Source organism: Capnocytophaga gingivalis ATCC 33624, assembly GCF_000174755.1.
In the GTDB taxonomy this organism is placed as follows: domain Bacteria; phylum Bacteroidota; class Bacteroidia; order Flavobacteriales; family Flavobacteriaceae; genus Capnocytophaga; species Capnocytophaga gingivalis.
In genome coordinates, this window is sequence record NZ_ACLQ01000008.1 from 1 (window position 1) to 56606 (window position 56606).

Annotated in this window: 57 protein-coding genes, 1 tRNA gene, 1 other RNA gene and 2 pseudogenes (1 of these 61 running past the window's edge); 34 read left to right on the forward strand and 27 right to left on the reverse strand. The window is 41.1% G+C overall.

Features of this window, described 5'->3' with window-relative positions:
• The first annotated feature begins 325 nt into the window (after positions 1 to 325).
• Positions 326 to 1396, forward strand: coding sequence for a hypothetical protein (locus tag CAPGI0001_RS02085; protein ID WP_002666375.1), 1071 nt, complete (start codon positions 326 to 328; stop codon positions 1394 to 1396).
• 42 nt (positions 1397 to 1438) lie between these two features.
• On the opposite strand, the gene CAPGI0001_RS02090 is transcribed toward CAPGI0001_RS02085, so the two are convergent.
• Positions 1439 to 1512: transfer RNA gene (locus tag CAPGI0001_RS02090), tRNA-Arg, on the reverse strand.
• A 193-nt stretch (positions 1513 to 1705) separates the two neighbouring features.
• Between CAPGI0001_RS02090 and CAPGI0001_RS02095 the strand changes: the two genes are divergently transcribed.
• A complete protein-coding gene (locus CAPGI0001_RS02095) occupies positions 1706 to 2794 on the forward strand; it encodes a WD40 repeat domain-containing protein (RefSeq protein WP_002666324.1) in 1089 nt (362 codons plus the stop codon).
• A gap of 149 nt (positions 2795 to 2943) precedes the next feature.
• Here the strand turns inward: CAPGI0001_RS02095 and murA are convergent, their stop codons facing one another.
• Positions 2944 to 4254, reverse strand: coding sequence for a UDP-N-acetylglucosamine 1-carboxyvinyltransferase (murA, locus tag CAPGI0001_RS02100; RefSeq protein WP_002666193.1), 1311 nt, complete (start codon positions 4252 to 4254; stop codon positions 2944 to 2946).
• 24 nt (positions 4255 to 4278) lie between these two features.
• Positions 4279 to 4911 (reverse strand): DUF4290 domain-containing protein, encoded by a 633-nt coding sequence (locus CAPGI0001_RS02105; RefSeq protein ID WP_002666171.1) that lies wholly within the window; start codon positions 4909 to 4911, stop codon positions 4279 to 4281.
• A gap of 95 nt (positions 4912 to 5006) precedes the next feature.
• Here CAPGI0001_RS02105 and tsaE point away from each other — a divergent pair, with 95 nt between their 5' ends.
• Both tsaE and CAPGI0001_RS02115 read left to right on the forward strand, forming a co-directional pair.
• Positions 5007 to 5429 (forward strand): tRNA (adenosine(37)-N6)-threonylcarbamoyltransferase complex ATPase subunit type 1 TsaE, encoded by a 423-nt coding sequence (gene tsaE, locus CAPGI0001_RS02110; RefSeq protein WP_002666373.1) that lies wholly within the window; start codon positions 5007 to 5009, stop codon positions 5427 to 5429.
• Positions 5430 to 5442: 13 nt separating this feature from the next.
• The gene (locus CAPGI0001_RS02115) at positions 5443 to 5805 is read left to right on the forward strand and encodes a hypothetical protein (RefSeq protein ID WP_002666328.1); all 363 of its coding nucleotides are present in this window, start codon (positions 5443 to 5445) and stop codon (positions 5803 to 5805) included.
• Positions 5806 to 5808: 3 nt separating this feature from the next.
• On the opposite strand, the gene CAPGI0001_RS02120 is transcribed toward CAPGI0001_RS02115, so the two are convergent.
• The gene (locus tag CAPGI0001_RS02120; protein ID WP_002666344.1) at positions 5809 to 6345 is read right to left on the reverse strand and encodes an RNA methyltransferase; all 537 of its coding nucleotides are present in this window, start codon (positions 6343 to 6345) and stop codon (positions 5809 to 5811) included.
• A 10-nt stretch (positions 6346 to 6355) separates the two neighbouring features.
• A complete protein-coding gene (locus CAPGI0001_RS02125; RefSeq protein WP_040359411.1) occupies positions 6356 to 7300 on the reverse strand; it encodes a mevalonate kinase family protein in 945 nt (314 codons plus the stop codon).
• A 192-nt stretch (positions 7301 to 7492) separates the two neighbouring features.
• On the opposite strand from CAPGI0001_RS02125, the gene CAPGI0001_RS02130 reads away from it, so the two are divergent.
• The 4 genes from CAPGI0001_RS02130 to CAPGI0001_RS02145 all read left to right on the forward strand — a co-directional run bounded on the left by CAPGI0001_RS02130 (position 7493) and on the right by CAPGI0001_RS02145 (position 11714).
• Entirely contained in the window at positions 7493 to 8845 is a 1353-nt protein-coding gene (locus CAPGI0001_RS02130; protein ID WP_002666288.1) for a lytic transglycosylase domain-containing protein, read from the forward strand.
• 87 nt (positions 8846 to 8932) lie between these two features.
• A complete protein-coding gene (locus CAPGI0001_RS02135; protein ID WP_002666236.1) occupies positions 8933 to 9931 on the forward strand; it encodes a PLP-dependent cysteine synthase family protein in 999 nt (332 codons plus the stop codon).
• A 14-nt stretch (positions 9932 to 9945) separates the two neighbouring features.
• A complete protein-coding gene (locus CAPGI0001_RS02140; RefSeq protein ID WP_002666230.1) occupies positions 9946 to 11079 on the forward strand; it encodes an acyl-CoA dehydrogenase family protein in 1134 nt (377 codons plus the stop codon).
• Positions 11080 to 11180: 101 nt separating this feature from the next.
• On the forward strand, positions 11181 to 11714 hold the full coding sequence (locus CAPGI0001_RS02145) for an acyl-CoA thioesterase (RefSeq protein ID WP_002666224.1): 534 nt from the start codon (positions 11181 to 11183) through the stop codon (positions 11712 to 11714).
• On the opposite strand, the gene CAPGI0001_RS02150 is transcribed toward CAPGI0001_RS02145, so the two are convergent.
• From CAPGI0001_RS02150 to capB, 3 genes are all read right to left on the reverse strand, one after another.
• Positions 11708 to 12994: a replication-associated recombination protein A gene (locus CAPGI0001_RS02150; protein ID WP_002666265.1), complete on the reverse strand. Its 1287-nt coding sequence runs from the start codon at positions 12992 to 12994 to the stop codon at positions 11708 to 11710. The two genes, CAPGI0001_RS02145 and CAPGI0001_RS02150, sit on opposite strands and share 7 nt — an antisense overlap.
• Positions 12995 to 13081: 87 nt before the next feature.
• Positions 13082 to 13627: an RBBP9/YdeN family alpha/beta hydrolase gene (locus tag CAPGI0001_RS02155; RefSeq protein ID WP_002666201.1), complete on the reverse strand. Its 546-nt coding sequence runs from the start codon at positions 13625 to 13627 to the stop codon at positions 13082 to 13084.
• 6 nt (positions 13628 to 13633) lie between these two features.
• Positions 13634 to 14899, reverse strand: coding sequence for a cysteate-C-fatty acyltransferase (capB, locus tag CAPGI0001_RS02160; protein ID WP_002666306.1), 1266 nt, complete (start codon positions 14897 to 14899; stop codon positions 13634 to 13636).
• Between the two features lie 143 nt (positions 14900 to 15042).
• Between capB and CAPGI0001_RS02165 the strand changes: the two genes are divergently transcribed.
• From CAPGI0001_RS02165 to msrB, 7 genes are all read left to right on the forward strand, one after another.
• Complete coding sequence (locus CAPGI0001_RS02165; protein ID WP_040359380.1) at positions 15043 to 15987, forward strand: helix-turn-helix domain-containing protein; 945 nt, start codon at positions 15043 to 15045, stop codon at positions 15985 to 15987.
• A gap of 123 nt (positions 15988 to 16110) precedes the next feature.
• Positions 16111 to 16914 carry a 5'-nucleotidase, lipoprotein e(P4) family gene (locus CAPGI0001_RS02170; protein ID WP_002666307.1) on the forward strand — a complete coding sequence of 268 codons (804 nt, stop codon included), beginning with the start codon at positions 16111 to 16113 and terminating at the stop codon, positions 16912 to 16914.
• A gap of 398 nt (positions 16915 to 17312) precedes the next feature.
• On the forward strand, positions 17313 to 17867 hold the full coding sequence (locus tag CAPGI0001_RS02175) for a sigma-70 family RNA polymerase sigma factor (RefSeq protein WP_002666297.1): 555 nt from the start codon (positions 17313 to 17315) through the stop codon (positions 17865 to 17867).
• On the forward strand, positions 17867 to 18157 hold the full coding sequence (locus CAPGI0001_RS02180; protein WP_002666245.1) for a hypothetical protein: 291 nt from the start codon (positions 17867 to 17869) through the stop codon (positions 18155 to 18157). Before CAPGI0001_RS02175 ends, CAPGI0001_RS02180 begins: the two co-directional genes overlap by 1 nt.
• A 134-nt stretch (positions 18158 to 18291) precedes the next feature.
• On the forward strand, positions 18292 to 18726 hold the full coding sequence (locus CAPGI0001_RS02185; RefSeq protein ID WP_002666212.1) for a DUF417 family protein: 435 nt from the start codon (positions 18292 to 18294) through the stop codon (positions 18724 to 18726).
• A gap of 40 nt (positions 18727 to 18766) precedes the next feature.
• Positions 18767 to 19309, forward strand: coding sequence for a glutathione peroxidase (locus tag CAPGI0001_RS02190; RefSeq protein WP_002666298.1), 543 nt, complete (start codon positions 18767 to 18769; stop codon positions 19307 to 19309).
• A 230-nt stretch (positions 19310 to 19539) separates the two neighbouring features.
• On the forward strand, positions 19540 to 20592 hold the full coding sequence (msrB, locus tag CAPGI0001_RS02195; protein ID WP_002666246.1) for a peptide-methionine (R)-S-oxide reductase MsrB: 1053 nt from the start codon (positions 19540 to 19542) through the stop codon (positions 20590 to 20592).
• Positions 20593 to 20600: 8 nt separating this feature from the next.
• Here msrB and CAPGI0001_RS02200 read toward each other — a convergent pair whose 3' ends face one another.
• The 3 genes from CAPGI0001_RS02200 to CAPGI0001_RS12695 all read right to left on the reverse strand — a co-directional run bounded on the left by CAPGI0001_RS02200 (position 20601) and on the right by CAPGI0001_RS12695 (position 23121).
• On the reverse strand, positions 20601 to 21332 hold the full coding sequence (locus tag CAPGI0001_RS02200) for a shikimate dehydrogenase family protein (protein ID WP_002666334.1): 732 nt from the start codon (positions 21330 to 21332) through the stop codon (positions 20601 to 20603).
• Positions 21333 to 21422: 90 nt separating this feature from the next.
• Positions 21423 to 22355 carry a ribosome small subunit-dependent GTPase A gene (gene rsgA / locus CAPGI0001_RS02205; RefSeq protein WP_002666222.1) on the reverse strand — a complete coding sequence of 311 codons (933 nt, stop codon included), beginning with the start codon at positions 22353 to 22355 and terminating at the stop codon, positions 21423 to 21425.
• A gap of 514 nt (positions 22356 to 22869) precedes the next feature.
• Positions 22870 to 23121, reverse strand: coding sequence for a hypothetical protein (locus CAPGI0001_RS12695; protein WP_081451909.1), 252 nt, complete (start codon positions 23119 to 23121; stop codon positions 22870 to 22872).
• A 234-nt stretch (positions 23122 to 23355) separates the two neighbouring features.
• Between CAPGI0001_RS12695 and CAPGI0001_RS02215 the strand changes: the two are divergent.
• The 15 genes and pseudogenes from CAPGI0001_RS02215 to CAPGI0001_RS02280 all read left to right on the forward strand — a co-directional run.
• A pseudogene (locus CAPGI0001_RS02215) lies at positions 23356 to 23790 on the forward strand (IS1595 family transposase); the annotation flags it as partial.
• 203 nt (positions 23791 to 23993) lie between these two features.
• Positions 23994 to 24272 carry a SemiSWEET family transporter gene (locus tag CAPGI0001_RS02220; RefSeq protein ID WP_002666358.1) on the forward strand — a complete coding sequence of 93 codons (279 nt, stop codon included), beginning with the start codon at positions 23994 to 23996 and terminating at the stop codon, positions 24270 to 24272.
• Positions 24273 to 24450: 178 nt separating this feature from the next.
• Positions 24451 to 24678 (forward strand): annotated as a pseudogene (locus tag CAPGI0001_RS12700) (IS1595 family transposase); the annotation flags it as partial.
• A gap of 79 nt (positions 24679 to 24757) precedes the next feature.
• A complete protein-coding gene (locus CAPGI0001_RS02225) occupies positions 24758 to 26599 on the forward strand; it encodes a M1 family metallopeptidase (protein WP_002666226.1) in 1842 nt (613 codons plus the stop codon).
• A 111-nt stretch (positions 26600 to 26710) separates the two neighbouring features.
• On the forward strand, positions 26711 to 27133 hold the full coding sequence (locus tag CAPGI0001_RS02230; protein WP_002666203.1) for a SufE family protein: 423 nt from the start codon (positions 26711 to 26713) through the stop codon (positions 27131 to 27133).
• 3 nt (positions 27134 to 27136) lie between these two features.
• The gene (locus tag CAPGI0001_RS02235) at positions 27137 to 27469 is read left to right on the forward strand and encodes an iron-sulfur cluster assembly protein (RefSeq protein WP_002666192.1); all 333 of its coding nucleotides are present in this window, start codon (positions 27137 to 27139) and stop codon (positions 27467 to 27469) included.
• A 12-nt stretch (positions 27470 to 27481) separates the two neighbouring features.
• Positions 27482 to 28219 (forward strand): 3-deoxy-manno-octulosonate cytidylyltransferase, encoded by a 738-nt coding sequence (gene kdsB / locus CAPGI0001_RS02240; protein WP_040359386.1) that lies wholly within the window; start codon positions 27482 to 27484, stop codon positions 28217 to 28219.
• 28 nt (positions 28220 to 28247) lie between these two features.
• Positions 28248 to 30881: a WD40/YVTN/BNR-like repeat-containing protein gene (locus tag CAPGI0001_RS02245; protein WP_002666312.1), complete on the forward strand. Its 2634-nt coding sequence runs from the start codon at positions 28248 to 28250 to the stop codon at positions 30879 to 30881.
• A gap of 16 nt (positions 30882 to 30897) precedes the next feature.
• Positions 30898 to 31497: an NUDIX hydrolase gene (locus CAPGI0001_RS02250; RefSeq protein WP_002666322.1), complete on the forward strand. Its 600-nt coding sequence runs from the start codon at positions 30898 to 30900 to the stop codon at positions 31495 to 31497.
• Between the two features lie 201 nt (positions 31498 to 31698).
• On the forward strand, positions 31699 to 32211 hold the full coding sequence (locus CAPGI0001_RS02255) for an STM3941 family protein (protein WP_002666261.1): 513 nt from the start codon (positions 31699 to 31701) through the stop codon (positions 32209 to 32211).
• A 144-nt stretch (positions 32212 to 32355) separates the two neighbouring features.
• The gene (locus CAPGI0001_RS02260) at positions 32356 to 32577 is read left to right on the forward strand and encodes a DUF2795 domain-containing protein (protein WP_002666276.1); all 222 of its coding nucleotides are present in this window, start codon (positions 32356 to 32358) and stop codon (positions 32575 to 32577) included.
• A gap of 41 nt (positions 32578 to 32618) precedes the next feature.
• Positions 32619 to 33140, forward strand: a complete 522-nt coding sequence (locus CAPGI0001_RS02265; protein ID WP_002666346.1) for a CvpA family protein — start codon at positions 32619 to 32621, stop codon at positions 33138 to 33140.
• Positions 33141 to 33228: 88 nt separating this feature from the next.
• Positions 33229 to 34083 (forward strand): hypothetical protein, encoded by an 855-nt coding sequence (locus tag CAPGI0001_RS02270; RefSeq protein ID WP_040359390.1) that lies wholly within the window; start codon positions 33229 to 33231, stop codon positions 34081 to 34083.
• Complete coding sequence (locus CAPGI0001_RS02275; protein WP_002666316.1) at positions 34070 to 35425, forward strand: peptidylprolyl isomerase; 1356 nt, start codon at positions 34070 to 34072, stop codon at positions 35423 to 35425. Before CAPGI0001_RS02270 ends, CAPGI0001_RS02275 begins: the two co-directional genes overlap by 14 nt.
• A 162-nt stretch (positions 35426 to 35587) precedes the next feature.
• Positions 35588 to 36520, forward strand: a complete 933-nt coding sequence (locus CAPGI0001_RS02280) for a malate dehydrogenase (protein WP_002666278.1) — start codon at positions 35588 to 35590, stop codon at positions 36518 to 36520.
• Positions 36521 to 36597: 77 nt separating this feature from the next.
• Here CAPGI0001_RS02280 and CAPGI0001_RS02285 read toward each other — a convergent pair whose 3' ends face one another.
• Both CAPGI0001_RS02285 and ffs read right to left on the reverse strand, forming a co-directional pair.
• Positions 36598 to 38730, reverse strand: a complete 2133-nt coding sequence (locus tag CAPGI0001_RS02285) for a suppressor of fused domain protein (protein ID WP_002666291.1) — start codon at positions 38728 to 38730, stop codon at positions 36598 to 36600.
• Between the two features lie 53 nt (positions 38731 to 38783).
• Positions 38784 to 38882: signal recognition particle sRNA small type (ffs, locus tag CAPGI0001_RS12705), an RNA gene on the reverse strand.
• A 149-nt stretch (positions 38883 to 39031) separates the two neighbouring features.
• On the opposite strand from ffs, the gene CAPGI0001_RS02290 reads away from it, so the two are divergent.
• Entirely contained in the window at positions 39032 to 39451 is a 420-nt protein-coding gene (locus CAPGI0001_RS02290) for a nucleoside-diphosphate kinase (protein ID WP_002666249.1), read from the forward strand.
• A gap of 38 nt (positions 39452 to 39489) precedes the next feature.
• Here the strand turns inward: CAPGI0001_RS02290 and CAPGI0001_RS02295 are convergent, their stop codons facing one another.
• The 3 genes from CAPGI0001_RS02295 to CAPGI0001_RS02305 form a co-directional block, all read right to left on the reverse strand.
• Complete coding sequence (locus CAPGI0001_RS02295; protein WP_002666239.1) at positions 39490 to 40533, reverse strand: endonuclease/exonuclease/phosphatase family protein; 1044 nt, start codon at positions 40531 to 40533, stop codon at positions 39490 to 39492.
• 189 nt (positions 40534 to 40722) lie between these two features.
• The gene (locus CAPGI0001_RS02300; protein ID WP_248601287.1) at positions 40723 to 41871 is read right to left on the reverse strand and encodes a hypothetical protein; all 1149 of its coding nucleotides are present in this window, start codon (positions 41869 to 41871) and stop codon (positions 40723 to 40725) included.
• Between the two features lie 54 nt (positions 41872 to 41925).
• Positions 41926 to 42330, reverse strand: coding sequence for a hypothetical protein (locus CAPGI0001_RS02305; RefSeq protein WP_002666180.1), 405 nt, complete (start codon positions 42328 to 42330; stop codon positions 41926 to 41928).
• Between the two features lie 434 nt (positions 42331 to 42764).
• Between CAPGI0001_RS02305 and ettA the strand changes: the two genes are divergently transcribed.
• The gene (gene ettA, locus CAPGI0001_RS02310) at positions 42765 to 44456 is read left to right on the forward strand and encodes an energy-dependent translational throttle protein EttA (protein ID WP_002666318.1); all 1692 of its coding nucleotides are present in this window, start codon (positions 42765 to 42767) and stop codon (positions 44454 to 44456) included.
• A 60-nt stretch (positions 44457 to 44516) separates the two neighbouring features.
• Here ettA and CAPGI0001_RS02315 read toward each other — a convergent pair whose 3' ends face one another.
• From CAPGI0001_RS02315 to CAPGI0001_RS02340, 6 genes are all read right to left on the reverse strand, one after another.
• A complete protein-coding gene (locus CAPGI0001_RS02315) occupies positions 44517 to 45647 on the reverse strand; it encodes a hypothetical protein (RefSeq protein ID WP_040359417.1) in 1131 nt (376 codons plus the stop codon).
• 206 nt (positions 45648 to 45853) lie between these two features.
• Positions 45854 to 46162, reverse strand: coding sequence for a hypothetical protein (locus tag CAPGI0001_RS02320; protein ID WP_002666254.1), 309 nt, complete (start codon positions 46160 to 46162; stop codon positions 45854 to 45856).
• A gap of 120 nt (positions 46163 to 46282) precedes the next feature.
• The gene (locus CAPGI0001_RS02325) at positions 46283 to 46648 is read right to left on the reverse strand and encodes an ApeI family dehydratase (RefSeq protein ID WP_002666274.1); all 366 of its coding nucleotides are present in this window, start codon (positions 46646 to 46648) and stop codon (positions 46283 to 46285) included.
• Between the two features lie 16 nt (positions 46649 to 46664).
• Positions 46665 to 47267 (reverse strand): flexirubin biosynthesis protein LolB2, encoded by a 603-nt coding sequence (gene lolB2 / locus CAPGI0001_RS02330; RefSeq protein WP_002666377.1) that lies wholly within the window; start codon positions 47265 to 47267, stop codon positions 46665 to 46667.
• Complete coding sequence (lolA2, locus tag CAPGI0001_RS02335) at positions 47245 to 47862, reverse strand: flexirubin biosynthesis/transport protein LolA2 (RefSeq protein WP_002666178.1); 618 nt, start codon at positions 47860 to 47862, stop codon at positions 47245 to 47247. The genes lolB2 and lolA2 overlap by 23 nt, the downstream gene beginning before the upstream one ends.
• 45 nt (positions 47863 to 47907) lie before the next feature.
• Positions 47908 to 48870, reverse strand: coding sequence for an alpha/beta fold hydrolase (locus CAPGI0001_RS02340; protein WP_002666185.1), 963 nt, complete (start codon positions 48868 to 48870; stop codon positions 47908 to 47910).
• A gap of 438 nt (positions 48871 to 49308) precedes the next feature.
• Between CAPGI0001_RS02340 and CAPGI0001_RS02345 the strand changes: the two genes are divergently transcribed.
• Positions 49309 to 50283 carry a long-chain-fatty-acid--protein ligase gene (locus CAPGI0001_RS02345; RefSeq protein ID WP_002666379.1) on the forward strand — a complete coding sequence of 325 codons (975 nt, stop codon included), beginning with the start codon at positions 49309 to 49311 and terminating at the stop codon, positions 50281 to 50283.
• Between the two features lie 4 nt (positions 50284 to 50287).
• Positions 50288 to 50881: a ribonuclease HII gene (locus CAPGI0001_RS02350; protein ID WP_002666195.1), complete on the forward strand. Its 594-nt coding sequence runs from the start codon at positions 50288 to 50290 to the stop codon at positions 50879 to 50881.
• Here CAPGI0001_RS02350 and CAPGI0001_RS02355 read toward each other — a convergent pair whose 3' ends face one another.
• From CAPGI0001_RS02355 to CAPGI0001_RS02375, 5 genes are all read right to left on the reverse strand, one after another.
• Positions 50882 to 51565, reverse strand: coding sequence for a cell division ATP-binding protein FtsE (locus CAPGI0001_RS02355; protein WP_002666243.1), 684 nt, complete (start codon positions 51563 to 51565; stop codon positions 50882 to 50884). It abuts the gene before it with no gap.
• Positions 51566 to 51576: 11 nt separating this feature from the next.
• Positions 51577 to 53370, reverse strand: coding sequence for an AMP-dependent synthetase/ligase (locus CAPGI0001_RS02360; protein ID WP_002666176.1), 1794 nt, complete (start codon positions 53368 to 53370; stop codon positions 51577 to 51579).
• 184 nt (positions 53371 to 53554) lie between these two features.
• Complete coding sequence (locus tag CAPGI0001_RS02365) at positions 53555 to 54943, reverse strand: dipeptidase (protein ID WP_002666277.1); 1389 nt, start codon at positions 54941 to 54943, stop codon at positions 53555 to 53557.
• 58 nt (positions 54944 to 55001) lie between these two features.
• Positions 55002 to 56528 (reverse strand): glutamine-hydrolyzing GMP synthase, encoded by a 1527-nt coding sequence (gene guaA, locus CAPGI0001_RS02370; RefSeq protein ID WP_002666330.1) that lies wholly within the window; start codon positions 56526 to 56528, stop codon positions 55002 to 55004.
• Positions 56529 to 56586: 58 nt separating this feature from the next.
• On the reverse strand, positions 56587 to 56606 hold the end of the coding sequence (locus tag CAPGI0001_RS02375; protein WP_002666197.1) for an outer membrane beta-barrel protein. Its footprint extends 571 nt past the window's final position; 20 of the gene's 591 nt are visible here — the last part of the coding sequence; its start codon lies off the right edge, out of view; its stop codon occupies positions 56587 to 56589.

Genomic DNA, 56606 nt, shown 5'->3' on the forward strand with positions numbered 1-56606 from the left:
CCACGAGGCCTTTTGTTATTACGGGTGCAAAGGTACAACTTTTTTTGATTTTGCAAGCGTTTTTTCTATTTTTTTACATTTTATATATAATCAAATAAATATATTAATTTTTTATTAATTTTCGCTCTGTTTTTGACAATAAAATTTTTTTAGTGAAAAAATTTGCATGTTTCATGCAAAAAATATAGTTTTGCAGCGTAAATTATATTTAGATTAAGAGTAATTTCTGTATGATATACTATTAAAGAAATACTTAACACAAATATATCATCCATTTTCTAATGGATATTAGAAAAATTTTTTAACTAAATCAAACACTTTAGAAATGAGAAAAATTATTTTACTATTAGTAGCTACAACCTTCTCACTGATAGGTTGTTCCAAAGGTGAAGATACACTTGCCAAATCAGACCTTAAAGCTACAATGAGCGCACAGCTTGATCCTGTGCTCGATGGAAGTCTTTATCCTTCGGCCGTCTATAGTATGGCTCAGATCAAATCAGTTGACAAAAACACCCTCACCTATTTTAATCTTTCTATAGAAAGTGAAGTCGAATTCAATGGAAAGATAAGAGTAACAAATGACAAATTTATTCATGAAACTCTCATTGAAAAAAAATTCCAAAAAGGAATGAACAATATTTCTGTAAACTTATTATGGAAGTATGATGACTTTATAAAATTTCAGAATCCTGGAATTACACACTTTAGTTTTCAACTACTTGACCGAGAAGGTAAGTTGGTCACCAATACCGATGTAGAAGTACCTTACCGAAGTGTGAGTGAATGTGTGTTTGCCCTAAAAAATGGAAATCAAGTATTGGATTTTCGTGCTTTCTTTGCTTCTTATGTAAATGAAGATAGTAAGCTTATAGATCCTTTTCTAAGTGAAACCCTAAGAGAGCATAATGAAACATATAAAGCAAAACCTAACGTACAACTTAGTTCAGGCTGGGCAGGTTATCAGTTAGGATCTGACTATGCAGACCTACAAGTGATAGCTATTGTAGCACAACTAATGCGAAAAGGAATGAATTATAGCAACATTACCGATACAAGTAATTCTTCAACAAAGGTTTATAGCCAAAATGTACGCTTTATTAATGAAACCCTTGCCGTAAAAAATGCTAATTGTGTAGATGGAAGCGTACTTCTGGCAAGTATTTTAGAGAAGATTGGTATCCGTTGCTTTTTAGTAGCTATACCAGGACATATGTACTTAGCTTACAGCAGAACAGGGAAAATGCAAATCCCCTCAGCAGATATTCAATATGTAGAAACAACCCTAATAGGTTCTGGTAGTCTTGAAAAAGTTTTTGGTGGAAAAAATGATCAAGACCAAAAATTTATAGGTATTAAAGCAGCAAGAGAATTAGGCCTAAAACCTATTCAATAGTATGAAAAACAAAAAAACACCCTCTTGCTAGGGTGTTTTTTGTGACCTCGACAGGATTCAAACCTGTAACCTTCTGAGCCGTAATCAGATGCGCTATTCAGTTGCGCCACGAGGCCTTTATTATTACGGGTGCAAAGATACAACTTTTTTTGATTTTGCAAGTATTTTCATGAAAAAATATTTTTTACCCCAAAGTATTTATGGGTAAGGTGAGTAACTTTAAAAAACTAATTAACAAAAATATAAGAGGACTATTTTGTATTATATTTCTTTTTTTAATATTTTTGTGCACAATAAAATAATACTATTATGAAAAAAACAACTTTCACAACAATCATTGTCTTATTATGTTTATGTTTTTCTTGTAGTAAAGACAATGATTCCTCTGGAGCAGGCGCCTTAGGGGTTACAGGCAGTGGCATATACTACAAATTTGCAGGTGGGTATGGGTATTATGACCTTCGCTCAGGGAGAAACATTACTGAGATATTCAAGAGCAATATAGTTGATAAGTATGATGTCTCTTGGGATGGCCAGAAGCTATTGGTGGCTTGGGCAAAACGACCTTATGGCCAATATCAGACGGATTATCTTCAATTTACCTATCTACCTATGCTTGAGAAGAAATCTGGTGCAGCTACCAGTGATGATGATTTCGAGAAGCGTAAAATCAATTCCTTTGACTTCAATGGTTATGATGTAGGCGGCTCTGGGGGGGTAGGTTTTTTCCTCTCGCCTGACGAACGTTTTGTTGCTGTACAAGCCAAAAAATCTACGGGTTATAATAATGATAATCCTGCAAGTATATTGGATATGAGCAGTGGGCGTTTGCTAAAAGAATTTAATATTGTCGGATATGAGCCGCATAGGATCAATATCGTAGGCTGGTCAAGTGCTGGGGAACTTTTTCTTAGTGTAGATAATGAACTCATAAAAGCCTCAGAAAGAAATGATTGGAGTATGACCTATGTAAAAAAGCTGCCATTTGATGATATAGAGATGCTCAATATGAACCCACAAGGAACACAATTTGTATTCAGAAGGGGAGATAAGCATATTTGGCTCTATGATATACAAGAGGACTCACACTACCAAGTAACTACTTCAAAGGTAGATGGCATTACCGATGCAAGAACTTATTATTCAGGTGGAGAGCGTCTCCCATCCTTTTCTCCAGATGGGAAGTATATTGCCTTTACAGGACAACCCAGACACTCTGCAGTGCCCTATGCCTATGACCCAGCGGTATTTGGGACTGCAGGGGTAGTCAATATGCTTATCATTATAGAGAATAATGGCAAAACTAGAGATCTTGATGCCGATAATGACGGTACTATATTCTATCCCAAAGACGGGAAATACCCCATATCAGCAGAGGAACGACTCATTTGGAGATAATAGAGTTATTTCTTTTAGTTTGTACCCATTTATTGATAGAGCTTGTAGTTTTTTGATAAACTACAAGCTCTTTTAATAATTAAGGATGACTATATAATCATCTTCAGATAGGGAGAGTTACTCTACTCTGTAAATTTGTTATAAACGAGTTACACTCTTGTAATTCTGGCTCCGATGGCTTGGAGTCGTTCTTCTATACATTCGTATCCTCTATCTATCTGTTCTATGTTGTGAATGGTAGAGGTTCCTTTGGCTGAAAGTGCGGCTATAAGCAGGGCTACTCCTGCACGGATATCAGGGGAAGTCATAGTAGTGGCTCTTAGGCGAGACTTGAAATCATTGCCTATGACCACAGCACGGTGTGGATCACATAGGATTATTTTCGCTCCCATATCGATAAGCTTATCGACAAAGAACAAGCGGCTTTCGAACATCTTCTGGTGTACCAATACTTCTCCTCGGGCTTGTATGGCTGTCACCAGAATGATACTCAGAAGGTCAGGGGTAAATCCAGGCCATGGAGCATCATATACTGTAAGTATGGAACCATCTATAAAGTTTTGTATCTCATATCCTTCTGTATGGGCAGGAATATAGATATCATCTCCTCTTCTCTCAAGGGTGATTCCCAAGCGCTCGAATATAGTAGGTATCAAGCCCAAGTGTTCCCAACCTACCTCCTTGATAGTCAGTTCACTTTGAGTCATTGCAGCCATTCCTATCCAGCTGCCTATCTCAATCATATCTGGCAGGATGCGATGAGTACAACCACCCAATTTTTTCACTCCTCTGATAGTAAGCAAGTTAGACCCTATTCCCTCTATCTGTGCCCCCATTTGTTGGAGCATACGGCACACCTGTTGTAGATAAGGTTCGCAAGCTGCGTTGTAGATAGTAGTCGTTCCCTCTGCCAAGGAGGCTGCCATAAGGATATTGGCTGTACCTGTCACAGAAGCCTCATCCAAAAGGATATAAGCTCCCTTCAGCCCCTGGGGAGCTGTTACTGTATAATAGTGATTCTCATGAGAATAGGTAAAAGTAGCTCCGAGCTTTACGAAACCATCGAAATGGGTATCCAAGCGGCGACGCCCTATCTTATCTCCCCCAGGCTTGGGAACACCTCCATATCCGAAGCGTGCCAAGAGTGGTCCCAAAATAAGGATAGACCCTCTCAATCGCTGGCTTTGTTTGGCAAATTCCTCAGAAGAGAGATAGTCCATATTGATCTCATCTGCTTGAAAGGAATAGGAGCCCTTGCCCAATTTTTGAATCTTCACTCCTAAGTCTCCCAATAGCTCTATAAGCTTATTCACATCCAATATATCAGGGACATTGTGTATGGTTACTTTCTCCTGGGTGAGTAGTACCAAGCACAAGACCTGTAGTGCTTCGTTCTTTGCCCCCTGAGGGGTGATACTTCCATATAAGGAATGTCCTCCTTCTATCTTAAAACTTTCCATAATATATAGTATAGATTCTAAGGTTTATTTTCGTTTTCCTTTCCCATAGGACTTCTTACCTACAGCGGGAGGATTATTATTTTTCTTCTGATAATGAGTAGGCTTAGAAGTAAGGTTTTCCTCAAGCACTCCCAAGTCAATCTTCCCATTACTCAGTTCGTAGAGATGGGCAAAGATAATACTATCCTCTACCCCTTCTTTATTCCATGTCAGGAAACACTTTTTCATATGGTTGGCTATAGAGAACTTAAGAGCTTCCTTGAGCTCTCCCTCTTCCCAGCCGACACATATTTGTATCATCTTTAGTATATTGTTTCCATAGAAACGATACTTCATTCGGTGCTGAGGCGGGGACAATCGCTGTGGGTTCGGGGTGGTGGACTCTCGTGTTGGCTTCTCAAAAGGAGAGTCTACATCTATCTGAAAATCAGACATTTTAAAGAGCTGATCCCACAGTTTATGTTGGAAATCAGGTACATCTCTTAGGTGAGGGTTCATATTTCCCATGACAGCTATGATAGCCTTTGCCGTATTATTTCGTTCGGTACGATCGGCTATTTTCATTGCCTCCTGTACCATTTTTTGTATATGCCTCCCATATTCAGGGATAATAAGCTCATTACGCTCTGTGTTGTATTCTAAAGCTGATTGTTCCATAATATAATTTATTTAAATAATTTCAACGATAAATAACAAATTACCCCTCGGTAATTCAATTATTATTTGTACTTTTGCTCCTTCAAACAGCTAATATGCAATATACTCTCTCTGAAATAGATAGCATTGCCCATACTTTTGTCAAGGAAGTACTTCCACACTCTCATAGAGTTATTCTCTTTCAAGGGGCTATGGGAGCAGGGAAAACGACTTTTATCCGTAGCCTATGTAAGGCATTGGGAGTCAAAGATATAGTAAGCAGTCCTACTTTTTCCTTAGTCAATGAATACCAAGGAAACCCAGAGAGGATTTTCCACTTTGACCTCTATCGTATCGAAGACGAAGCAGAGGCCTTGGACTTTGGCATAGAGGAATATTGGCAAGGGAATGATTGGTGCTTTATCGAATGGGGCGAACGCATTCCTACACTTTTACCTGAAGCATACAGCGAATTTGTTTTTACCCTTATTGATGATATTACTCGAGACATTTCTATAATACACCATCCTACTGTCTAATACCTTACTTACGATGAACCTACTACGACGTTTTCTTCTTTTCTTTTTAGGGCTTTCGGTGGGAAGCATCTTTGTGATGTTTTTTTTCCAACGCAAAGATACCGAATTTTGTTATTTACCCAACTGCCGAGTACTCAAGAGCTTGCGTGCCAAATCCTTAGTCCTTACTGATTCCCTACAAGCACAAGGCTATCAGAAGGAGCAGCTTCTCCCTCTCCTCACAGAGGGTGATGTGGATTTCTCCCGTAGTGATACCCACTCTGCCTGCCGTACCTATGTCATCACAGGCGAAGATACTGCACATACTCCCTTAGAAATCACTATTAAAAGTTGTGAAAAAGAAGCTGTAATTACCTCTATTACGCCCCTAAAATAATCCTTAGTGTAGTCCCCTTATCTTATAGGAGAAATCCCATAGTAGGATTCCTGCGCTCACTGCTATATTCAGCGAATGTTTGGTGCCATATTGTGGAATTTCTATGGCTCTTTGGCAAAGAGAAACTACTGATTGTTGTACTCCTTCTACCTCATTTCCGAAGATAAGTGCATAAGTCACTCCTTTCTTAGGCGAAAAGTGTTCTAATGACACAGCATCCTCCACTTGTTCTATAGCAATAACCTCCACTTGCCTCTGGCGTAGGCTCTCGACTAAGGTAGTTATATCCTGAACATACTCCCACTCTACACTTTCGGTAGCCCCTAAGGCTGTTTTGTGTATTTCCTTATGAGGAGGTGTGGCGGTAATCCCACAGAGGTATATTTTCTGTATACAAAAAGCATCGGCTGTTCTAAAGACAGACCCTATATTATTGAGACTACGAATGTTATCCAAGACAACAATCACAGGAATCTTTGGGGTCTCTTTGTATTGTGCCACACTAAGGCGGTGTAGTTCTTCATTACCCAATTTTCTCATTTCCATATATTCAGAATCGATATACCAATTCTAATTTATGATCACTCAGTGCCTTTTTAGCCCTTTCATAATCAGGAGTAAAGCCCAATATATAGCCACCTCCGCCTGATCCGCAGAGTTTTAGGTAATAATCTCCAGAATCAATCCCTTGTTTCCATAAGCTGTGGAACTGCTGAGGAATCATCGGCTTGAAATGACTGAGCACCACTCGAGAGAGTTTTTTTACATTGACAATCAGGTTTTTGAAATTCCCTTGTAGGAAGTTCTCTATACAATCGTCCGTATACTTAGCAAACTGATTTTTAAGCATTTGTCTGAACCCTTCATTCTTCATCTTCTCCATGAAGATTTCGACCATAGGGGCTGTCTCTCCTATCATTCCACTATCCAAGAGGAATACTGCTCCCTTGCCCTCTTCGTAGGGGGTCGGGATTCCTGTAGTCTCGATAAGGTTGGAGGAATTAATCAATATAGGGATACTCAGATAGCTATTGAGCGGATCCAATCCTGAAGATTTTCCATGGAAGAAGGATTCCATCAGGGAGAATATCTCTTTGAGTCGAAGCAACTTATCCCGTGTTAGTGTCTCAGTAGCTTCTATTTTATCTATCGCATAAGTATCATAAATAGCCGCTACCAGAGCCCCACTACTCCCTACACCATAGCCCTGAGGGATACTACTATCAAAATACATTCCTTGGGCAATATCCTCAGACAGGCGTTCCATATCAAACTGTACCAATGGGGCTTCTCCCTGAGTAATCTCACTAAGGTAGACGAAATATTTCGCCAAAGAACTATTGGACTGTTCTTGCTCTTTGTTCTGCTCTGAGAGGGGGACTTTTTTGAGAGTCCCATTGTAGGAGTTATAAGGAATAGCCAACCCCTTAGAGTCCTTTATGATACCGTACTCACCAAAGAGTAGTATTTTTGAATAGAAAAGTGTTGATTTCATTAAGGTAAAAGATACAACTTTCTTGAGGGCAAAGATACAAAAAAAGAAAAACATGAAAAATGAAAAAATAAAAAATATTTTCCTTATTTTTGAATGTCTCTAAAAATTTAAAAACTAAAAATTAATTTTCTTGATAATTGATATTTATTTTGTATCTTTGCCGCCTTAGAACACACTTGCTAAATATCTTTTATGAAAAAAATACAGCTCCTTGTCCTACTATGTATTTCCTCTTACTCAGGAATCTCACAGGTAAGGCATTCAGTATCTGATACTTTAAAGAACAAAAGAAATAATACTCAGAGAGTTCAGAGAGGCACCACTCATGACACTCTGTCCCTGAGCAATATTCGTGAGGGACTTCTCCAGCTTAAAGATGATAACAAAGCCCTAAAATACGACAAAAAATGGCTGGAAGAGCTCTCGAACCAGTCCCTATACTCCACCATGCAGAACGATGTGGAGACCCCACCATCCAATGTCTCTTATGACGAGCTCCCCACTGAAGTCCTCAAAGAGCGCTTGGCTCGGTTAGACCAAAAAACTCCTTTTCATATAGAGTACAACCCTGTCTTGGAGAATGTTATCAAGAACTTCCTAAAGAACCGTAGGGCTTCTCTGCAAAGACTGATGAATATCAGCCAATACTATTTTCCCCTCTTCGAAAGAGAGCTAATCAAAAACCAAGTACCTAAGGAAGTCAAATACTTAGCCATCGTAGAATCTGCCCTAAACCCTAAAGCGACTTCCCGAATGGGTGCCAAAGGTCTCTGGCAATTCATGTACTATACAGGCAAGATGTATGGCCTGGAGGTCAATAATTATGTAGATGAGCGCTCTCAACCAGAACTCTCCACCCAAGCGGCAGCGCAGTATCTCAAAAAGCTCTATAGTGTATTCAATGACTGGGACTTAGTCCTTGCCGCTTATAACTCCGGACCTGGAAATGTCACCAAAGCTATGCGCCGTTCTGGAGGGAAAACCAACTACTGGAATCTAAGACCTTACCTACCTAATGAAACCGCTGGGTATGTACCCGCTTTCTTGGCTACTCTCTACATTTTCGAATATGCCAAAGAACATGGATTCCAAGTGGAAAAAAGAGAAAATGTCTTCTTCGAAACTGATACAATACAGGTAAAACGCTCAATCTCTTTCAAGGATATAGGAGATGTAGTGGGAATGAGTGAGCAGGAAATAGAATTCTTCAACCCTGCTTATTCGCTTAATATAGTCCCTTATATAGAAGGGAAAAAATATGGTGTTCGCCTCCCTGTAGAAGCCATTGGCAAGTTTGTCAATAATGAGGATGTGATCTATGCCTACTTAGACCAAGAGTCCTCCAAGCGAGAGAAACCACTGCCTGAGGTAGTGGCAGCCTCCCAATCTTCGTCCTCTCACAAGATTACCCACAAGGTAAAGAAAGGAGAAACTTTAGGTCGCATTGCTTCCCGATATGGAGTCTCGGTAAGCCAACTCAAAAAGTGGAACCAACTCAGGAGCAATAGTGTAAAAGTAGGACAACGCCTTGTCATACGTAAGTAATCATACCAAGGAAAGTTAGAGACTAACTTTCCTTCTTTCTTGTTTGCCTCACCTAAATATTGTACCTTTGCACTCTAAAAATCAGCTATGAATAAGATTCAATACCATGATACTATTCTTGACCTTGTAGGAAATACGCCTTTGGTCAGCTTACAGAAAATAGCCTCTCCCATGCTTGGACAATTCTTTGCCAAGTTAGAGGCTTTTAACCCTGGTCATTCAGCCAAAGACCGCACCGCCTTGTACATTATCAATGATGCCGAAAAGCGCGGATTACTCACCCCAGGGGGGGTGATTGTGGAGACTACCTCCGGCAATACAGGTTACAGTATCGCAATGATTGCCGCCATTCGTGGCTACCGCTGTATCCTTGCCGTAACGGACAAATCCTCTCCTGACAAGATCGATATGCTCCGAGCTTTGGGTGCTGAAGTACATGTATGCCCAGCCTCTGTACCTGCCGATGACCCTCGTTCCTACTATGAAGTGGCCAAGCGTATCCATAGGGAAACTCCCAATTCTATCTATATCAACCAGTATTTCAATCCGCTGAACACAGAGGCTCACTACCAGTGGACAGGACGAGAAATCTGGGAACAAACAGCCGGAGAGATCACTCACTTGGTGGCTTGTAGTGGCACAGGGGGTACCCTCTCTGGGATTGCCCGATACCTCAAGGAAAAGAAACCTTCGGTGAAGATTATTGGAGTAGATGCCGATGGTTCTCTTATCAAAAAATATTTTGATACAGGAGAAGTGGACAAGGGAGAACTCCATCCTTATTACATAGAGGGATTAGGGAAAAACCTTATCCCTGGAGCTTTGGATACTTCTGTTATTGATGAGTTTGTCAAGGTAAATGACACAGAGAGTGCCCTAATGGCTCGCAAGATCAGCCGTACCACGGGAATCTTCTGCGGATATACTTGTGGTGCTGCTTGGGTGGCTACCCAAAAGTACAACCAAGAACATCCTTTCTCCAAGGAGAGTGTGGTGGTGGTGGTATTCCCAGATCATGGCTCTCGCTATATGAATAAAATCTATAATGATCAATGGTTGGCTGAAAAATTAAATATCAAAGATTAATCAAAATTCAAAAAATGGACTTTTCTTACGCTAAAGAACTTGAAATCATAGCGCACGCTGCAAATGCTTTTGCCAAACAATATATACTTGCTCATCGTCAAGAATGGGACAAGTCACAGACCTTTCCTATAGATGTATTTCGCAAGGCGGGTGAACTCGGATTCATGGGAATCCTCGTTCCAGAGGCCTATGGAGGCTCTGGCTTGGGCTACCATGAGTATATCACCATTGTCGATGAGATTTCTCAAATAGACCCTGCTATAGGACTTTCTATCGCTGCTCATAACTCACTATGTGTAAATCATCTTCTTACCTTTGCTTCTGAAGAGCAGAAAAAGCGTTGGCTCCCCAAATTGGCCTCTGGTGAGCATATTGGAGCATGGGGAATTACTGAGCACAATACGGGCTCTGATGCGGGTGGTATGCTTACCACTGCTGTAAAGCAAGGAGAAGAGTGGGTGCTCAATGGTACGAAGAACTTTATCACTCATGCTATTTCCGCCGATGTAGTGGTGGTCATCGCTCGTACTGGTGAGAAAGGCGATAAGCATGGAATGACTGCTTTTGTAGTGGAAAGAGGAACTCCTGGTTTTTCTAACGGAAAGAAAATAGACAAGCTCGGTATGCGAGCCAGTGAAACCGCAGAGCTTGTTTTCCAAAATTGCCGCATCCCTGACCAAAACCGTATAGGGGCAGTGGGAGAAGGCTTCATACAAGCTATGAAAATCCTCGATGGGGGGCGTATCTCTATTGGGGCTCTTTCCTTAGGTACTGCCAAAGGAGCGGTGAAAGCAGCTATTCAATATGCCAAAGAACGTTCTCAGTTCGGGAAACCCATCATCTCTTTCCAAGCTATTGGGTTTAAGCTCGCTGAGCTCTCCACTGAAATAGAGGCTGCCGAGCTGATGCTTCACAAGGCTGCACACCTGAAAGAGACCCATCAGCCTGTCACCCAGCAAGCAGCCATGGCTAAGCTATATGCTTCTGAACTGTGTGTAAAGGCTTCCAATGAAGCCATACAAATACATGGAGGCTATGGATATACAACCGATTATCCAGTAGAAAAATTCTACCGTGATGCCAAACTATGCACCATAGGCGAAGGCACCTCCGAAATTCTCAAACTTGTTATTAGTAGAAAACTTTGATTTGGTCATTAGTCACCGCTGGTGCGAGCATATAGCTCGCCCAGCGAAAGACAAACTCGCACCCGCGAGGGGACAACTAAAAAACTAAAAACTGAAATATTATGAATAATTTAGCTCCTAAAAAAGTATCAGAATCACGCTCTGTATCCACCGACTTGGTATTGCCCAATGAGACAAACCATTATGGAAATATGTTCGGGGGGGAACTGCTTGCCCGTATGGATAGGGTAGGAACCATCGCTGCCGTACGCCACTCAGGATGCGTGGTAGTAACCGCCGCAGTCAATTCTGTTTCCTTCAACAAGACTATTCCACAAGGAAGTGTCGTTACAGTCGAGGCTTCTATCTCTCGTGCTTTTACCTCGTCCATGGAAGTATATATAGATGTATGGGTGGAAGATTCTGTAAGTGGAGAACGCATCAAGTCCAACGAGGCTATCTATACCTTCGTGGCTCTCAATGCCGAAGATAAGCCTGTGGCCGTTCCTGAGATTATCCCAGAGACAGATTTGGAAAAAGAACGCTACGAGGGAGCCCTTAGGCGTAAGCAGCTCAGCCTTGTCTTGGCTGGACGTATCAAGCCCCACGAAGCCAGTGAGTTACAATCTCTTTTCCAAGATTTGGAAAATCAATAGCCATAGCGCTCTCCCCATAGGCTTTTCAGATAAGCCCTTAGGGCATTTTCCTTGGGATTGTCACAGGGTTCATATAGGGTAGTGCCTTGCAGTTCCTCCGGCATAAAGTCCTGAAAAACAAAATTATGAGGGTAATCATGTGCATAGTGATAGTCTTTCCCGTAAGAAAGTTCTTTCATCAGGGCGGTAGGAGCATTGCGCAAATGTAGGGGTACTGAGAGGTTTCCCTGCTGTTTGACCAATTGTTGTGCCTTATTGATAGCCTTATAGGAGGCATTGCTCTTAGGGGAACTGGCTAAGTAAATAGCACATTGGCTCAGTATAATACGCGATTCTGGGTAGCCTATCACGGTCACTGCTTGGAAGGTATTATTGGCCACTACCATAGCCATAGGATTGGCATTGCCTATATCCTCACTGGCTAAGATAAGCATACGGCGTGCGATAAACTTGACATCCTCTCCTCCTTCTATCATACGAGCCAACCAATACACAGCGGCATTAGGATCACTCCCTCGAATAGACTTGATGAAGGCCGAAATAATGTCGTAATGCTGCTCGCCTGTCTTATCATAGAGTACGGTGTTTTGTTGTACGATTTCCAATACCTTGTCATTAGTAATGACAATTTCTTCTCCTTCGGGGAAAGTGTTGACAATCAGCTCAAAGGTGTTGAGTAGCTTGCGCCCATCACCATCGGAAAGCCTTAGTAAGGCTTCGGTTTCTTTGAGGGTGATTTTCTTTCTTTTGAGTTCTACATCCTGCTCTATAGCTCTGGTAAGCAGTGCCAAGAGGTCTTCCTTGCTAAAGGGATTCAGTGTATATACCTGGCAGCGAGAGAGCAAGGCAGGAATCACTTCAAAGCTCGGATTCTCCGTAGTTGCTCCTATGAGGGTAACCCATCCACGCTCTACGGCCTCCAGTAGGGAATCCTGTTGGGTCTTATTGAACCGATGGATTTCATCTATGAAAATAATAGGATTACGAGCGGTGAATAACCCCTGTTCTCGTTTGGATTTTTCTATAATATCCCTGACATCCTTAATCCCACTACTGATGGCACTGAGTGAGAAAAAAGCACGCTGACTCTCCTTAGCGATAATGTGCGCCAAGGTGGTCTTTCCAGTGCCTGGAGGCCCCCAGAAGATCAGCGAAGGAGTCACTCCTTTTTCTATCTGCATGCGCAGGGCTCCCTTCTCTCCTACAAGGTGAGATTGGCTAATATAATCCGTAAGATGTACTGGGCGCATACGCTCAGCAAGCGGACGAGAATCAAACATTTGATTAGAGTAAAAGATAAAAAGTAAAAGGTAATAGGTAAGATGCTCTTATAAGTTTTACCTACTACCTTTTTTACTCATTTAAAATTATTTTTTAAAAATTTCTTCTACCTTGTGCAGTAAGGCAGGGAAGGTATCGTAACCATCCTCTTCCTTGAAGTGCCCTCCATGGGGGTAGCGTATAAGTACACTATCCAAATGTCGGGAGAGGTCATCAATCATTTGGTAAGGAACGCTTTGGTCGTCCAAAGCAGCAAAGACATAAGAGTTGGCCAATGGTGCAATAGAGGGTTGTTTCCTATATAGCTCTATAAAAGGATCAAGCTGAGGCAAGCGCTTGAGCGGCTCATCGAAGCCTGATACTAAGATAGTGCCCAAGGCTTTAGCACCTGTATTGGCCAAGTAGGTGAGGACTGATACACAGCCTACACTGTGTCCTATGAGCACTGTCTGATCATCCATGTGGATTTCCTTCTTGAGAAAGTCCAGCCACTCTTGAGCATTAGGGGCTGTAGGGTTGGGCATAGGCAAGCAATAACAAGAGATGTTTCTCTTGGCCAGCTCTCCTACCAAATAAGCAAACCAATGCTTATCAAGGGCAGAATTGAGTCCATGTACTATATATACTTTCATGATAAATTATTTTTCAGTTCCCATCTCGGCTTCCAGAGCAGCATTCTGAGCGCGGTATACCCCTCCCTCGAGCTTGCTTCTAATAGCGGAGAAAGCCTCCAAAGTACGCTCTATGTCCTCCATAGAGTGAGAAGCTGTAGGGATAAGGCGCAAAAGAATCATTCCCTTAGGAATTACTGGATATACTACTATAGAGAGGAAGATACCATAGTTTTCCCTTAGGTCATTGACCATCGCCATCGCCTCTGGGATACTTCCTTCTAAGAATACTGGTGTCACACAAGTGTTGGTGTTCCCTATATTGAATCCACGAGAGCGAAGTCCATTCTGTAGGGCATGTACATTGTCCCAAAGTTTCTTTCTAAGCTCTGGCATGTTCTGTAGCATCTCCAAGCGCTTGAGTCCTCCTTTGACAAAAATCATAGGAAGAGATTTGGCAAACATCTGGGAGCGCAAGTTATACTTGAGGTACTCCACAATCTCCTTATCTCCTGCCACAAAAGCACCAATACCAGCCATGGACTTGGCAAAAGTAGAGAAGTACAAATCGATCTGGTCTTGTATGCCCTGTTCTTCTCCGGTACCTGCTCCTGTTTTCCCAAGCATTCCGAAGCCATGGGCATCGTCCACCAAGAGGCGGAAGCCATATTTTTCCTTGTAAGAAAGGATCTCTTTAAGCTTTCCTTGTTGGCCTCGCATACCGAATACTCCCTCGGTGATAACCAAGATTCCTCCACCGGTAGTTTCAGCCAAGCGCTTAGCACGTTCTATATTCTTAGCAAAGCTCTCTATATCATTGTGTTGGTAAGTGAATCGCTTTCCAAAATGCAAGCGTACCCCATCTATAATACAAGCATGACAATCTGCATCGTATACGATAATATCGTTCTTGGTAACCAAGGCATCAATGATAGAAACCATTCCTTGGTAACCAAAGTTTAGCAAATAAGCAGCTTCTTTTTGGACAAACTTAGCCAAGCGTTGTTCCAATTCCTCATGCATAGTTGTATGTCCACTCATCATACGTGCTCCCATAGGGTAGGCAGCTCCATATTCTGCTGCCGCTTCTGCATCGGCTTTACGTATTTCTGGGTGGTTAGCCAGTCCCAAGTAGTCATTGATACTCCAGTTAAGAATTTCTTTCCCTTGAAACTTCATATGAGGGCCTAATTCTCCTTCCAATTTAGGAAATACATAATATCCCTCTGCATGAGAAGCCCAGCGGCCTATATTGCCTTTGTTTGTTTTTATGTGTTCAAATAAATCTTTCATTTTTTAATTCTTAAAAACGGTACAAAAGTACATAATTATTTTGGGTTGGCATACTCTTTTTGGAAAAAACTTTAATTCCACTTGGCTATTTCATTTTTTTGTTGTACTTTTGCCACACATAATATGTTTAATTTTTGTAAATCATGGAAATAGAACTTGACAACAGTAAAGCGGCTATGTCCAAAAGGTTGAATGAAGTATTCCTGTACATTCGTAAAAATACAGAATATGTGAACCAGACCCTTTTTGCTCAAAAAATAGGAGAACCCCGAAGTAATTTTTCCGCAGCGCTCAATGGCAACGAAAAATATATGACCGAAGGGGTTGTCAAAAAAGTTGTAGCCGCCTTCCCTGAGATTGACAAAGAATGGCTTCTCTCAGGTAAGGGTAGTATGCTTGTCGAGAATGACGGATATGAAAATGATGGTCAATTCCTAAGAACTGAAAGGGAAAAGTATGGACTAACCCTTACCGATATATACGAACACACCCATATCCCTATCAAGAAGCTCAAAGCTTATGAGATGTGGGAGGAAGAAATGCCCCCCAGAACACGCGCTCTCTTGGAACTCTATTTCGATCAAGTAGCCTTCGAGTATGATAGTCAAGAGGATGAAGACTTGGATATCCCTATCCTAAAAACAGAATTGGTTTCTTCTTCTGTCAAGGTTCCTTACTATGATGTAGACTTCGCTGGTGGATGGACTTCCACAGAGCTTTTCAGCCAGACAAAACCCTCCTTTATCATCAGTTCGCCCGATTTTGACCGAGCCGATTTTGCCTGCAACCTCATCGGGCATTCTATCTCCAACCGTATCCGAAGTGGCTCTATCATTGGGCTAAAAAAGATTGAAGATTGGCAAACATACTTCCCCACCAATGAACTCTATGGGGTGATTACCAAGAACCAACTCCGCACTGTCAAGATAGTCAAGCGCAGCAAAGAAAAAGGATTTTTGGAGCTTATCCCTGACCCTCTACCTCAGTTCAACAACCCTCCTTTCGAACCCGAATTAGTCCCTATGAACTATGTACTCGAGTTCTACCAAGTGGTGGCTTACGCTTTCTTTGAGAGACTTGCCATGTAGAAGTGAAGAAGGTAGCCAGTGAGGGCTCGGAGGGTATGTGGTAAAAAAATAAATATATTAACACTTAATTAAAACTTGTATTACATAAAAAAACGTAATTTTGCGTTCCTAATTTTCTTTTCTATGAAAAAACTTTATATTCTTACAGGATTGGCATTGCTCCTGGGAGCCTGCCAAGGACAAAAGGTGGCCAACACCTCACACGATGATTTTCTAATCAATGGTAAAATGTATGCCGCATTTTTCCAACAGCAAGCCGCTGAGTACGATGCCTTATGCTATCAGGCCTTCAATGTGGCACGACTGAGATTGGACGAAGCGCTCTCCCACCCCTCTGACAAGCCTATCGCTATTGTTTCGGATATAGATGAGACTTTTATGAACACTTCCTACTATGCTGTAGAGTGTGGACGAAAAGGCACCGAATACGAAAGTAAGACTTGGGAGGCTTGGACAGCTAAGGGGGAAGGAACCCCGCTGGCAGGATCCTTAGCGTTTTTCCAATATGCAGCGGAGAAGGGCGTACACATCTTCTATGTAACCAACCGAAAAGAGGTAGAACGTGCCGGTACTACGCTGAACCTCAAGCGCTACAATTTCCCAATACAAGGAGAAGATCACCTTATCTTCCGCACTGCGGAGAAAAGCAAAGAAAATCGCCGTCTTGATATCGCTAAAAATTACAACATTGTTCTCCTCTTAGGAGACAATTTAGGAGATTTCGATAAGGATTTCGATGCAACTACTACCCAAGGGCGTGCGCAAGCTGTTAATAAGAATCATTCCCTCTTTGGCAAAAAATACATCGTACTGCCCAACCCCTCCTACGGAGATTGGGAAAATGCCTTCTTTGGCAACAAACCCCTAAGTTTCAAAGAGCGTAAAGAGCTTATTCTAAGCAAGCTAAAGAACAAACCTACTGAATAACTTGTTTTTCTAAATTTTCATGATTGGAAAAGTTCCCTCCCTCGTGGGGGAACTTTTCTTTTTGACAACTCCCTTTGGCATATTTTTTGAGAGAATTTCCTGCTTTCTATACTGGAAATGTTCTAAAATAACGTGAGTTCAACATAAGAAAATTACTTTTCCCTTGTAAGAAAGGGATATTTTTAGTAACTTCATGGGCTAAAAATCAAATTTTTAACTAAAAAACACCCTATAAGCAATGGATTTTGAAGTCCTTAAAGAAAAGTTGAATCAAATACATATTTTAAACTCTGTAAGATTGACAATTGGAATAATAATTGATAAATAAAAATAATTTTGTCAGGATTTCAATAAATAAACGACTATATAAAAAATAAGTGCTTTTAAAAATATATTAGATGAAATCAGTAACAGAAGAAGTTGCCCAATGGGTAGATTGCTATACCCAAAAGTTATTAGACCATGCTTACTATTTACTCTCTGATAGGACAGAAGCAGAAGATATGGTACAAGAGGTATTCCTTACTGCTCTTTCTTGTTTTGATTCTTTTGAAGGCAAGAGTAACCCTCTTACATGGTTAAAGGGGATTTTGCACCATAAGGTTGCTGACTATTATAAAAAGAAGTACAAGGCACAGCATGTTAGCTTTGATTATTTTTTTGATGAGGATGGTTCTTGGAAAAATAATCAAAATTTGGAAGAGTGGGCGGAGGAAGAGCCTGATCTGGTGGCATTATTGGACGATACTTATTTTCATGATACTCTTGAGGATTGTTTAGAGAAGTTACCTCCTAAGTGGAAGATATTGATTAAAATGTGTTATCTTGAAGCAAAAAAATATTCAGAAATATGTCAGGATATCTATATATCACAGACTAATTATTGGAAGACACTTCAAAGAAGTCGTCTACAGCTAAGAGAGTGTTTAGAAATTAATTGGTTTAAAGAATAATGAAAAAAATCCTCCATAAGTTCATCCATTTTATAATCCTTCCGTGTAAGGATGCTACTTTTCTTATCGAAAAACAGTTACATACAAAACTCTCCTTAAAGGAGAGCCTACAGCTAAAGGCTCACTTGCAACTTTGTAAGTTATGTTTAGCCTATAGTAAAAAGGCAGCTATTATTCACCAATGGCTACGGAAAAATCTTAATAACGAGATTATAAGAACCTCTAAGGATTCAGATGAATTAGAAAACTTCAAAAGAAACTTAAAAGAAAAATTACACAAACATTCCTAATGCATTCTATTTTTTGTCAATTTTTTCTTTTAAGAGAATAAAAATAAGAACACCTGTTTTTTTAACTTTTTATCTTTGTCAGTTTTTATGGATTTCTTCTACTAAGAGAATGTAAAGTTTTAAATAAAAATCTTATGAATCACAAGAAAAATACCTTAGTTCTCTATAGAATAGGTTATTATACGATTCTCTATGGAACAGCTCTTATCTTGTTATGGATAGGTGTTTTCAAATTTACCCAAGCGGAAGCAAATGCTATTAAGCCTTTATTAACCCATCACTTCTTGTTCTCATGGTTATATCACCTATTCTCTGTTCAAGGAGTATCTAACTTGATTGGTATTGTTGAAATAATTGTTGGGTTCTCCTTTATTTTAGGAATACGCTTTGTATGTTTCCGTAAGATAGCCTTCATAGGAAGTACTATTATTTTCTGTGTAACACTTAGCTTTTTGTTCACTACACCTGGTAAATGGCGCATTATTGAAGGAGTTCCAATTACTGATTTTTTTATTTTAAAAGATATAGCCCTTTTGGCTACTGGATTTATATCACTTAGAAAACCTTGAATAGTAAGACTGTAACATTATTAATTAAATATAACATTGTATGAAAAATATTCTAACATTAGTATTGGTCGCTTTATGCACCTTTGTCCTACAAGGACAAACCTCTGATAACACTATTTATTCTTTCAAAGTCAAAGACCTTTATGGGAAAGTATTTGATTTTGCTTCTTTAAAGGGAAAGAAAGTAATGATTGTCAATACCGCCTCAAAGTGTGGGCTTACTCCACAATACAAGTCTTTAGAAGCCCTTTACCAGAAGTACAAGGATAAGGATTTTGTTATTATTGGCTTTCCCTCCAATAGTTTCGAACAAGAATTAAACAATGAAGCTCAGGTAGCCCAGTTCTGTCAGGCTAATTATGGAGTTACTTTTCCCATGATGGAGATTATAACTGTAAAGGGAGAAAAAATGCATCCGCTCTATCAGTTTCTTACTCAGAAAAAATTAAATATGGTTACTGATTCACAAGTTCAATGGAATTTCCAAAAGTATTTGATAGGGAAAAATGGGATGTTAGAGAAGGTAATTTCTCCCAAGACTCTCCCAGACACTCCTGAAATCATTGAATGGATAGAAAAATAAATTACCATGAGTTCGACATAAGAAAGTTACTTTTTTTCTTGCAAGAAAGGAATATCTTCAGTAACTTCATGGTCTAAAAAATCAAATGCTTAACTGAAAAATACCCCTTGTTTAGGGAAATGTACGAGTATATCATATAAAGTCTTCGATTAACTTACCAAGAGGATATTATTGACATGAAAAGAATCGCTGCTTAAGTCGAAATCACATTAAAATAAAAATATACTATCATGAGAAAAAATCTATTTCTAAGAATTGCCTGCCTCCTTATAGGGCTCTTGGCTTTTCCTACAATCGCACAAACAAATGCAAAAAAAATGAACACCAAAGAAATCTATTTCGCTGGAGGTTGTTTCTGGGGTACAGAACACTTCCTAAAACAAATTCGAGGAGTCGTTGCCACCGAAGTAGGCTATGCCAATGGCAATACAGCCAACCCTACTTACAAACAGGTTTGCCAAGGCAATACCCAATTTGCCGAAACTGTCAAAGTAGTTTATTCTCCGACCGAAGTAAGCCTTTCTCAACTTATTGAGCTCTACCTCAAGACCATAGACCCTACTTCGCTGAACAAACAAGGCAATGACAAGGGGTCTCAGTATCGCACAGGTATTTACTACACAGATAAGGCTGATGCCACTACTATCAAAGCACACCTCTTAGCCCTTGCTAAGGAGTATAGCAAACCTATAGTGGTGGAGAACCTACCTCTGAAGAATTTCTACCCTGCTGAGGACTATCACCAAGACTATTTGGACAAGAACCCTCATGGATACTGCCACCTCTCCCCTGCTCTTTTTGAGATGGCACGCAAGGCAAATGCTAAAAAAACAGCCCCTAAGACCTCCTATACCACCAAGGACAAGGCTACCCTGAAAAAAGAACTCTCCCCTATGCAATATGAGGTTACTCAAAATAGTGCTACAGAACCGCCTTTTCGCAATGCCTATTGGAACGAGAAGCGTGAGGGTATCTATGTAGATATTACCACTGGGGAACCGCTGTTCTCCTCTACAGATAAGTTCGAGTCCGGCTGTGGCTGGCCTAGCTTTAGCAAGCCTATTGACAAAAAACTCGTCAAGGAATACTTGGACAAATCACACAACATGGTTCGCACTGAGGTAAGGAGTAAGCTGGGCAATGCTCACTTAGGACACGTATTCACCGATGGCCCCAAAGACAAAGGCGGCCTACGCTACTGTATCAACAGTGCTTCTTTGCGCTTTATCCCTAAGGAAGACATGGAAAAAGAGGGTTACAGCTTAGAACTATTAAGCAAGTAGGCAATAGTTTACTTCCAGATTTCCCAAGCAGCTTCTGCTTGAAGAACAAGCATGGAATAACCATTGATGATAGTAGCTCCTTGTGCTTCTCCCTTAGCAAGGAAGGTTGTTTTTCCTGGGTTATAGATAAGGTCATACAAGAGGTGCCTACTTGTAATCCACTGATAAGGAATCGGAGGGAAAGCCTCGGTATGGGGAGAAGTACCCAAAGGAGTAGTATTGACAATAAGGGGGTGGCTCTCTATGACCTCTCTTGTGAGTTCTTGATAAGAAATAGCCTCTGGAGTGGCTTCTCGGGAGACAAGTTGGTAAGGAATCTCGAGCATACTTAGGGTAAAGGCTACTGCCTTACTTGCCCCTCCTGTGCCGAGAACCAATGCCCTATTGTGGTGAGGTTTCAGGTGAGGGACTAAGGAATCTCGAAAGCCTATATAGTCAGTATTGTACCCCTTGAGCTCGCCTGAGGGGAGTATTTTAATCGTATTACAAGCCTTAATGGCTACAAGCGCTTCACTCTGCCAGTTAAGCAAGGGAAGCACTGCCTCCTTATAGGGGATGGTTACATTCATCCCTACAAGTGTAGGGGTGGTATGGATAAGCGAAGGAAGATCCTCTATCTGAGGAATATCAAAGTTGATATATTCACAATCTGTAATTTGTTCCTGAGCAAATTTCTCTGCAAAATACCTTCTTGAAAAGGAATAAGATATATTGCGCCCCACTAAAGCAAAGGTTTTCATAGTTTTGAGTTCTGAGTTTTGAGTTTTGAGTTAGTCATTCTTCACTCTTCATTCTTCACTTTTCATTCTTCATTCTTCATTCTTCACTTTTCACTTTTCTCCCTCCCGATAAGTATCATCTCCTTCCAATAATTGCAGATAGCTCTTGTAGCGACTCCAGTAGAGCTTGTCCTGGTCAAGGGCTTGCTTTACTGCACATTGGGGTTCGTTCAGGTGCATACAGTTATGGAACTTACACAAGTGCTTCAGGGCGAAAAACTCAGGGAAATAATCCGCAATCTCCTCTCTCTCGAAGTCCACCACTCCCAAGCCCTTGATCCCTGGAGTATCTATGATTCGTGCCCCAAAATCCAGATCATACATCTGAGCAAAAGTCGTTGTATGTTGTCCCTGTGCATGTTGCTCAGAGAGGGGTTGTGTTTTGAGCTGCAAGGATGGTGAGAGCCTATTGATCAGGGTCGACTTTCCCGCTCCTGAGTGCCCTAAGACCATAGCTGTTTTCCCCTCCAAACGCGCTTTCACTTGCTCTATATTCTTCCCTGTTTGCGCCGAAATCCCAATACATTCATAGCCTATATCTCGGTACATATGTGCCATATACTTCACCTCTGCCAGCTGATCAGGGGAGTAGGAATCCACCTTGTTCAGCAGCAAAACCGCTGGGATACTATAGGCCTGTGCTGTTACTAAAAAGCGATCGATAAAGGCCGGATAAGTAGTGGGATTGTTGAGGGTTACCACCAGAAAAGCCACGTCTATATTTGCCGCAAGGATATGTGTCTGTTTGGAGAGATTTACCGATTTGCGAATGATATAGTTCTCACGTGGAACAATCTCGGTAATCACCCCCTTCTCTGGAGCCTCTTCCTGATGAAAGACCACCCTATCGCCCACGGCAATCGGATTGGTATTTTTAATCTCTTTCAGGCGAAAGCGCCCCTTGAGGCGACACTCATAAAACTGCTGGTCTTCTCCTTTGACCACATACCAGCTCCCTGTGGATTTGTAGACAATTCCATTCATAGTTTTTAGTTTTTAGTTTTTAGTTTTTAGTTGGCTCCCCCTTCAGCCAACACTAAGAACTAAAAACGCTGCAAAGATACAACATTTTAGAAGTAAAGTCAAGAAAAAAGGAAAATTTTATTGATATGCTAACTTTTTTCTTTTGGCGCAACTTTTCTTTTTTTTTTATTCCTCGACTAAAAATCATTTTCTTTTTTTTTACGCTCTCGCTTTTTGTTTCTTTTTTCCAAAAAGAAAGAGATCATTATCATTGTCATTTACATTTACATTGTCATTTACATTTACATTATCATTATCATTAAGCGATAAATTTTTCGGGGGGCGAGGAAAGAAATCGGGGGGCGAGGAAAGAAATCGGGGGGCGAGGAAAGAAATCGGGGGGCGATAAAAAAATCGCAGTAGCGAGAGGAAAATCACAGGGAGAGAAGCATCTTTTTTAAGGAGTTTTTTGACACAAAAAAAAACAGTAAGCGCTTGACTTACTGCTTTTTGAATCATGAAAAAATCCCCGTTCTTAAGCTTCTGCTGTAGTTTCTGGAGCCCATTCATTGCAGAGCATTCCAGCAGCTGCATGTGTTCTGTTAGCACAAAGAGCGGTATTGTACTTAGCACAGCTAAGGCAATCCACCTCGTCCTTCAAGCTGGGACGCATATTGAAGCTGTCACAGGTGTGTTTTACTTCCACCTTTGTTTGGTGAAGTTTGCATACGTTTTCTGCTGTCAAATTTTCGCAATTTATACAGCCATTTACAAGTCTGATAGCCATAATAGTTCTTTTTTAGTGTTATTATATTGGTTGTTGTTTTCTGGGTGCAAAATTACAGCAAGTTCTCTTTAGAAACAAATTAAATAATTCATTTTCAGTAATATATATTTTGAATAAGTAAAAATTAGCAGCAAAAGTAAGAAAAAGTGAAAAGTGTATCCAAGTACCATTAATTAAAACTTTTTGAGGTGTCAAAATAATTTCATATATTTGCTCTCTGAAAATTAATGTATTATGGAATTATTTAAGGGACAAAGCCTCTTAGAGTTTACTGAACGCTTTAAAACAGACTTAGATTGTGAAGAATACTTAGCTTCTTTAAAATGGGAAGATGGATATTGCTGTCGCAAATGTGGTCATAAAAAATACCAAGTCAGAAAAGATTTTTCACGTACTTGTAATATCTGTGGAGATACGGAAAGTCCTACTGCTGGAACACTATTTCATAGACTAAAATTTGGGTTACGTAAAGCATTTTTTATATGTTTTGAAATGACAACTACAACTAAAGGGTTATCAGCCTCACAAGTTGCTCGTCGTTACGAAATTAGTCGTCAGACTGCACATTATTTTATGCAAAAAGTCCGTGAAGCTATGAAATCCAGTGAATCGCACAAAATGAATGATAGAGTGCAGGTTGATGAATTTACCATAGGAGGAAAAGAGGAATACAGTTTTAGAATTAATCGTTCACAAAATAAAGATACTATCTTTAACAAATTAATGAAAAGAATTGTAGAGCGTTCTCCCGTTTCCCAAAGTCAATTAGTATGTAGCTAAATAGATACCTCAAAAAAATTTTTCTAATTATTTTTGAGATTTCTTTGCAAAATACGAAAATTATTTCTATTTTTGCAGAAAACCATGTTATTATGAACGAAAAAAGAAATATCAAGCAAAAAATTAATTTGTTTATAGGTTCCATAGGAGCCTTTATAGGAGTGGCGGTATTTGTAGCCTATATTCCTCAAATTATGGCCAACTTAGAGGGGCACAAAGCACAACCTTGGCAACCTTTGTTTGCAGCGGGGTCTTGTCTTATCTGGGTGGTGTATGGCTGGACAAAAGAGCCTAAGCCAGATTATATTCTCATTATCCCCAATTTGGTAGGGGTAGTTTTAGGATTCTTAACTTTTATTACTTCGCTTTAAAGCTACTTGTATGTTTTTGCTTTGTCCTTAAAAGCAAAAATGATCACTAATCCCTACTTTGGAATAATTTGAGGTGTCAAAATAATTTCATATATTTGCTCTCTGAAAATTAATGTATTATGGAATTATTTAAGGGACAAAGCCTCTTAGAGTTTACTGAACGCTTTAAAACAGACTTAGTAATAATGGGAAGAATTTTCCTACATTACATAAGGTAATACATCAAGTAAAGTCTTGGATACGAGGTATATATTCTTGGGTATCAGAATTTAACATAGACCGATATTTAGCAGAATACAGTTTTAGAATTAATTGTTCACAAAATAAAGATACTATCTTTAACAAATTAATGAAAAGAATGCTTGAAAGAGAACCTATTTTCCAACCTCTGTTAATATGCCATTAACTTGACACCTCAAAAAACTTTTTTGCTTCTATTAGAATTATTATTCGTATATTTGCTGCCGCTACAATTCAAAATTATCATGATAAAGTTTTTTCTTACTTCATTTCTCACTATAGGCATCAGCCTTAGTAGTTTTGCTCAATGGCAGCAACATATCGACTACCAGATGGACATCCAGATGGATGTAAAAACATTCCAGTACAAAGCAAGACAAGTAGCCCTCTATGAGAATCATTCGCCAGATACGCTGCGTACAGTCTTCTACCACCTGTATCTCAATGCCTTTCAGCCCGGTAGCCAAATGGATAAGAACATGCAACAGGTCAGTGACATGCCTGCTCGCTTTATGCACAATGCAGGCACAGAGGCCGAGCCCAAGTATATCAGTAAGCTCTCTATGCTCAAGGAAAACGAACAAGGTTTTATCCGCCTACAATCCCTCACCCAAAATGGCAAAACAGCTTCCTACAAAGTTATAGGCACCATCCTACAGGTAACACTCCCTGAGCCTATTCTCCCTCATGGTAAAGCAACCCTCTCGATGGACTACACGGCTCAAATTCCAAACATAGGAGTACGTATGGGACGCAATAGCTCCGATGGGGTAGCACTCTCTCTCTCCCAATGGTACCCACGTATCTGTGTATATGATGCTCAAGGATGGCATCCTTATCAATATATCTTTGGAGAGTTCTACGGCGATTGGGCTAACTTTGATGTAAAGATCACTCTTGACAAAAACTATGTGGTTGCAGGTACCGGTACCCTACAGAATCCTGAGCAAATTGGTTTTGGCTACAACAATATCAAGGAAGTAAAAACCCGCCAGAAAACACGTACTTGGCACTTCAAGGCAGAAAAGGTCATCGACTTCTCTTGGGCAGCAGACCCTGCTTACCAACACGATATAGTAAAAACAAAGCGTGGCGTAGAACTGCACTTTTTCTATAAGAATTTTCCAGAAAACTGGAAAAAGCTACAACAAATCATGCCTGAGGTTTTGGACTTCTACGAGGCTAAGGTAGGTAAATATCCTTGGAGTCATTACTCTTTTATCCAAGCAGGACAAGGAGCTATGGAGTATGCTATGTGCACCTTTATCGAAGGAGGCAAAGACCCAGAAGCGCTTATCAAAACAGCTTGCCATGAGCTGGCACACACTTGGTTTCAGCATATTTTCGCCATCGATGAGCAACAATATCCTTGGTTTGACGAAGGGTTCACTTGCTTTTTACAACTATGGGCAGATGCCGAGGTAGTCAAAAAGGAGCCTGTAGCCAATTTCTCAGAATTTCGCCACAAGGCTTTCCTTAAGTATGTGAGTGAGAACCAAGAGGAAGACCCTTCCATTCGTGCAGACTTTTTCGAGCGTAGCCGTTCGTATTTTAGCACTGCTTATGCCAAAGGCACCATGTTTGCCTCTCATTTGGATTACATCATCGGGCGCAAAGCGATGGAGCGCACCTTCAAGCGCTTTTACAAGGAATATGCCTTTACCCACCCCACTCCTGAGAATTTTGTGCGCTGTGCCGAGAAAGAATCTGGCATGCAGCTCTTCTGGTTTCTCAAGGAGTTCATGCACACCACCCACCACATAGGCTATTGTATTGAGAAGGTAGAAGCCAAAGGCGAGAAAACCTTGGTTACCCTCACCAAAAAAGGGCGTATCCCTATGCCCTTAGACCTGATTGTAATCCCCAACGGACAAAAACCTTTCTCTCTGTACATTCCCACCGACCTTACTTTTGGAGAAAAGCCTAATCCGTTTATCAATATGGAACGTATCGTACTGCCTATATGGAACTGGGCGGAGAAGACTTATCAGTTCGAGCTCAACCTCCCCTTCACCCAAGTGAGAAACATCAGTATAGACCCTCAGGAGTTCATGGCCGATCCTAACCCTGAGTGCCATAACTACTGATTTAGTTATGAATTATGAGTTTTGAGTTTTGAGTTCTCCAAATAGACTCAAAACTCAAAACTAAGAACTCAAAATTTTAAAAACTTTTTCGTATTTTTGCGCTCAAAAAAAATGACCATTACTGAGATACAAAACGCTATTATTGAGGACTTTTCCTTTTTAGAAAACTGGGAAGATCGCTATGAATATATGATTGATTTGGGCAAAAGCCTCCCACTGATTGACCCTCAGTACAAAACGGATGAATACCTCATCAAGGGATGCCAAAGTCAAGTATGGCTCCATGCGGAGAATCAAGGAGATATCATCACTTTCACTGCGGATAGTGATGCTATCATCACCAAGGGGATTATCGCTATCTTGATCAAAGCCCTCTCCAATCAGAAAGCAGCGGATATTCTTGCGGCAGATATGAGTTTTATTGACAAAATTGGCCTCAAGGAACACCTCTCCCCTACCCGTGCCAACGGACTGGTGAGTATGATAGAGCAGATGAAGCTCTACGCCAAAGCTATAACCTTAAAAAACAAGTAATCCATGTCTGAAGAAAAAACACCTATCGACACTGAACTCATCGGCGAGAAAATCGTCGAGGTACTCCATACCATCTATGACCCTGAAATCCCTGTAGATATATACGAATTGGGGCTGATCTATGATGTTTTTATCAATGAAAATCACGATGTGAAGATCCTGATGACCCTCACCTCGCCCAACTGTCCTGTAGCAGAAGTACTCCCCCAAGAAGTCTATGAGAAAATAGGCAGTATTGATGAGATCAATGAAGTAGAAGTAGAACTCACCTTTGACCCACCTTGGGGACAAGAGATGATGAGCGAAGAAGCCAAATTGGAACTCGGTTTTCTGTAAAACACTATGTCTATGAAAAAAATAGCTGTCATTCCAGCGCGCCTTCAGGCTACACGCTTCCCAAAGAAACTCCTCGAGGACTTAGGGGGGCGCTCTGTCATTGAGCAGACATACCTGGCCACGGTGGGTACTGACCTCTTTGACCAAGTGTGGGTGGCCACCGATAGCCCAGAAATTGCTGAGAAAATCAAGCATATAGGCGGAGAAGTATTCCTTAGCCAAATCCAACACAATTGTGGCAGCAACCGCATCGCTGAAGCGGTGGAAAACCTCCCTGCCGATATCATTGTCAATGTACAAGGGGATGAGCCTTTTATCCAAAAGAAAAGCCTACAACCCCTCTTAGAAGTCTTTGACCATGATCCTAAGCAGCAGATCGACTTGGCTTCTCTGATGATGCCCCTTACCGATCCCGAAGAAATCGCCAATCCCAACAATGTCAAGGTAGTGGTGGATAGTCAGTCCTTTGCCTTGTACTTTTCTCGTAGCCCGATTCCTTTCGCTCGGGATACAGAGAGAGAATACACTTACAAAAAACATATCGGGGTGTATGCCTTCCGCAAGGATGCCCTTATGGAGTTCTATCGCCTAAGCCCCACCCCCCTGGAGGAGATGGAGAAGCTCGAACAGTTGCGCTACTTAGAAAATGGCCGACGTATCAAGATGGTACTCTCCGAGGTAGAAAATATAGGCATAGATACCCCTGAAGATTTAGAAAAAGCCCGAAAATACTGGAAAAATATCTATTAATAAACACCAAATATTTATTCTCAAAAATATGAAAAAAATAGTATTTTTAACCGCACTTCTCTCTATAGTGAGTATAACCAATGCTCAAGATAGGCAAGAGGCTATACGAACCCAAAATGTACAAAAGTCATGGGTTAAGAATATCCCTTTCCAAGCGCTTCCTCTTACAAGAGGGGCGGGAGAGATTATCCAGATAGAACGCAATCCTAAGGATCCTTATCAGCTCTATGTAGCCCTATCTCAGTCCGGAGTATGGTATAGTGACAACAATGGAGCAAGCTTCACCCCTACTTTCTCCGAGACAATGTCTCCGCAGACCATGGCCATGGCTGTGGATTGGGACAATCGTACCTTATGGGTAGCCACTTACCAAGGGGTTTTCATTAAGGAATATGCTAAAGATTGGGTGACGGCTGCTCCTATTGGCAATATGAATGTACGCCAGATTGTCCTTACCTCCCCTACCAATGCTTGTCTGAATGCTCTGGGAGAGGATGGCTCCATAGCGGGGGTACTCTGTACTTCCGACAAAGGAAAAAGCTGGAAACAGACCTTTGCTCAAGTAGGTGTCAGCGAACTAAAAAAAGTACCTTCCGCTGACCAAACACTCTACATGACGGCTTGGGATATGGAAAAAACACCCTACAATATCAACCCCTCTGGGAAAAAATCAGGTATCTATAAGAGCACCAATGCTGGGGATTCTTGGGAACTTATCTCCACAGCAGGCTCTGGATTCCCTCAGGGAAACATAGGAAAAATATCCTTGGCGGTATTCAGCCCGACCTCACTCTATGCCTTGGTGGACAACCGCGAAAGGGTCAAAGAACCACTGAACGAAATCAGCCTTCAGGGCTTATCAAGCAAGGATTTTTTAGAATTGGAGAACGAAAAAATCAACCAATACATCTATAACCATTTCTTGCAAAATAAGTACAATGCCAACAGCCTTAAGGAAATGGTTCGCGCAGGAATCGCCCCTAATGAACTGACTAAACTCACCGATGCACTCCCTGCTGTGGTAGGAGCTGAGATTTACTATTCTAATGACGGTGGAAAGTCTTGGGTGAAGAAAAATAACAAACCTCTTACCAATGTTTTCTATACTAAGGGATATGAAGTAGGGGCTCTGGCAGTAAATCCTCAACAGGAGAACGAACTATACCTCTCAGGAGTGCCACTTCTCAAATCCAACAATGGGGGAATTACTTGGACACTTATCAAGGACAACCCTATGAACCAAAAGGTATATCAGCTCTCTGCCGATGGCAAACAGATTATCTTGGTTACCAGCCAAGGGGCTTTCCAATCTCTCGACCAAGGACGTACCTGGGCTAAGCAGGAAATGCCTCAGACAGCTTATGTAACCTCTCTTACTATAGGCAAGCCCAGCGAAGGTGCTCTATATGCCAATATCCTGAACGGAGGTGTAGTGAAATATACTAACAATCAATGGCTTATGGTAAGTAGCGAGAACGGAAAGCTCATTACTACTCCTGAGAACAAGTCTTTTCTTGCCCAGCCTTTCGGGGAAATATTACCTTTGCGACAAAGCAGAATTGTTCTTCCTTATGACAAGAAAACCAAACAGCGTTACCCTATCGAAACGACCCTATCTCTTTCCCCTCAGAATAATACTATCCTATATGCAGGTGCCAATGTACTCTTCCAGTCCCTCAACGAAGGGAAGGCATGGAAGGCCATTTCTCCTGATTTGACCAATGGGGACAAGGGAGGAAATCTCTCCTATGGCACTATCTCAGCCATTAGTGAATCCCCTTTCCAGTTTGGCCTTCTCTATACCGGAAGTGATGACGGAATGATATACACCTCGGACAATGGCGGGGTCTCTTGGCAAATGATTTATTCGTCTTTCCCTGCACAGAATCGTGTCTCTTGTTTGCTGGCCTCCAAGCACAAACAGGAGCGTGTATATGCTATCCTACAGAACAGCAACCATCAAGCACTGATTTTCCGTAGTAACAACATGGGAAAAAGCTGGGATAACCTCAAGGCCAATCTCCCTGAGGAAACTGCCAATGTGATTGTAGAAGACCCTTCCAACGAACAGGTGCTCTACTTAGGTACCGAGAATGGGCTCTATGTATCTTTCGATATGGGAGAAAAATGGCATGTCTTCAAGCAGAATCTCCCTCGAACTTCAGTAAGCGCTATTGCGATCAATCCTCAGGACAATCAGTTATATATAGGTACCAAGGGACATGGATTCTTTACGGCTAATATCGCCAGTCTCCGTGAGATACGTGCTGCGGTACAAGACCAACTCTTCTACCCCTTGAAGGATACCTACTCCATCAAGTACTCTGCACAATGGGGCAATGCTGAAAACCCTTGGGCAGCTCCTAAGGTTCCTGTCCTTTATTTGGAGTCTTTTGCCTCTATGGATGGTACTGAAGTAAAAATCAGTGTAGTAAAGAATAAAATCACCTTATCCAAATTCTCTTATCAAACCAAAGTTGGGTTCAACTTTATTCCTTTTGACTTGGTTTTCAATGAGGAAGGACGTATCGCTTACGAGAAAAAACTCCTAACTACCTTCAAGAAGGCTGATAATGGTAAGTGCTATCTCCCTAAGGGTACCTATCAACTGATTTTTGAGGTAGAAGGATTCGAACAAGAACGCACTTTAGTGATTGAATAACAAATATTTACCCCCTATGTATAAAGTTTTTTTCGATAATAAAAAAATATGGGTTACCAACAACCTTAGAAAGGCGCGTAAGAAAAAGGGCAAACTCTTTTCTCTTACCACTCTCTCGGTAAAAGATTTTCTAAAAAAAGTAGAAAAGGCTAAGTCGGGAAAATTCGTTTTTTATATAGACAAGGGGGAAGATTTCTTTAGCTATTTCACCTCCGCTCTCATTTGTATAGAGGCTGGAGGTGGAGTAGTACGGAACCCCAAGGGACGTATTCTTTTTATCAAAAGAAAAGGAAAATGGGACTTACCCAAAGGGAAATTAGAAGCAGGAGAGCAGATAGAAGAATGTGCTCAGAGGGAAGTGCAGGAAGAGACAGCCCTTGCCTCGCTACAGCTATTAGGACTGAGGACTATCACCTACCATATATACGTTCAGGATCAAAAATATTGCCTAAAAAAAACCTCTTGGTACAATATGTATAGTGATGCCACTGAAAACCTCTCTCCCCAACAGGAAGAAGACATTGAGGTATGCGCTTGGAAGAAGCCTAAAAAACTAGAAAAGCTACTGAAGAACTCTTTCTCCAGTATCCAAGAAGTGTTCAAAGGCGAATACTAAATTAATGATCAATGTTCAATGATTAATGATTAATGATCAATGATTAATGATTAATGACCTCTGTTCACTGACCTCTGCTCACTGACCTCTGCTCACTGACCTCTGTTAACTGTTCACTGACCTCTGCTCACTGACAACTGCTCACTGACAACTGACAACTGACAACTGACAACTAACAACTAACAACTATTATCTAAAATCATGGAAATATACACCAGTCGTAAAAAAAACATTTTCCTGCTTTTTCTCTCTTTGCTCTTTTTGGCAGCAGGCATTTATTTTGTGCTTCATGGGGAAGAAATTGCCGCAGGGAAGAGAAGCCCTCTCTTGGTTCAGGGCATAGGGATAGCCGCTATTGCTTTTGCCTTATTGGCTTTATTCTTTACCATCAAGAATCTACTTAACAAGCGATGGGTACTTCGAGCCAATCCTGAAGGCTTATACTTGAGAATCCGTAATGAACTATTTATCCCTTGGCAGGAAATTACAGGTTTCGAGGTTTTCGAAGTCAGAGGAAGCAAATCTGTCCTAATCATGCTCAAGGATCCTCAGGCCTATATCGCCAAGGAAAAGAGCCCTTTTCTAAGGAAAATGATGCAGTGGAACCTCCGCCTGTGTGGTACCTCGGTTAGTATCTCAAGTTCCACGATGCAAATCAGTCACAAGGAGCTTTTGGCACTACTTATCGAATATTGGAATAAGTATAAAAAATAAATACAACCGACTGATAATCAATGTGATAATTACTCATTCGAAAAAAAAAGAAAAAAGATAGTAGAAAAATGTTTTAAATATCATTTTTTTTATATTTTTGTGCCCTATTTGAAAAACAAATATTTACTAATAAATTCAAATTGTATGTATTGGACATTAGAACTGGCTTCCTACTTAAGTGATGCCCCTTGGCCAGCTACCAAGGAAGAGATTATTGACTATGCCCTCCGTACAGGAGCTCCTATGGAAGTAGTGGAGAACCTTGAAGCCCTCGAAGATGAGGGAGAAATATATGAATCTATCGAGGAGATTTGGCCAGACTACCCCACAGAAGAAGATTATCTTTGGAATGAGGATGAATATTAAGAATTTTAAAGAGATGGCGCTCCCATCTCTTTTTTAGTATTATGAGTAATATAGATATTGTTTTAGGCGTCTTTTTAGGTTTTGGTATAGTACAGGGCTTTCTCAAAGGATTTATTTGGGGAGTAACCTCTCTTATTGCTGTATTTGTAGCTCTATGGGGAGCTATTCACTTTTCGGCTATGGTAGCGCCATTTATCAGTGATATTTTTTCTTTTTCTGCCAAGACCGAGCAGGTATTGGCTTTTATCATTACCTTTCTCATTGTCCTTGTTTTGGTAGGGCTGGCAGGGAAGCTCCTGACAAAGATTTTAGAGAGTGTCTCCTTAGGCTTCCTTAACCGTATAGCGGGGGCTGTTTTCGGTATGCTCAAGTGGTCTCTTATCGTAGGAACGGCACTAATGTACCTGAACGAAGGTGCTATGGAGCTGATTCCTAAAAAAACCACCGAAGAATCTCTCTTCTACAACCCTATTATGAAAACCAATACTTGGATACGCACCTATATTTTCCAGTACAAGGACTCCTTTTCCACTGAGTCCTTCTTGCCTAAATCCCCCCTCTGAAAGTTAAAACAAAATTAATTAATTAGTTTTTCTCAGGAAATAGCTGTAACTTGCGCTGTTTTTACACCTCTTGTTAAGAAACGTTAAAATGAACTGGAAAATAATGTCCTCTTTTCTCCTTGTAGGCCTTCTTGTAAGCAGCTGCCAATGGCTAAGCTCCTCCGAGAAGGATCGTACTATTGTGGCCAAAGTGGGTAATTATTACCTCTATCAGGAGGATATCCAAAAACTTCTGCCCAAGGATTATACGCTTGAGGATAGTGTACAAATCGTAACCCCCTATATCAATAATTGGGCACTGAAAAAGCTCCTTTTCCTCAAGGCGGAAGAGAATATCAACAAAGAAAAACAAGAAGAATTCGAACACTTAGTCAGTCAATACCGCACGGATCTGTACACTCAGTTCTACTTGGACTTGCTCTCCCAACAGATTGATACCACCATCTCTCGCAAGGAAAGGGAGGATTTCTACGAGGTTAACAAAGAGGTTTTCCGCCTAAGTGAGGACTTGGTACAGCTCAGGTATATCCAGCTATCCTCTACCGAGATAAGCCCTAAGCTTTCAGCGGCTTTTCGTACCTATTCGTCCAAGGATAGGCATTATATAGATTCCCTTGCCCCCCACTTCACTTCTTCCTTTCTGAATGATTCTGTGTGGGTCAGAGCCAGTGAAGTAGAGGAAAAGCTCCCCTTACTCAAGGACAAACTCAAAAAAAGCTATCTCCATCAGCTCATAGAAGAAAGAGATTCTTCTTCGGTATATTTGGTCAAAATCAACAATTTCTTGGAGACCTCCGACTATGCGCCTATGGAATATGCTTACCCTACTTTGAAACAAATTATTTTAAACAAACGCAAAAGCAAATATATCAACACTTTAGAAAAAGAGATTATCAATAGTGCCATTGAAAAAAAACAACTTGAGATCTATGAACAGAATTAGTATCCTTTGCCAATTATTCCTATTTTCCCTACTCTCCACCTCTGCTCTATGGGCGCAATCTCCCAAAAACAAGATAGATGGGGTGGCGGCCGTCGTGGGGGATTACCTAATCTTGGAAACAGATATTGACCGCGCTTTGGTGGAACTCAAATCCCAAAACGTGGATACCAAGAATGTTACCCGCTGCCAACTCTTAGGCAAGCTCATGGAGGACAAGCTCTATGTGAGCCAAGCCATTCAGGATAGTATCAAAATCTCTGACAATGACATTCGCGACGGGGTGAATCGCCGTATCGACTTCCTCGTGGAACAATTGGGCGACATCAAGAAAGTAGTAGATTTCTACCACAAGGACGACGAACAATCCCTTCGTGACGAGCTCTTCGAGATTCTTCGCCAGAACGAACTAAGCTCCCGCATGAAAGCTAAAATTGTAGAGAATATCGAGGTAACTCCCGAGGAGGTGAAGCAATTCTTCAACAAGATTCCTAAGGATGAGCTTCCTACAATCGGCACAGAACTGGAAATAGCTCAAATTGTTATAGAACCTAAAGCCCCTCAGAGCGAGATAGATAAGGTCATAGAACAACTCAAAGAAATCAAAAAAGATGTCTTGGAGAATGGAACAAGCTTCTCCACCAAGGCTATCCTCTACTCTGCCGACAGAGCTACAGGGGGCAAAGAGCTGACTTTCAACAGAAAATCAAGCTTTGCCAAAGAGTTCAAGGATGTGGCTTTCTCCCTCCAAGAAGGAGAAATATCTGACCCTTTCAAGACAGATTTCGGATGGCATATCCTACAAGTAGTCAAGATACGTGGTAAGGAAGTCTCTGTACGCCATATCCTTATGGTGCCTCAGATTCCTCAAAACTCCTTGGAAGAAGCCAAAAAGAAAATCAATGATATCCGTGATAAGATCATCAACAAAGAATTTACTTTCGCCGAAGCTGCTAAGAATTTCTCAGATGAGAAGGAAACAAGAGAAGATGGCGGACAGCTGCTCAATCCCGAGGACTATTCTACTAAGTTCGAGCTCACTCGTATGGAACCTCTACTCTACTCTCAGGTAGCTTCCCTCAAGGACGATGAGGTCTCTACCCCTATCATGGACGAAGATAGAACCGGTAGAAAAATGTATAAAATATACCGCGTGACCAATCGTACCAATGAGCATACCGCTGATTTTGTAAATGATTATATACGAATCAAAGACTTAGCGCTGAAGGAAAAACAATTGGAAGCTGTACAAAAGTGGATCAAAGGAGCTATCCAAAAGACTTTCGTCTCTGTCAAAGGAGAGTACCGAAACTGTAAGTTCTCCAACAATTGGTTGAAAAAATAGGCTTTCTTCACTAATATATTATATAGAACATTCGCCCCTTCGATAGGAGCGAATGTCTTTTTTTAATATCCCTCCAAATAAAGTTTATCAAAAGGTTGTTTATGTCATTTTTTTTATTTACCTTTGACATCGGATACAATAACATTTTAAAAAATTTTTTATATGAAAGTAACTGTAGTAGGCGCTGGCGCTGTCGGTGCCAGTTGTGCAGAATACATTGCACTAAAGAATTTCGCTTCCGAAGTTGTCCTTATCGACATCAAGGAAGGTTTTGCCGAAGGAAAAGCTATGGATCTTATGCAGACAGCTTCTCTTAATGGCTTCGATACCCGTATCGTAGGGGTCACTAATGACTATTCCAAGACCGCAGGTAGCGATGTTGCGGTAATCACCTCTGGTATTCCTCGCAAGCCTGGCATGACTCGTGAAGAACTTATCGGTACCAATGCCAATATTGTAAAGTCGGTAGTCGAACAATTGGTAAAACACTCTCCTAACATTATTGTCATTGTAGTGAGCAACCCTATGGACACCATGGCTTATTTGGTACACAAAGCCACCAAACTACCTAAAAACCACATTATCGGTATGGGTGGTGCTTTGGACTCTGCCCGTTTCAAATATCGCTTAGCAGAAGCCCTCGGCAGCCCTATCTCCGATGTGGATGGTATGGTAATCGCGGCTCATAGTGATAGCGGTATGCTACCTCTTACACGCCTTGCCAGCTATCGTGGGGTGCCTGTAAGCGAATTCCTTTCTGCAGAGCGCCTCTCTCAAGTGGCTGAAGATACCAAAGTAGGAGGAGCTACTCTTACCAAGCTCTTGGGTACTTCCGCTTGGTATGCCCCTGGTGCGGCTGTTTCCGCCTTAGTACAGGCGATTGCTTGCGACCAGAAGAAACTCTTCCCTTGTTCTGTACTTCTGGAAGGAGAATACGGACAGAAAGATGTATGCGTAGGGGTGCCTGTAATCATCGGTCGTGATGGAGTAGAACGCATCGTAGAGGTAAAACTCAATGAGGCTGAAAAAGCTAAATTCAACGAAAGCACACAAGCTGTACGCGAAGTAAACAAAGCCCTTGAGGGCGTACTATAAAAACCCTTTTATCACAACTAAAAAAGAGGCTGTCCTAAATCAGGTACAGCCTCTTGTCATACTATTTGAAAAGCTAACTAAGAGCCACAATTGATAAATATTACTGGTGTTCCATCCTCTTCATATCCTTCTATATCGAAGCCTTCAAAGAAGATGTGATCTCCCAAGTCTTTGTTGGACAAGGTATTGTGAATCAACCACAAGAGTTCCAAAGCTCCAAAGGCAGCTCCATCTCCTGAGTAGAGCTCGGCGACGATAAGCGCTTGATAAAGACCATTTTCATCAGGTTCTTCGTCAAAGAGGTTCTCATTGGCCAATATCTCAAAGTCATAGAGTTCTTTTCGGCTCTTTATCCAAGCTTCGTACATGATTTTTACCTTAGGCGAACGGAAAATAGTTCCAAAAGGATTGAAATCCTCCAAATCATTCTCTACATCCGAATTGTAGGTCTTCACAGCTTCCCAGAAGATCATCAGTCCTGGATAGGCTTCTTGGGTGAATGCCCAGTATACTTCATCCAAGAGATTGGAATTCTGAGTAGGAGTATAGCCCTCACATACATTCTGGCGATGTACATCTACCACAGGTGGATAAGGAATTTCCTTCTCTGAGAAGAGTTCTAAGAGTGCTCCGCTATCATTCTCGAGCTTGTAGAGCATCTCTTGTTCGTATAGAGGTACTATGCTATAGAAGTTGACCTCCTTGCCTGAAGGTGCCAAGTGTGCCACGGCATCCTCTCCGTCCTTATTATCGGCTGCAATGAGCAACATACAGGTGAAGTTAGTCCCTTCCAAAGGCTCTCCTGTAGGTACTGTATGTCCCCAAGCCAAAAAGGTATCTTGCTCTATAGGCAAGCGAGAGAGAATCTTTAGCCAACGGATAGGCCAATAATCTTTCTCTTCTTCACTCTTAAGATTCCAAGTAGGCGGCAAGTTAATGCACATCTCAGCATAGGGACTTCCATTGAACCCATCAGGAACATTCATCGCATAAGCGCCCATACCTCCAGTAACTAAGGTATAATAGTTACGCTCAGGAGTTGGTTTTACGATATAGATATCACAATGAATATCTGGAGATACCAACTCATGGAGTACCTCGTCGAATTCTCCTATATTCTCTTGGATATATTCCTCTAAGGATTCTCTTTCTTCCTCGCTATAGTAAGAAGGCTCAAAGTTTCCTCGAGAGAGGAACTCTAAGGCGTCTTTTTCCTCTGAGTATGCCAATTGACCTTTTTTCATTCCTTCTATCATAACATTTGCCCATTGGAAAATATTTGGATAGATAAAGTCCAGTTCACAATCTTCTATCTTCTCAGCAGGAGATACCCCTATGAGCTGCCCGAAGATTCCTTCCTGCTCATCTGGGTCAAAGTCAAAACACAAATAGCTGGGGGCATCCTCTCCTTCTAATTCTTGAACCATAAAGGGCACCCATTTGCGTGAATAGAGACGGTTCTTTATATAGCCTTCTTCTACAAACTCATCTTCTGGAATACGTACTTTTTGCCAATTCTTACCATAATGAGCCTCTAAGTATTGTTCCATTTCATCCTGATAGGCTTCTATCTCGTCCAAGGACACGAAGCGCTGTCCTGCACTATAGAAAGGCGCGCCTGTCTGTCCATCAAAGGTTCTGTGAAGTTGCTTGAACTCCTCAGATAGGGCAAAGCCTAAGCGCTTCTCGAGCGCTTCTATCTTCTGTTCGGTAGCGGGAGCTCCTAAGCGATCTGTCATCTGGGGAGCATACTGTGCTATGGCTCTTTTGTAGTTCTCCAAGATATATTCTACCCCTCCTCTACCTCCTGCTACAGCATCCAATAGAGTAATTCCTTTCTCTTCGGCTATGGAAAGATAGTCCAATAGTTCTTGTGTACCTGAAAGGGAAGTTGCTTTAAGTAAGTGCTTCTTAGCGTTCTCCATATCATTAAGATAGAAGTAAGAATAGCCTATACGATAGTTCCAGCTCTCAGTATCTCCAATTTCTGGCTCAAGGTACTTAAATACTTCTACCGCACGTTGTAGATATTTCTCATTCTCTTTATTGGAATCCAACCAATAGAGGTTGTTGTAAGCTCGGCCTAATTCACTAAGTACTTCGGTGGTTTTGCTCTCGTGTGGAAGATTTTCAATAAAATCAACAATGGCTTGGATATGGTCATCCTCATTCCACTTATCAATTTTTTTTAAGATCTGTTGCTCTGTCATAATTTATTGATTTTAAGTAGATTATAAATTATTTTCTAACATTACTAAACAAAAAATGGCAAGCTACCTACATCGCACCGCTACAACCTTATACCTTTGCTGCGTTCCCACCCTGGAGGATTCTAAGGGAGCTGGTCGTGTAAGACTTGCCGAGTGCAAAGGTACAAAAAAAATAATAATCTGCAACCTTATTCCAATATTTTTTTGTACTTTTACGCAAATTTTTTCTCTGAATCTATTTTATCTTTTTTATATACTTATAAAGTATTAAAAATCAATTGTTTAATTAAAAAATGTTTTTATGACAACCAATCAAACTTTTACCATGATTAAGCCCAATGCCGTAGAAAAAGGGCATACTGGGGCTATTATTGACCAAATCATCAAGGGTGGCTACCGAATTATAGCCCTTAAGTATGTATGGCTCAGCCAAAGGGAAGCGGAGAAGTTTTACGAAATCCACAAGGAACGTCCTTTCTTTGCTGAGTTGGTGGCTTTCATGTCGCGTAGCCCTATTGTAGCCATTGCTTTGGAAAAGGAGAATGCAGTAGAAGCTTTCCGTGAATTTATCGGAGCTACAGATCCAGCCAAGGCGGCAGAGGGAACTATTCGTGCCAAATATGGGGAGAGTGTAGGAGAAAACGCCATTCATGGCTCTGACTCCAACGAAAACGCCCAAAGAGAAATAGGATTTTTCTTCTCTGGGCGTGAGGTTTATTAAGTTTCAGTGGTCAGTCTATGATGACTGACCACTGTCTACTAAAATTCTTTTATCAGGTACAGATATACAGGAAAGTGGTCTGAGTACCCACCTGTATAGCTTCCGTTGGCATAGCTACGGTAAGGATAGCCCGCATACTTACCAGAAGGATTGGCCAGCTCTGGACTATTGAATACTCCTGCTTTCCAATATTTATAACCTTCTGCTTCTTTAGCCAAATAGCCATAGGTGAGAACAAACTGGTCAAACAGGCTCCAGCTATCGCGATAAGCTAAGGTACCTATTCCCTTTTTGTACATATTCTCCATAGGGTTATACAAGTCCCCTTGTTGTACTTTCTTCTTATCGGCTTTGGTCTTGAGAATCTTTTTGAATCCGGAGTTGGTCGGATCGTCATTGAAGTCGCCCATGCTGATTACCTTTGCCATAGGATTTATAGCCGTTAGCGAATCGAAAATCCTCTTGTTCAGTGCGGCAGCAGCCTCTCTCAAGGGGCGCGAAGCGGCTTCCCCTCCTGAGCGCGAAGGCCAGTGATTGACGATAAAGTGCACTTCCTCCCCATCCATCTCTCCAGAAATGAGTATCTGATCACGAGTATAGCGACGCTTACCGGCTGCATCTTTTATATCCAAAAAGTGTTTGGAGGTTTTTGTAGGCTTGAATACACTTTGTTTGTAGATAAAAGCCACATCTATCCCTCGGGCATCAGGCGAATTGTAATGTACAATGCCATAATAGTTGTCCTTGAGAGCTTCGGAATTGACCAAATCCTCAACTACTTCTCGGTTTTCTACCTCAGCAAGCCCTACAAAGTCAGGCGCTTGCCCAGTCACATCCTTACCTATCTTAGCGATAGTCTGGCCGAGCTTGTTCACATGATCATAGTAGTGCTTACTGGTCCAATGGTCTTTACCCGTAGGGGTACGATCATCGTCAAACTTCTTAGGATCATTGATCGTATCAAAGAGATTTTCTACATTGTAGAAAGCCACCGTACGTATCTTGTACGTTTTGTTTTGCGCTTGCAATAATAAGCTATTCAAAATCAATAAAATAGTAAATGGTAAATAGATTTTTCTCATGTGAGTTACTTTTGTGCAAAGATACGTTTTTTTCTTGAAATATTAAAACAATACTGCTGTTTTAATACCTCGTTTGCTTACAGCTCCCTTAGAAAGCCAGAGGCTCTACTTAGTAGTCGGCACGAGCTGCAAGAAATGTACCATCAGGGGCTAAACAATTAAGATGCTTAGTAGTTTTTATTAGTCAAATCAGTCTTTCAAGAACTCCCCTACCATTATACGACCGCCACTCTCTGGAGAATCTCCACGAAAGAAAATACCCTCAAAAACAATATATTTGTCCTCAAAGAAACCTACATTCTTATTAAAACCAAACAAACCTACCATAGGAATTTTATGGGTTTTCCACGTTTTCCCTTTGTCAAAAGAAAAACGCAATTCAGTATGTGTGTGAAGCTTTGTATAATCACAGATAAAGTCCTTATAGTAATAGTGCTTTTCACGATTTTCTTTGGTTATCTTACGGACAAAGTTTTCCTTGAGATCGTAAATCATCAATTCGTATGTTTCCTCATCATTCTCATTTTTTGCATTTTGCAAGGAAAGAGGGGTATTGTAATCAGACGAATTTTCAGGAAAGAAATAATTATATTTATGTTTAAGCTGATTAAAGAGTTTGTCTTCTCCTGTAATTACGTTGTAAGTACGAAGCTCTAAAATTTTATTGTAATATAGAATATCTCCATTCTGATGAATAGGATAATACTGATAAGCAGTGAGTTTTTTAGGTATCTCATATAACTTTACAGAGTCTTTACTTAATACATCTGCTAAAAAACGAATTTCATTCTTTTCACATTTGAGAAATCGACCATCAAAATCACTATAATAAGTTTCATCCCCTCTATGGTAAATATCTATTTTTTTGAACTGAAAAGTTGTATGATTAAGGAGATATACATATTTATTTTTATCCCCAGAAGTCTTTATAATGCTATAATCTTTTGTATAGGCTACCATATCATAGACATCATTTCCTTCAAGAATGAGTTCCTTGTAGGATTGCCCTCTATCCGTAGAGATATAGAGTACCGCTTGCTTTTCTGTTGCTGTAGGGTCAAAATTAGGAGTGTCCTTTTGAGCTCCCAAGATAATGACATTCTCCATAGGGGAAAACACCAAACTCAATTCCTTGTCCGAACCTGGATTGAATCCATGGTTTCTCTTTTTGTACAAATCCATAAAGTTGTATTTGGCAGTCCATTTCATATTATCATCCTTAGTTTCTTTGACTTCTTTGGTTTCTTGGGGTTCTTTGTTTTCTTTATTATCTTTAGTTTTAAAGAAACAAGAAGTTAGGAATATCGCTAAGAGTAAAAATAATAATATCTTTTTCATAAGAATAGGTTTTTTCTGCAAATATAGGAATAAAAACAAAAAAGCAATACTTTTTTATTCTTCTTCTCTTCTATAATTTAAACAATCACAAGGAAAATTTTTTATATAGTAATCACTCTGAAAATTACAATCTTTCAAATTTATTGTATATTCTCCTTTTTGAAAATGTAGGTTTTGAATGAGGATTTGTTTTCTTTCTTCTAAACTTAGGATGATACTCATAGTATCTTTCTTATAAATAAAAATATTTTTACCATTATTGCTTATTGCTATAGGCATTGTTTTTTTCATAGACAAAGACAAAAAATAAATCGTTGTTTTTATATTATTAGCCTTTATCTTTTTTACAAATAGAGGTTTTTTTGAAAAAGAAATACTATCAACTATAATTATAGAAGGTAAGGGCTGAGCATTGGAATAAAAAAATAAGAATGATAAGAAAATAATTAGGTATCTCATAAATAACTAGATTTATTGTGATGCAAATATAATTGTAAGTCAGTGATTTGTTACATCGAACTGAGGTTAAAATAACCATCTAAGGGGGGTGGGGTTATGATATTTCTATCTGTAAAAAATTAATTATCATCTATTTTCTCTATTATTTGTGGGTTATCTGGATTTTTAATCTCATAAATACCTTTTTTGAAAGGTATTGTTATATTTATATCGTATTTTTTTCTTTCAAATGGATAAAAAATAAAATTAACAATCATTTTTCCTCCTGGGGCTAAACAATTAAGATACTTAGCCGTTTTTTTATTACCAAATCAGTCTTTCAAGAACTCCCCTACCATTATACGTCCGCCACTCTCTGGAGAAGCTTGAATCCTATTTTTGCCGACAAATATACAAAATAATTCGTATATTTGCACCTAATTTTTCACTTTATTATGGCAGACGATAAAAAAATCATCTTTTCCATGAATAAGGTTAGCAAAACCTATTCATCGACAAACAAACAGGTGCTCAAGGATATCTACCTGAGTTTCTTCTATGGGGCTAAGATTGGTATTCTGGGGCTTAATGGGGCGGGTAAGTCGTCCCTATTAAAAATTATCGCCGGAGTTGACAAAAACTATCAGGGAGAAGTGGTCTTCGCCCCTGGCTATACGGTGGGTTACTTAGAGCAAGAACCGAAGTTGGACGAAGAGAAAACCGTCATTGAGGTAGTGCGCGAGGGAGTGGCCGAGACAATGAAGCTCTTGGAGGAGTTCAACCATATCAATGATCTCTTTGGCCTGGAGGAGAACTACTCCGATCCGGACAAGATGCAAAAACTCATGGACAAACAGGCGGAACTACAGGACAAGATAGATGCCCTGAATGCTTGGGAGATAGACAACCAACTGGAAGTGGCTATGGATGCACTCCGCACCCCTGATCCTGATACCCCTATCAAGGTACTCTCAGGGGGCGAACGCCGTCGTGTAGCCCTCTGCCGCCTGCTCTTACAACAACCTGACGTATTGCTTTTGGATGAGCCTACCAACCACCTCGATGCTGAGTCTGTTCTATGGCTCGAACAACACCTACAACAATATGCAGGTACGGTGATCGCTGTAACTCACGACCGTTATTTCTTGGACAATGTCGCTGGCTGGATCTTGGAGCTTGACCGTGGGGAAGGGATTCCTTGGAAAGGTAATTACTCCTCTTGGCTCGACCAAAAGGCAAAACGCCTTGCCCAAGAACAAAAGGCAGAAAGCAAGCGCCAAAAGGTACTCGAAAGGGAGCTTGAATGGGTGCGACAAGGGGCTAAGGGACGACAAGCCAAGCAGAAAGCCCGCTTGCAGAACTATGACCGCCTGCTCAGCGAAGACCAAAAACAATTGGAAGAAAAGCTCGAAATATATATCCCTAATGGACCTCGCTTGGGTACCAATGTGATAGAAGCTCGCCATGTAAGCAAGGCTTTCGCAGATAAGCTCTTGTACGACGACCTGAACTTTGTACTTCCTCAGGCAGGAATCGTAGGGGTAATAGGTCCTAATGGAGCAGGGAAGTCCACCATCTTCCGTATGATCATGGGCGAAGAAAAACCCGACAGTGGAGAATTCCTCGTAGGGGATACCGTAAAAATCGCTTATGTAGACCAGACTCATAAGAATATAGATCCTGAAAAAAGCATCTGGGAGAATTTTTCTGATGGACAGGACTTAATCCTTATGGGAGGGCGACAGGTGAACTCTCGTGCTTACCTGAGCCGCTTTAACTTCTCGGGTAGTGACCAAAACAAGAAAGTGGCTACACTTTCCGGAGGGGAGCGCAACCGCCTCCATCTGGCTATGACGCTCAAGGAAGAAGGAAACGTACTACTCTTAGATGAGCCTACCAACGATCTGGATGTCAATACCCTACGCGCCCTCGAAGAGGGATTGGAGAACTTTGCCGGATGTGCTGTGGTGATCTCGCACGACCGTTGGTTCTTAGACCGTATCTGTACTCATATCTTGGCTTTTGAGGGTGACTCTCAAGTGTATTTCTTCGAGGGAAGTTTCTCCGAATACGAAGAAAACAAGAAAAAACGCTTAGGCAAGGAGGTCACTCCTACCCGTATCAAGTACAAAAAGTTAGTCCGATAAAAAGACAAGGACATTGCCACAGAGGCAATGTCCTTTTTTTAACAAATGAACAAACTAATATTATTTTGAAAACTCTACCTTGATGATTACCACCCCGTTAAGTCCTTTTTCTTTGAAATCTTCTGTACGTTTGGCACCTTTCTTGAATACTGTAGTGGAATTGACTTTCGTAATTTTCGAAAGCTCGCTTTGCGAATATTCCATTACATCTTTGTAATTGACCAATACCAAAGGGTAAGCCTCTGTTCGTTTTTGATTCTTGTTTATATATGCTTGATAATCACGGAGTGATTTCTTTAGTTTCGCCTTGAGGGTTTCATCCAAGTATTTTTCTCCTCCTTGGAGTGCTTCTGTCGAGGAAGTTGTAGCAGTACTTCCTGCTTGAGCCAATTCAGTATTAACTACTCTTTGTCCTGTACGAAACTCTTCCGATTTACGTTTTTTCTCCTCTTCCTTCGCTTTTTTCTCTGCCTCTTTTTGGGCATTGTAGGCAGCTACTTCACGTGCGTACTGCTGCTTGGCCTCATCTTCTGCTTTCTTCTTGGCTTCCTCCTCAGCCTTTTTCTTTTCTACTTCCTTCTGTATAGCTTGCTTACGCTCAAGTTCCGCCTTTTCTTTCTCAGCTTTTTCTTTGGCTAAGCGAGCAGCTTCCTTCTCATATTCAGCTTTTTTCTGTGCTTGCTGCTCCTTTTCCTTGGCTTTTTTCTCTGCTTTTTCCTTCTCTGCTTTTTGCTGTGCTGCTAATACTTCTTCGTAGTTGGCATCAAAAATAGGTTTCCCTTCTGCTGCCCCAAAGTTATAGTTGAAAAAGAAGACAGGGCGGGTATCCTTAGTAGGTTTTGCTTTTCCAAAGAAAGCACACCAAGAAGCATTGATTCTTAGGTAGTACCCCCACCCTTCGAAATAGCGGGTATAAGTATAGTTCTTAAAACCAAATAGCTTGGTATTAAGGTTGTAATTACTTACCTTGAAAGCAGGACTACTTGTCTCTATATACTTGATTTTATTGCTCTTATCCACCCCAAGAAAATAATCTACTTTCTCTACAGTAGTTTTTTCTTTTCTAAGAAAACCCAGTGGAGTCTCGAGGGTTTCATTCAGGTGAGAGTCCTTCCAAGTCTCTTCCAACTTGGGCTGTGCAAAAGTAAAGAAAGAAGCACAGCAACATAAAGCTGTTAAAAATACTTTCATTTGTCTAATAATATAAAATTTTTGATTAAAAACTATTTTATGGCGCAAATATACAAAAAATAAAAATATAAAAATATAAAAACTTTTCCACATTATGTAAAGGTTTTTATATTTTCACTTATTCATAATTTATATTCTCTGCTATAGATCATCTTTTTCGCCCCCTACCTATCTTATTAAAAATCAACATCATTAATCATTGATCATTAATCATTAATATAGTTTTCTATATATTTCTTCAGGGGTTGTGGTTGTTGGGCAAGGTGATCTTGGATAAATTTTCTATCTTCCTCTATATTAGCACGATAGGGGACTATTTTAGGCAAATGCTCCTGCACGCTTAGGCGTATCATGCGTAGCTCTATATTCTGAGGTTCTTTCCCTATAGCTCCCTCTATCAGCGCCTTTCCTTCCTTGAGCATCGTGCGGAGTTTTCCTGATTGTTTGGAATAGATCATCAGAGAAGCTCCCTTGTAGGCTTCCTTGACAGAAGTATCGATGGCAGCCCCTTGCATAAGCTGGTAGAATCGCTCCTTCTGCTCCTTACTTTCTGAGGCAGTTGTATATGCCTTGCGTATCTCCTCTATGGATTGGGCTTGTATACAAAAGGTACTTAGGAAAAAAACAAAAAACTCTTAGCATAGCTTATAGGTATTGGTGAGTTTCAGGGCTACAGTATCGCCAAAGGAGGTAGTATTCTTAACGACTATCGTATCGGGATGCTCAGCAAGTTCCAACTGTAGGGTGAGCTCTCCTGCTGTGTTAGGATTGATTAGGGTCATGAACTTCACCTGTGAGGTCTTGCTCAGAAATAGTTTCTTTTGAGTAATTTTTTCTGTAATATTCTTGATAATCTGCAACATACACACTCCAGGGGTTACAGGATTGTCCGGAAAATGCCCTGCAAAAATCGGATGAGCAGCATTGAGGGTAATACGGCAAAGGTATTTTCCCTCTCCTTGTGACTCTATTTGATTAAGTGTATAAAAGTTTTCTAACATAATTTATTTATTTTCATTACAATACGTCCAAGGTAATTTTTACTGGCACAGTGTGATGCTCTATGACTATCTGTGAGAGTTCTCCTGCTGCCTTATAGTTAGCTGCAAAAGTGGTATAGTGTTTTGAGCCTTTTATATTCTCCTGTTTGTATATTTTTTTATCTTGATTTTCAAATAGATACACCTTTCTTTTTCCTTCTGTTGCCACATAAGCGACCTCTTGATTATGGGTATACTTATCTGCGTACCTATCTGCTTGTAACAAATCCTCGAAGTCTCGCTGAAGCAGTCTGATGAGTGGTTTCCTATCCAAGGCTTCAGTTATATATTCCACCCGCCAACCTTCCCCTCTTCTATAGTAGAACTGGAAAAGTGTATTGCCAAAATCGGTAATCAAGGCGATTCTATAGCTATCGGTAACCGTTTTTATCGCCAACACTCCATTGAAACTATGTCCATAAGCCTCAATCGTGGCTCTTAGCTGGTGCTCTCCTATACCAAAATAAGGATGGGTTATCTTCTCCCCTGCTCTTTCCTTTTGATAGCCCTCTGGCAAAGAAAAAGAGGCTCCACAACTGAGTAATAAGAGGAAGATACTATAGCTTAAAAGTCGCTTCATCAATAGGAGTATTGAATTGTTGGTGGGTAAAGGTAATCTCGGTATAGTCATCAGTGGGTTCTATAAGCTTGACACGCCCTACAGTTGCGTCAGGAGAGAAAAACAAATGTATCTCCTTGATATACTTGAGCAAGGTCTTATCCTTGGGCAAAAGTTTTGTCAAGGTTTCTTTCCCTGAAGTGAAAAAAGTAACAGCAAACTCTTTTTGGTCGAACATATCTCCACTTACCGAACGAGTAATCAACTGATTAATCTTTTTAAAAACTTTATTATCGGCCTTCATCTGGGACACCTTCCCTGCATCGTCTACTTTGATATTATCTCCTTGGAATACAATACGATAGCTATAGGGGGTGGTATAGCTCCAATTGAGCTTGTCTGGCTTGGAAAAGGCCATTTCTCCCTTGGTTTCCATATCCTTGGACATAAACTCCAGATGTTTCTTCTGAACAAAAGAAGCCTGCATTGTTTTGATAGCCTTATTCTTCTGCACTACTTTCTCTTTGAAAGCATTTGCTTGCACTTGTGTTAGAGGTTGTTGTCCCCAGAGCAGAGTGGTACATAACAGGCTCAGTAGTATGTATATTTCTCTCATAAATCAATTCTTTAGTAAGTCCCTTACAATAACTATGCCATAAGTTTAGCTAAGACAAGGACGAATAAAAGCATCCAATTGGTCAAACTCAATCAGGAAAGCATCATGCCCATGTATGGAGTGAATCTCATGATAGGTGGTCTTCTTGCCCATTTGCTTTAGTGCCTCATAGGTCAATCGGTTTTCCTCTGGGACAAAGTACAAATCGGTATCGGTAGCTATAATGTGTATTTGAGTGGTAATAGGTGCCATAACCTGAGCAAATCCCCCTCTGTCCTTGCAAATATCAATAGTTTTAACCAACTGATTCATAAGCTTATAAGCCTCCAGTGTAAAGCGGTTTTGGAGTTTTTCCCCATGATGGAGTAGCCATGTCTCAGTATTGAAGAGGTTGCGCTCTATATTGATACTGCGGTCGAACTTTTCCTTGAGCGAAGCTGGAGTACGGTAACAAAGCATAGCGTGCATACGAGCATCATGTAGGGGATTGTTCCCTTCCAAAAGGCGTTCTTGGATCAGGCAGTTGGCGATAACCCAGTCGGTAGTCTTCCAGTCGGTAGCCACAGCGAAAAAGTGGGTAACATATTGGGGGGCAAGTGCCAACATCTCCCAAGCAATACCCCCGCCTAAGGAGCTCCCCGAAAGAATATCCACATGCTCCACTCCCAATAGTTCCAAACCTAAAAGGAAGATACGCGCTACATCGCGGGCTGTCCATGCCTTGTAGTCCGTAAGGAGTTCCCCCTTGCGATAGCCATTCCCTGGGATATTGAAACAGATCACCGTATGAGTCAGTGTATTAAAGGGTTGCCCCTCCCCTACGGTTTGGTTCCACCACCCCTCCTTACCAATCACCTGTGAGTTGCCCGTTAGTGCATGATTGACCACAATCACAGGAGCCTCTCCCAAGGGTTGCCCAAAAAGCTGATAAGTAAGCTTTATCTTAGGGTACACTTTCCCTGAAAGTGTAGTAAAGTTATTGATTTCTATATATTTGAGCTCATCCATAGTTTTATTTTTCTATATCTCACTAAAGTATATTATACTTCTTTTTATATTTGAGTGCAAAATTAGGTTTTTATAAGGAGATAAACAAATTTTTATAGTTTTATAACCAAAATAAAAAATAATATACTACCGATTGTAAGAACCTCAATAGTAAGTAATTTCTCTTTTCTCCTCCATTGTTTTCTCTCCCCTTCTTCTCTGATAAGATATTCTACCTTGCGTGAGATTTTACTTTTCCAATCGGCAAATATACATAATTTTTCAGTGCTCCCAACACTTTGTCATCTTAAAATAAAATAGTACCTTTGCCTTGTATAAAACATTTTATTATAGGGGGACAATATCCCTATTTTTCGAAAAGGTTTTACCTTGGTAATCAATTATTAAAAATTATGTTACTAACGGTGACACAATTTAAAAGCGCCTATTAGTTTCTACATGAATAACCTCTTTCACGATTATACCTCTGAACAATTTCAGGCACAGGCTTTAGCTGTATTTGCTTTTCAATACCAAAACAATGCAGTATATCAGGAGTTTTGCAATTATTTTGGAAAAACTCCCCAGTCGGTGCATACCCTCTGGGAGATTCCTTTCTTGCCTATAGAATTTTTCAAAAGCAAGGAAGTCTATGCCGCTACCACACCTTTTGAGGAGGTCTTCACCAGTAGTGGCACCACTGGTAGCCAAACGTCTCGGCACTTGGTAAGCTCTCTTGCGCTTTACAGAGAGAGTTTCCGCAAGGGGTTTGCTTACTTCTATGGAGAGGTAGAAGAGTATATTTTTTTAGCGCTGCTTCCTTCTTACCTTGAGCGCAAGGGCTCTTCTCTTATCTATATGGCAGAGGACTTGATAGGGCATGCTCAGAAGGAAAGTGGTTTCTACCTCTACAATCAGGAGGAACTCGCCCAGAAGCTTAGTGTGTGGGATACACAGGGACGAAAGATTTTCCTTATGGGGGTCTCTTTTGCGCTGTTGGACTTGGTGGAACAATACCAGTTTTCCTTAAAAAACACAATTGTCATGGAGACTGGCGGCATGAAAGGCCGACGCAAAGAGCTGATTCGTGAGGAATTACACAGCATACTTTGCAAGGGATTCGGTACGGAGGTCATTCACTCCGAATATGGGATGACCGAACTACTCTCTCAAGCATATAGCCAAGGGAATGGCCTTTTCTATCCGGTGCCTTGGATGAAAATCCTAATCCGAGACAGCGAAGATGCGCTCTCTCCCCTACCCTATGGCAAAATCGGGGGGATTAATGTGATAGACCTTGCCAACTACTACTCCTGTAGCTTTATCGCCACTCAGGACTTAGGCAAGGCTTACCCCGATGGCTCTTTTGAGGTATTAGGTCGCTTCGATGCGGCGGATATTCGCGGTTGTAATCTCTTAGTTTTACAAAATTAATCCTATGGAAAAATGGTTTTTCTCCCCGCAGGAAGCGGGAACCGATGAAGCAGGGCGGGGCTGCTTAGCAGGGCCTGTCACCGCCGCCGCAGTGATACTCCCCGAGGACTTCTACCACCCACTGCTGAATGATTCTAAGCAGATGACCGAAAAGCAGCGCAACCTACTACGCCCTATCATTGAGGAGCAGGCGCTGAGCTATGCTGTAGTGCATCTGTCCCCTGAGCGAATTGACCAGATTAATATCCTCAACGCTTCTATTGAGGCTATGCATCAGGCTTTGGATAAGCTGACCCTCACCCCCGAGTTTGTCGTAGTGGACGGCAATCGTTTTAAGCCCTACAAGGAGATTCCCTACTCCTGCCAAGTGAAGGGAGACGGACGCTTTATGCGTATTGCTGCCGCTTCTGTGCTGGCCAAAACCTACCGCGATGCATATATGGAAACCCTTCACAAGCAATATCCTATGTATCATTGGGATAAAAACAAAGGATACCCTACACGCGAACATCGTGAGGCTATCCTTGAGTATGGGGCTTGCGAACATCATCGGAAAACATTTCAACTTATTGATATTCAGCTAAAATTCGATTTCTAACTATACCGTACGCTGTACTACCTCAAAGAGTTTCCCAGCATCACACTTGATAGTCTTGGAAGGAAACTTCAGTATCAGGGCATAGTCATGAGTGGCCATCAGAATAGAGCGTCCGGAGTCATTGATCTCTCGCATTACCTTCATGATCTCCACACTGGTCTCAGGGTCAAGGTTTCCTGTAGGCTCATCAGCCAATATCAGATCTGGGTCATTGAGCAGGGCTCTTGCTATGGCTACACGTTGCTGCTCTCCTCCTGAGAGTTCATGAGGGTGCTTCTGTATTTTAGTCTGCATCTTTACCTTGGTAAGCACACTATTGATACGTGTCTCTATCTTGTGAGCATCTTGCCAGCCTGTAGCTCGTAAGACAAACTCCAAATTACCAAATACGGTTCTATCCGGAAGCAACTTAAAGTCCTGGAATACAACTCCTATCTTTCTTCTCAGATAGGGAATCTCTGCTTCCTTTAGGGTAGCTAAGTCGAAATCCACCGCCATACCACTGCCTTTCTTCAGTGGGAGGTCTCCATAGAGTATCTTGAGCAAGGAACTCTTCCCGCTTCCTGTCTTACCTATAAGATAGACAAATTCACCTCGTTCTATAGTGAGGTTGATATCGTGTAAGATAAGGTTTTTCCTCTGAAAGATAGAAACATCCTTAAGTTCTACTACTGGTTTTGCCATGTTTGTTCTAATTATGCATACATTGCCTCTATTTCTCGGAAATAGTTCTTGTAAATATTTTTCCTTTTGAGCTTCAGTGTAGGGGTAAGCTCATCATTATTAATAGAAAAAGGGGTGGTAAGCAGGGTAAATTTCTTTATTTGTTCGTAAGAAGCCAACTCTTGCTGTAGGTTCTGTAACCTCTTCTGGAAGAACTCCACTATCTGGCTGTTCTTTATCAGCTCTGCATAGTTTTTATACTTCAGGTTCAGCGACTTAGCATATTCAGCCAACGCATCATAGTTGGGCACTATCAGAGCGGAGACATACTTACGTGCATCGGCTATGATGGCTATTTGTTCTATGAAGCTATCCTTACCTACTTTTCCTTCTATCTGTTGGGGAGCTATATATTTCCCATTGGAGGTCTTCATCAGTTCCTTGATTCGCTCGGTGATGAAGAGATTCCCTTCTTTATCTATATAACCAGCATCCCCTGTGCGCAAGAAACCATCTTCGGTAAAGGCTTTGGCATTTTCCTCTGGGTTATTATAGTACCCTTTGGTGATGGAACCTCCCTTGAGGAGTATCTCGTTATTTTCTCCTATTTTGACCTGCATATTAGGGACAAGTGTTCCTACTGACTTGAGCTTGAACTTATGATCATCCCAACAAGATACCGTCGCGGTAGTCTCTGTCATCCCATATCCTAAGGTGACATTGACACCTATCGCTCGGAAAAAGCGCCCTATAGAAGGTTCCAAAAGCGCTCCTCCACAAGGAATCATCTGGATATTCCCCCCTAAGGCAGCCTTTAGCTTTTGGAAAACAACTCTATCAGCTACATTATACGCTTTCTGCAAGAGGAAAGAAGGTTTTTTACCTTTTTTCTTTCTGCCCAATTGTATCTTAGCTATTCTGGTTGCTGTAGCAAAAACAAGTCTTTTAAGGACTGATTGTTTTTCTACATTTTCATAGATTTTAGTATAGATTTTCTCCAATAAGCGCGGCACCACACACATATAGTGGGGGCGTACCTCCTTGAGCACTTCAGCTACGCGATTGGTATCATCTAAGTAGCAGTTGATCACCCCTTTGTGAAGCACATAGGCGACCCACATACGCTCATACACATGGGAAAGAGGTAAGAAGGATAGGGAGACATTCCCTTCTACTACTGCCAAGCGATCATCATGGTTGATGAACTGATAGGCTACATTCTCATAATCAATAAGAACTCCCTTAGGATTGCCTGTGGTTCCTGAGGTATAAATAATAGTATAGATATCTTGCATATTGCGCTGGGCAACACGCTCTTTGAGTAACTGTTCGTATTCTTCCTCTTGTCCTGTTCTGACAAATTGAGATAAAGGCAATACAAAAGTATCTTCCTTATCTAAAAGTGTCTCATTAAAAAGTATAACACACTGCAATCCAGGACATTGTTCTTTTATTTGTGCTACCTTTTCATATTGTTCTTTTTCTCCTACAAAAAGGATTCTGATTCCTGCATTGTTGATGATATATGCGGCTTGGTCAGCCGTATTGGTAGCATAGATAGGCACTGCACAGGCTCTCAGATGTGCTGCTGCCATGTCCACCATAGTCCACTGGGGAGAGTTGGGAGCAAAAATCCCCACTTTTTCCTGCACTCCTACTTTATGATGTAGTAATGCCTTGGCAAGTTCTTGGATTTTATCGTAAAATACCGTCCAAGACATAGGGCGCCACTGCCCTTCTTCCCAATAGCGAATGGCCTCTCGATCTTTATAATGTGCTGCTTGATAGGCCAATCGGGTAACTAAGTGAAATTTCTCTAAATCCATCACTGTTAGTTTGCGTTTTAAATAGCAAAGTTAGTGTTTTTTCAGCACATAAATCTAAATGAAAAGTTAAATGATTTAAAAGATATCTTCTCCTAAATCATTGGATAAAAACAGAGAATAGAGATCAAACAAAAAACTTTGACAAGGGGTTTCTTGTCAAAGTTTTTCAAGGAAAAAATCATTATTATTTCTTATGTATCTCTACAAAATACTCATAGAAATACGGTATGGTCTCTATTCCTTTGAAGAAGTTAAAGAGTCCGTAATGCTCATTGGGCGAATGGATAAGATCGGAATCATATCCAAATCCCATCAATACGGATTTGGTACCCAATTCTTTTTCAAAAAGAGCTACAATAGGGATACTACCTCCCTCTGGAGAAGGGATAGGGCGCTTGCCGAAGGTCTTTTCCATAGCTTTTTCAGCAGCTCGGTAGCCATCATTGTCTATAGTCATCGCATAGGCAGGCCCTCCACCTAAGGAGGTTACTTTTACAGTAACCCCTTCTGGAGCAAGCTCTGTAAAGTATTTAGTGAAAAGGGCTTCTATTTCCTTATTGTCTTGGTCAGGTACCAAGCGCATAGAGATTTTTGCTGATGCCTTACTCGGAATAATCGTTTTGGCACCTTCACCTATATATCCTCCCCAGATACCATTGACATCCAGCGAAGGACGTATTGCAGAACTCTCTATTACTGAATAGCCTTTTTCTACTTGTACATCGGCTACCCCAAGGTCTTTCTTATATTCCTCTAAGGAGAAAGGTATTTCTGCAAAAAGGGCTCTTTCTTCTGCTGGGATTTCCTTCACCTTGTCATAGAAATGAGGAATAGTAATATGGTTGTTCTCATCATGGAGCTGGGCAATCATCTTAGAAAGCACATTCACTGGATTGGCAACCGCACCTCCATACACTCCTGAATGCAGGTCTTTGTTAGGCCCTGTTACTTCTACCTCCATATAGCTAAGTCCACGAAGACTTGTCGTAATAGAAGGAGTATCTTTTGCTATGATTCCCGTATCAGAGATAAGAATAATATCATTCTTGAGTTTTTCTTTGTTTCTTTCAACAAACCATCCTAAGTTCTTAGAACCTACCTCTTCTTCTCCTTCGATCATGAACTTGACATTACATGGGAGCTTACCTTCCTTGACCATGTATTCAAGGGCTTTCACATGCATGAACATCTGCCCTTTGTCATCACAGGCTCCTCGAGCAAAAATAGCTCCATCGGGATGTAGTTCAGTTTTCTTAATCACAGGTTCAAAGGGATCGGTATCCCATAGTGCTACAGGATCGGCTGGTTGTACATCATAGTGACCATATACCAGCACGGTAGGTAGGTTATCTCCTACGTGTTTCTCTCCATACACTACGGGGTTTCCTGGGGTCTCACATACTTCTGCTTTATCACAACCTGCTGCAAGAAGGGCTTCCTTGATCCATCGGGCGGTATCCTCTATAGATGACTTATAAGCAGAATCCGCACTCACTGAGGGCATTCGCAATAGGGCAAACAACTCGCTTAAAAAGCGTTCTTTGTTCTCTTCAATGTAATTTTTTATATCCATTTTTTAATTGTTAATTATCAATTCTGAATTGTTAGGGACAGAGGAATCTATTCTCTGATTATTCCCATTCTATCGTTGCAGGTGGTTTAGAGCTGATATCATAGACTACTCGGTTCACTCCTTTCACTTTATTAATAATCTCATTGGAGACTTTTTGCAAGAACTCATAAGGAAGGTGTACCCAGTCGGCTGTCATACCATCGGTACTCTCTACTGCTCTTAGGGCAACACACTTTTCATAAGTGCGTTCGTCCCCCATCACTCCTACACTGTTGATAGGCAACAGTATTGCTCCCGCTTGCCATACTTTATCATACAAACCGTTGTCCTTAAGGGAGTTGATAAAGATAGCATCCACCTCCTGAAGGGTGGCGACTTTCTCTGGGGTAATATCGCCTAAGATACGAATAGCCAGTCCAGGTCCAGGGAAAGGATGTCTCCCCAAAAGTTCTGCTGGAATCCCCAAAGAAGCTCCTACTCGGCGTACCTCATCCTTGAAAAGGGTTCGCAAGGGCTCTACAATCTTAAGCTTCATATAGTCGGGCAAGCCTCCTACATTGTGGTGACTCTTAATGGTCGCCGAAGGTCCCTTTACCGAAACAGACTCTATCACATCTGGATAGATAGTCCCCTGTGCCAGATAGGTAACATCCGTTATCTGGTGGGCTTCCTTGTCAAATACTTCTATGAATACTCGTCCTATAGTCTTGCGCTTAGCCTCGGGATCGGTGATCCCTGCTAAGGCGGAGAGAAATTCTCCTGAAGCATCTACTCCTTTGATATTAAGCCCCATCCCTTGGTATTGTGCCAAGACACTCTGAAACTCTCCTTTGCGCAACAGTCCATTATTGACAAAGATACAGTGCAGTTGGTCTCCGATGGCTCTATTGAGTAGTACTGCTGCCACAGTGGAGTCCACTCCTCCTGAAAGTCCTAAAACAACTTTCTCCTTGCCCACTTGTTCCCTAAGTGCCGCTACGGTCGTTTCGATAAAGTTGTCTGGAGTCCACGAAGGGGTCAGCTTGGCTATCTTAAAGAGGAAGTTCGCCAGAAATTGCTTTCCATCGGTGGAGTGATACACTTCTGGGTGAAACTGAATGGCATAGGTATCCTCCCCTTCTATACGATAGGCTGCATTCTCCACATCAGGAGTACTGGCTAAGCGTACTGCGCCTGTAGGTAATTGCTTGATAGTATCACTATGGCTCATCCACACTTGGCTATTGGCAGGAACTCCTGAGAGAAAAGGCTCATTATCCTTGAGATAGACTAAGTGAGCACGCCCATATTCGCGTACATCGGAGGGTGCTACCTCTCCTCCAAAAAAGTGAGCTAAGTATTGCGCTCCATAGCAAACCGCCAAGAGGGGTTTCTTGCCTCTGAAGAGAGACAAATCAGGATGAGGAGCATCACTGGCTCTGACCGAATACGGAGAACCTGAAAGCACCACCGCCGAAAAATCCTCTACACCCTCTGGCAAATGGTTGTAAGGGTGTATCTCACAATATACATTCAGCTCACGTACTCTACGGGCTATAAGCTGTGTATATTGAGATCCGAAATCTAAAATAAGTACTTTATCCATGTTTTAGTTGTTAATCCTTGTAAATAGTTATTCTTTTCTTTTCAACCTTCATCTTCTATCAAAAATAATAGATAACTC

Bases quoted from the DNA above. Each gene is read 5' to 3' on its own strand.
- lolA2 (WP_002666178.1), bottom strand. From the start codon at position 47,862: ATGAGAGAAATATACATACTACTGAGCCTGTTATGTACCACTCTGCTC.
- guaA (WP_002666330.1), bottom strand. From the start codon at position 56,528: ATGGATAAAGTACTTATTTTAGATTTCGGATCTCAATATACACAGCTT.
- CAPGI0001_RS02320 (WP_002666254.1), bottom strand. From the start codon at position 46,162: ATGCAAGGGGCTGCCATCGATACTTCTGTCAAGGAAGCCTACAAGGGA.
- lolB2 (WP_002666377.1), bottom strand. From the start codon at position 47,267: ATGAAGCGACTTTTAAGCTATAGTATCTTCCTCTTATTACTCAGTTGT.
- CAPGI0001_RS02295 (WP_002666239.1), bottom strand. From the start codon at position 40,533: ATGAGAAAAATCTATTTACCATTTACTATTTTATTGATTTTGAATAGC.
- CAPGI0001_RS02235 (WP_002666192.1), top strand. From the start codon at position 27,137: ATGTCTGAAGAAAAAACACCTATCGACACTGAACTCATCGGCGAGAAA.
- CAPGI0001_RS02155 (WP_002666201.1), bottom strand. From the start codon at position 13,627: ATGAAAGTATATATAGTACATGGACTCAATTCTGCCCTTGATAAGCAT.
- rsgA (WP_002666222.1), bottom strand. From the start codon at position 22,355: ATGAATGGAATTGTCTACAAATCCACAGGGAGCTGGTATGTGGTCAAA.
- CAPGI0001_RS02185 (WP_002666212.1), top strand. From the start codon at position 18,292: ATGAATCACAAGAAAAATACCTTAGTTCTCTATAGAATAGGTTATTAT.
- CAPGI0001_RS02245 (WP_002666312.1), top strand. From the start codon at position 28,248: ATGAAAAAAATAGTATTTTTAACCGCACTTCTCTCTATAGTGAGTATA.
- ettA (WP_002666318.1), top strand. From the start codon at position 42,765: ATGGCAGACGATAAAAAAATCATCTTTTCCATGAATAAGGTTAGCAAA.
- CAPGI0001_RS02290 (WP_002666249.1), top strand. From the start codon at position 39,032: ATGACAACCAATCAAACTTTTACCATGATTAAGCCCAATGCCGTAGAA.
- CAPGI0001_RS02255 (WP_002666261.1), top strand. From the start codon at position 31,699: ATGGAAATATACACCAGTCGTAAAAAAAACATTTTCCTGCTTTTTCTC.
- CAPGI0001_RS02225 (WP_002666226.1), top strand. From the start codon at position 24,758: ATGATAAAGTTTTTTCTTACTTCATTTCTCACTATAGGCATCAGCCTT.
- CAPGI0001_RS12695 (WP_081451909.1), bottom strand. From the start codon at position 23,121: ATGGCTATCAGACTTGTAAATGGCTGTATAAATTGCGAAAATTTGACA.
- CAPGI0001_RS02180 (WP_002666245.1), top strand. From the start codon at position 17,867: ATGAAAAAAATCCTCCATAAGTTCATCCATTTTATAATCCTTCCGTGT.
- CAPGI0001_RS02345 (WP_002666379.1), top strand. From the start codon at position 49,309: ATGAATAACCTCTTTCACGATTATACCTCTGAACAATTTCAGGCACAG.
- CAPGI0001_RS02360 (WP_002666176.1), bottom strand. From the start codon at position 53,370: ATGGATTTAGAGAAATTTCACTTAGTTACCCGATTGGCCTATCAAGCA.
- kdsB (WP_040359386.1), top strand. From the start codon at position 27,482: ATGAAAAAAATAGCTGTCATTCCAGCGCGCCTTCAGGCTACACGCTTC.
- CAPGI0001_RS02145 (WP_002666224.1), top strand. From the start codon at position 11,181: ATGAATAATTTAGCTCCTAAAAAAGTATCAGAATCACGCTCTGTATCC.
- CAPGI0001_RS02315 (WP_040359417.1), bottom strand. From the start codon at position 45,647: ATGAAAGTATTTTTAACAGCTTTATGTTGCTGTGCTTCTTTCTTTACT.
- CAPGI0001_RS02265 (WP_002666346.1), top strand. From the start codon at position 32,619: ATGAGTAATATAGATATTGTTTTAGGCGTCTTTTTAGGTTTTGGTATA.
- CAPGI0001_RS02190 (WP_002666298.1), top strand. From the start codon at position 18,767: ATGAAAAATATTCTAACATTAGTATTGGTCGCTTTATGCACCTTTGTC.
- CAPGI0001_RS02340 (WP_002666185.1), bottom strand. From the start codon at position 48,870: ATGGATGAGCTCAAATATATAGAAATCAATAACTTTACTACACTTTCA.
- CAPGI0001_RS02170 (WP_002666307.1), top strand. From the start codon at position 16,111: ATGAAAAAACTTTATATTCTTACAGGATTGGCATTGCTCCTGGGAGCC.
- CAPGI0001_RS02140 (WP_002666230.1), top strand. From the start codon at position 9,946: ATGGACTTTTCTTACGCTAAAGAACTTGAAATCATAGCGCACGCTGCA.
- CAPGI0001_RS02250 (WP_002666322.1), top strand. From the start codon at position 30,898: ATGTATAAAGTTTTTTTCGATAATAAAAAAATATGGGTTACCAACAAC.
- CAPGI0001_RS02220 (WP_002666358.1), top strand. From the start codon at position 23,994: ATGAACGAAAAAAGAAATATCAAGCAAAAAATTAATTTGTTTATAGGT.
- CAPGI0001_RS02125 (WP_040359411.1), bottom strand. From the start codon at position 7,300: ATGAAATCAACACTTTTCTATTCAAAAATACTACTCTTTGGTGAGTAC.
- CAPGI0001_RS02120 (WP_002666344.1), bottom strand. From the start codon at position 6,345: ATGAGAAAATTGGGTAATGAAGAACTACACCGCCTTAGTGTGGCACAA.
- CAPGI0001_RS02285 (WP_002666291.1), bottom strand. From the start codon at position 38,730: ATGACAGAGCAACAGATCTTAAAAAAAATTGATAAGTGGAATGAGGAT.
- CAPGI0001_RS02280 (WP_002666278.1), top strand. From the start codon at position 35,588: ATGAAAGTAACTGTAGTAGGCGCTGGCGCTGTCGGTGCCAGTTGTGCA.
- CAPGI0001_RS02355 (WP_002666243.1), bottom strand. From the start codon at position 51,565: ATGGCAAAACCAGTAGTAGAACTTAAGGATGTTTCTATCTTTCAGAGG.
- CAPGI0001_RS02085 (WP_002666375.1), top strand. From the start codon at position 326: ATGAGAAAAATTATTTTACTATTAGTAGCTACAACCTTCTCACTGATA.
- CAPGI0001_RS02135 (WP_002666236.1), top strand. From the start codon at position 8,933: ATGAATAAGATTCAATACCATGATACTATTCTTGACCTTGTAGGAAAT.
- murA (WP_002666193.1), bottom strand. From the start codon at position 4,254: ATGGAAAGTTTTAAGATAGAAGGAGGACATTCCTTATATGGAAGTATC.
- CAPGI0001_RS02130 (WP_002666288.1), top strand. From the start codon at position 7,493: ATGAAAAAAATACAGCTCCTTGTCCTACTATGTATTTCCTCTTACTCA.
- tsaE (WP_002666373.1), top strand. From the start codon at position 5,007: ATGCAATATACTCTCTCTGAAATAGATAGCATTGCCCATACTTTTGTC.
- msrB (WP_002666246.1), top strand. From the start codon at position 19,540: ATGAGAAAAAATCTATTTCTAAGAATTGCCTGCCTCCTTATAGGGCTC.
- CAPGI0001_RS02365 (WP_002666277.1), bottom strand. From the start codon at position 54,943: ATGGATATAAAAAATTACATTGAAGAGAACAAAGAACGCTTTTTAAGC.
- CAPGI0001_RS02105 (WP_002666171.1), bottom strand. From the start codon at position 4,911: ATGGAACAATCAGCTTTAGAATACAACACAGAGCGTAATGAGCTTATT.
- CAPGI0001_RS02165 (WP_040359380.1), top strand. From the start codon at position 15,043: ATGGAAATAGAACTTGACAACAGTAAAGCGGCTATGTCCAAAAGGTTG.
- capB (WP_002666306.1), bottom strand. From the start codon at position 14,899: ATGAAAGATTTATTTGAACACATAAAAACAAACAAAGGCAATATAGGC.
- CAPGI0001_RS02260 (WP_002666276.1), top strand. From the start codon at position 32,356: ATGTATTGGACATTAGAACTGGCTTCCTACTTAAGTGATGCCCCTTGG.
- CAPGI0001_RS02150 (WP_002666265.1), bottom strand. From the start codon at position 12,994: ATGTTTGATTCTCGTCCGCTTGCTGAGCGTATGCGCCCAGTACATCTT.
- CAPGI0001_RS02305 (WP_002666180.1), bottom strand. From the start codon at position 42,330: ATGAGATACCTAATTATTTTCTTATCATTCTTATTTTTTTATTCCAAT.
- CAPGI0001_RS02200 (WP_002666334.1), bottom strand. From the start codon at position 21,332: ATGAAAACCTTTGCTTTAGTGGGGCGCAATATATCTTATTCCTTTTCA.
- CAPGI0001_RS02275 (WP_002666316.1), top strand. From the start codon at position 34,070: ATGAACAGAATTAGTATCCTTTGCCAATTATTCCTATTTTCCCTACTC.
- CAPGI0001_RS02270 (WP_040359390.1), top strand. From the start codon at position 33,229: ATGAACTGGAAAATAATGTCCTCTTTTCTCCTTGTAGGCCTTCTTGTA.
- CAPGI0001_RS02300 (WP_248601287.1), bottom strand. From the start codon at position 41,871: ATGAAAAAGATATTATTATTTTTACTCTTAGCGATATTCCTAACTTCT.
- CAPGI0001_RS02350 (WP_002666195.1), top strand. From the start codon at position 50,288: ATGGAAAAATGGTTTTTCTCCCCGCAGGAAGCGGGAACCGATGAAGCA.
- CAPGI0001_RS02095 (WP_002666324.1), top strand. From the start codon at position 1,706: ATGAAAAAAACAACTTTCACAACAATCATTGTCTTATTATGTTTATGT.
- CAPGI0001_RS02175 (WP_002666297.1), top strand. From the start codon at position 17,313: ATGAAATCAGTAACAGAAGAAGTTGCCCAATGGGTAGATTGCTATACC.
- CAPGI0001_RS02325 (WP_002666274.1), bottom strand. From the start codon at position 46,648: ATGTTAGAAAACTTTTATACACTTAATCAAATAGAGTCACAAGGAGAG.
- CAPGI0001_RS02230 (WP_002666203.1), top strand. From the start codon at position 26,711: ATGACCATTACTGAGATACAAAACGCTATTATTGAGGACTTTTCCTTT.
- CAPGI0001_RS02115 (WP_002666328.1), top strand. From the start codon at position 5,443: ATGAACCTACTACGACGTTTTCTTCTTTTCTTTTTAGGGCTTTCGGTG.